At 41.9% G+C, this 57,671-nt stretch carries 50 protein-coding genes, 1 tRNA gene and 2 pseudogenes (1 of these 53 running past the window's edge); 21 read left to right on the top strand and 32 right to left on the bottom strand.

Going from position 1 to position 57,671, the window contains the following annotated elements:
• A protein-coding gene (locus RMZ41_RS09420; protein WP_322641694.1) for an isoaspartyl peptidase/L-asparaginase crosses the window boundary here: on the top strand, positions 1-950 show its 3' portion. It extends 4 nt beyond the left edge of the window; the window shows 950 of its 954 coding nt (coding positions 5-954); its start codon lies off the left edge, out of view; the stop codon is at positions 948-950.
• Here the strand turns inward: RMZ41_RS09420 and RMZ41_RS09415 are convergent.
• From RMZ41_RS09415 to RMZ41_RS09400, 4 genes and pseudogenes are all read right to left on the bottom strand, one after another.
• A pseudogene (locus RMZ41_RS09415) lies at positions 941-1,385 on the bottom strand (DUF29 family protein). The gene RMZ41_RS09420 and the pseudogene RMZ41_RS09415 overlap by 10 nt on opposite strands.
• Before the next feature lie 111 nt (positions 1,386-1,496).
• Positions 1,497-2,876, bottom strand: a complete 1,380-nt coding sequence (gene glmU / locus RMZ41_RS09410) for a bifunctional UDP-N-acetylglucosamine diphosphorylase/glucosamine-1-phosphate N-acetyltransferase GlmU (RefSeq protein WP_322641695.1) — start codon at positions 2,874-2,876, stop codon at positions 1,497-1,499.
• Between the two features lie 391 nt (positions 2,877-3,267).
• Positions 3,268-4,509: a two-component system response regulator gene (locus tag RMZ41_RS09405; RefSeq protein ID WP_322641696.1), complete on the bottom strand. Its 1,242-nt coding sequence runs from the start codon at positions 4,507-4,509 to the stop codon at positions 3,268-3,270.
• A gap of 637 nt (positions 4,510-5,146) precedes the next feature.
• Entirely contained in the window at positions 5,147-6,070 is a 924-nt protein-coding gene (locus tag RMZ41_RS09400) for a tRNA (5-methylaminomethyl-2-thiouridine)(34)-methyltransferase MnmD (RefSeq protein WP_322641697.1), read from the bottom strand.
• Positions 6,071-6,153: 83 nt separating this feature from the next.
• Here RMZ41_RS09400 and RMZ41_RS09395 point away from each other — a divergent pair, with 83 nt between their 5' ends.
• Positions 6,154-6,975 carry a sulfurtransferase gene (locus RMZ41_RS09395; RefSeq protein WP_322641698.1) on the top strand — a complete coding sequence of 274 codons (822 nt, stop codon included), beginning with the start codon at positions 6,154-6,156 and terminating at the stop codon, positions 6,973-6,975.
• A gap of 357 nt (positions 6,976-7,332) precedes the next feature.
• Here RMZ41_RS09395 and groL read toward each other — a convergent pair whose 3' ends face one another.
• The gene (gene groL / locus RMZ41_RS09390) at positions 7,333-8,967 is read right to left on the bottom strand and encodes a chaperonin GroEL (protein ID WP_322641699.1); all 1,635 of its coding nucleotides are present in this window, start codon (positions 8,965-8,967) and stop codon (positions 7,333-7,335) included.
• A gap of 113 nt (positions 8,968-9,080) precedes the next feature.
• Entirely contained in the window at positions 9,081-9,392 is a 312-nt protein-coding gene (gene groES / locus RMZ41_RS09385; protein WP_190729978.1) for a co-chaperone GroES, read from the bottom strand.
• Positions 9,393-10,496: 1,104 nt separating this feature from the next.
• Here groES and RMZ41_RS09380 point away from each other — a divergent pair.
• Complete coding sequence (locus RMZ41_RS09380; protein ID WP_012407592.1) at positions 10,497-11,174, top strand: response regulator transcription factor; 678 nt, start codon at positions 10,497-10,499, stop codon at positions 11,172-11,174.
• 76 nt (positions 11,175-11,250) lie between these two features.
• On the opposite strand, the gene RMZ41_RS09375 is transcribed toward RMZ41_RS09380, so the two are convergent.
• The 10 genes from RMZ41_RS09375 to RMZ41_RS09330 all read right to left on the bottom strand — a co-directional run bounded on the left by RMZ41_RS09375 (position 11,251) and on the right by RMZ41_RS09330 (position 24,037).
• Positions 11,251-11,559, bottom strand: a complete 309-nt coding sequence (locus RMZ41_RS09375) for an NIL domain-containing protein (RefSeq protein WP_322641700.1) — start codon at positions 11,557-11,559, stop codon at positions 11,251-11,253.
• A gap of 258 nt (positions 11,560-11,817) precedes the next feature.
• The gene (locus RMZ41_RS09370; protein ID WP_322641701.1) at positions 11,818-13,215 is read right to left on the bottom strand and encodes an ATP-binding protein; all 1,398 of its coding nucleotides are present in this window, start codon (positions 13,213-13,215) and stop codon (positions 11,818-11,820) included.
• Positions 13,216-13,411: 196 nt separating this feature from the next.
• The gene (locus RMZ41_RS09365) at positions 13,412-14,389 is read right to left on the bottom strand and encodes a chemotaxis response regulator protein-glutamate methylesterase (protein ID WP_322641702.1); all 978 of its coding nucleotides are present in this window, start codon (positions 14,387-14,389) and stop codon (positions 13,412-13,414) included.
• Between the two features lie 101 nt (positions 14,390-14,490).
• On the bottom strand, positions 14,491-16,749 hold the full coding sequence (locus RMZ41_RS09360; RefSeq protein WP_322641703.1) for a hybrid sensor histidine kinase/response regulator: 2,259 nt from the start codon (positions 16,747-16,749) through the stop codon (positions 14,491-14,493).
• Between the two features lie 231 nt (positions 16,750-16,980).
• Entirely contained in the window at positions 16,981-17,190 is a 210-nt protein-coding gene (locus tag RMZ41_RS09355) for a hypothetical protein (protein ID WP_322641704.1), read from the bottom strand.
• Between the two features lie 140 nt (positions 17,191-17,330).
• A complete protein-coding gene (locus RMZ41_RS09350; RefSeq protein WP_322641705.1) occupies positions 17,331-18,041 on the bottom strand; it encodes a chemotaxis protein CheW in 711 nt (236 codons plus the stop codon).
• Positions 18,042-18,050: 9 nt separating this feature from the next.
• The gene (locus tag RMZ41_RS09345; RefSeq protein WP_322641706.1) at positions 18,051-19,817 is read right to left on the bottom strand and encodes a methyl-accepting chemotaxis protein; all 1,767 of its coding nucleotides are present in this window, start codon (positions 19,815-19,817) and stop codon (positions 18,051-18,053) included.
• Between the two features lie 181 nt (positions 19,818-19,998).
• Complete coding sequence (locus tag RMZ41_RS09340; RefSeq protein ID WP_322641707.1) at positions 19,999-21,663, bottom strand: methyl-accepting chemotaxis protein; 1,665 nt, start codon at positions 21,661-21,663, stop codon at positions 19,999-20,001.
• Between the two features lie 604 nt (positions 21,664-22,267).
• Positions 22,268-23,539 carry a CheR family methyltransferase gene (locus RMZ41_RS09335; RefSeq protein WP_322641708.1) on the bottom strand — a complete coding sequence of 424 codons (1,272 nt, stop codon included), beginning with the start codon at positions 23,537-23,539 and terminating at the stop codon, positions 22,268-22,270.
• 21 nt (positions 23,540-23,560) lie between these two features.
• Entirely contained in the window at positions 23,561-24,037 is a 477-nt protein-coding gene (locus RMZ41_RS09330) for a chemotaxis protein CheW (protein WP_322641709.1), read from the bottom strand.
• Positions 24,038-24,205: 168 nt separating this feature from the next.
• Between RMZ41_RS09330 and RMZ41_RS09325 the strand changes: the two are divergent.
• A pseudogene (locus RMZ41_RS09325) lies at positions 24,206-24,980 on the top strand (Rpn family recombination-promoting nuclease/putative transposase).
• Between the two features lie 127 nt (positions 24,981-25,107).
• Here the strand turns inward: RMZ41_RS09325 and RMZ41_RS09320 are convergent.
• From RMZ41_RS09320 to RMZ41_RS09310, 3 genes are all read right to left on the bottom strand, one after another.
• The gene (locus RMZ41_RS09320) at positions 25,108-25,338 is read right to left on the bottom strand and encodes a DUF2281 domain-containing protein (RefSeq protein ID WP_322641710.1); all 231 of its coding nucleotides are present in this window, start codon (positions 25,336-25,338) and stop codon (positions 25,108-25,110) included.
• A gap of 88 nt (positions 25,339-25,426) precedes the next feature.
• The gene (gene asnS, locus RMZ41_RS09315) at positions 25,427-26,818 is read right to left on the bottom strand and encodes an asparagine--tRNA ligase (protein WP_322641711.1); all 1,392 of its coding nucleotides are present in this window, start codon (positions 26,816-26,818) and stop codon (positions 25,427-25,429) included.
• Between the two features lie 2 nt (positions 26,819-26,820).
• Positions 26,821-27,183 carry a hypothetical protein gene (locus RMZ41_RS09310; protein ID WP_322641712.1) on the bottom strand — a complete coding sequence of 121 codons (363 nt, stop codon included), beginning with the start codon at positions 27,181-27,183 and terminating at the stop codon, positions 26,821-26,823.
• A gap of 129 nt (positions 27,184-27,312) precedes the next feature.
• Here RMZ41_RS09310 and RMZ41_RS09305 point away from each other — a divergent pair, with 129 nt between their 5' ends.
• Positions 27,313-27,591, top strand: a complete 279-nt coding sequence (locus tag RMZ41_RS09305) for a DUF6439 family protein (protein ID WP_322641713.1) — start codon at positions 27,313-27,315, stop codon at positions 27,589-27,591.
• Between the two features lie 113 nt (positions 27,592-27,704).
• Positions 27,705-28,079, top strand: coding sequence for a hypothetical protein (locus RMZ41_RS09300; protein ID WP_322641714.1), 375 nt, complete (start codon positions 27,705-27,707; stop codon positions 28,077-28,079).
• 55 nt (positions 28,080-28,134) lie between these two features.
• Here RMZ41_RS09300 and RMZ41_RS09295 read toward each other — a convergent pair whose 3' ends face one another.
• Together RMZ41_RS09295 and rlmD are read right to left on the bottom strand one after the other, a co-directional pair.
• Positions 28,135-28,584 (bottom strand): anti-sigma regulatory factor, encoded by a 450-nt coding sequence (locus RMZ41_RS09295; RefSeq protein WP_322641715.1) that lies wholly within the window; start codon positions 28,582-28,584, stop codon positions 28,135-28,137.
• Positions 28,585-28,977: 393 nt separating this feature from the next.
• The gene (gene rlmD, locus RMZ41_RS09290) at positions 28,978-30,384 is read right to left on the bottom strand and encodes a 23S rRNA (uracil(1939)-C(5))-methyltransferase RlmD (protein ID WP_322641716.1); all 1,407 of its coding nucleotides are present in this window, start codon (positions 30,382-30,384) and stop codon (positions 28,978-28,980) included.
• Between the two features lie 212 nt (positions 30,385-30,596).
• On the opposite strand from rlmD, the gene RMZ41_RS09285 reads away from it, so the two are divergent.
• Positions 30,597-31,082 (top strand): allophycocyanin subunit alpha-B, encoded by a 486-nt coding sequence (locus RMZ41_RS09285; protein ID WP_322641748.1) that lies wholly within the window; start codon positions 30,597-30,599, stop codon positions 31,080-31,082.
• A 556-nt stretch (positions 31,083-31,638) separates the two neighbouring features.
• Here RMZ41_RS09285 and RMZ41_RS09280 read toward each other — a convergent pair.
• Entirely contained in the window at positions 31,639-31,776 is a 138-nt protein-coding gene (locus RMZ41_RS09280) for a hypothetical protein (RefSeq protein ID WP_322641717.1), read from the bottom strand.
• Between the two features lie 372 nt (positions 31,777-32,148).
• Here RMZ41_RS09280 and RMZ41_RS09275 point away from each other — a divergent pair, with 372 nt between their 5' ends.
• The 5 genes from RMZ41_RS09275 (at position 32,149) to RMZ41_RS09255 (ending at position 37,790) form a co-directional block, all read left to right on the top strand.
• Positions 32,149-32,463, top strand: coding sequence for a hypothetical protein (locus tag RMZ41_RS09275; protein WP_322641718.1), 315 nt, complete (start codon positions 32,149-32,151; stop codon positions 32,461-32,463).
• Positions 32,450-32,842 carry a type II toxin-antitoxin system death-on-curing family toxin gene (locus RMZ41_RS09270; protein ID WP_322641719.1) on the top strand — a complete coding sequence of 131 codons (393 nt, stop codon included), beginning with the start codon at positions 32,450-32,452 and terminating at the stop codon, positions 32,840-32,842. The genes RMZ41_RS09275 and RMZ41_RS09270 overlap by 14 nt, the downstream gene beginning before the upstream one ends.
• Before the next feature lie 39 nt (positions 32,843-32,881).
• On the top strand, positions 32,882-35,248 hold the full coding sequence (purL, locus tag RMZ41_RS09265; RefSeq protein ID WP_322641720.1) for a phosphoribosylformylglycinamidine synthase subunit PurL: 2,367 nt from the start codon (positions 32,882-32,884) through the stop codon (positions 35,246-35,248).
• Between the two features lie 362 nt (positions 35,249-35,610).
• Positions 35,611-37,113 carry an amidophosphoribosyltransferase gene (gene purF, locus RMZ41_RS09260; RefSeq protein WP_322641721.1) on the top strand — a complete coding sequence of 501 codons (1,503 nt, stop codon included), beginning with the start codon at positions 35,611-35,613 and terminating at the stop codon, positions 37,111-37,113.
• Positions 37,114-37,223: 110 nt separating this feature from the next.
• On the top strand, positions 37,224-37,790 hold the full coding sequence (locus RMZ41_RS09255) for a Uma2 family endonuclease (RefSeq protein ID WP_322641722.1): 567 nt from the start codon (positions 37,224-37,226) through the stop codon (positions 37,788-37,790).
• A gap of 213 nt (positions 37,791-38,003) precedes the next feature.
• Here RMZ41_RS09255 and RMZ41_RS09250 read toward each other — a convergent pair whose 3' ends face one another.
• The 3 genes from RMZ41_RS09250 to RMZ41_RS09240 form a co-directional block, all read right to left on the bottom strand.
• A complete protein-coding gene (locus tag RMZ41_RS09250) occupies positions 38,004-38,285 on the bottom strand; it encodes a hypothetical protein (RefSeq protein ID WP_100898347.1) in 282 nt (93 codons plus the stop codon).
• 52 nt (positions 38,286-38,337) lie between these two features.
• Complete coding sequence (locus tag RMZ41_RS09245; protein ID WP_322641723.1) at positions 38,338-39,384, bottom strand: ABC transporter permease; 1,047 nt, start codon at positions 39,382-39,384, stop codon at positions 38,338-38,340.
• Positions 39,385-39,457: 73 nt separating this feature from the next.
• Positions 39,458-39,976, bottom strand: a complete 519-nt coding sequence (locus RMZ41_RS09240; RefSeq protein ID WP_322641724.1) for an adenine phosphoribosyltransferase — start codon at positions 39,974-39,976, stop codon at positions 39,458-39,460.
• A 420-nt stretch (positions 39,977-40,396) separates the two neighbouring features.
• On the opposite strand from RMZ41_RS09240, the gene RMZ41_RS09235 reads away from it, so the two are divergent.
• The 4 genes from RMZ41_RS09235 to RMZ41_RS09220 all read left to right on the top strand — a co-directional run bounded on the left by RMZ41_RS09235 (position 40,397) and on the right by RMZ41_RS09220 (position 44,108).
• Entirely contained in the window at positions 40,397-41,023 is a 627-nt protein-coding gene (locus tag RMZ41_RS09235; protein WP_174710160.1) for a DUF3038 domain-containing protein, read from the top strand.
• Entirely contained in the window at positions 41,020-42,447 is a 1,428-nt protein-coding gene (locus tag RMZ41_RS09230) for a DUF4335 domain-containing protein (RefSeq protein ID WP_322641725.1), read from the top strand. Before RMZ41_RS09235 ends, RMZ41_RS09230 begins: the two co-directional genes overlap by 4 nt.
• Positions 42,448-42,790: 343 nt before the next feature.
• The gene (locus RMZ41_RS09225) at positions 42,791-42,928 is read left to right on the top strand and encodes a hypothetical protein (protein WP_322641726.1); all 138 of its coding nucleotides are present in this window, start codon (positions 42,791-42,793) and stop codon (positions 42,926-42,928) included.
• 52 nt (positions 42,929-42,980) lie between these two features.
• The gene (locus tag RMZ41_RS09220; RefSeq protein ID WP_322641727.1) at positions 42,981-44,108 is read left to right on the top strand and encodes a hypothetical protein; all 1,128 of its coding nucleotides are present in this window, start codon (positions 42,981-42,983) and stop codon (positions 44,106-44,108) included.
• A gap of 208 nt (positions 44,109-44,316) precedes the next feature.
• On the opposite strand, the gene RMZ41_RS09215 is transcribed toward RMZ41_RS09220, so the two are convergent.
• Both RMZ41_RS09215 and RMZ41_RS09210 read right to left on the bottom strand, forming a co-directional pair.
• Positions 44,317-45,333, bottom strand: coding sequence for a YhcG family protein (locus RMZ41_RS09215; protein ID WP_322641728.1), 1,017 nt, complete (start codon positions 45,331-45,333; stop codon positions 44,317-44,319).
• Between the two features lie 39 nt (positions 45,334-45,372).
• Positions 45,373-47,640, bottom strand: a complete 2,268-nt coding sequence (locus tag RMZ41_RS09210; protein WP_322641729.1) for a transglycosylase domain-containing protein — start codon at positions 47,638-47,640, stop codon at positions 45,373-45,375.
• A 410-nt stretch (positions 47,641-48,050) separates the two neighbouring features.
• On the opposite strand from RMZ41_RS09210, the gene RMZ41_RS09205 reads away from it, so the two are divergent.
• Positions 48,051-48,698, top strand: a complete 648-nt coding sequence (locus tag RMZ41_RS09205; RefSeq protein ID WP_322641730.1) for a hypothetical protein — start codon at positions 48,051-48,053, stop codon at positions 48,696-48,698.
• 210 nt (positions 48,699-48,908) lie between these two features.
• Here the strand turns inward: RMZ41_RS09205 and lspA are convergent, their stop codons facing one another.
• The gene (lspA, locus tag RMZ41_RS09200) at positions 48,909-49,385 is read right to left on the bottom strand and encodes a signal peptidase II (protein WP_322641731.1); all 477 of its coding nucleotides are present in this window, start codon (positions 49,383-49,385) and stop codon (positions 48,909-48,911) included.
• A 92-nt stretch (positions 49,386-49,477) separates the two neighbouring features.
• Complete coding sequence (locus RMZ41_RS09195; RefSeq protein ID WP_322641732.1) at positions 49,478-50,065, bottom strand: biotin transporter BioY; 588 nt, start codon at positions 50,063-50,065, stop codon at positions 49,478-49,480.
• A gap of 751 nt (positions 50,066-50,816) precedes the next feature.
• Between RMZ41_RS09195 and pstS the strand changes: the two genes are divergently transcribed.
• From pstS to pstB, 4 genes are all read left to right on the top strand, one after another.
• On the top strand, positions 50,817-51,998 hold the full coding sequence (gene pstS, locus RMZ41_RS09190; RefSeq protein ID WP_322641733.1) for a phosphate ABC transporter substrate-binding protein PstS: 1,182 nt from the start codon (positions 50,817-50,819) through the stop codon (positions 51,996-51,998).
• Positions 51,999-52,142: 144 nt separating this feature from the next.
• Positions 52,143-53,093 (top strand): phosphate ABC transporter permease subunit PstC, encoded by a 951-nt coding sequence (gene pstC / locus RMZ41_RS09185; RefSeq protein WP_322641734.1) that lies wholly within the window; start codon positions 52,143-52,145, stop codon positions 53,091-53,093.
• A gap of 19 nt (positions 53,094-53,112) precedes the next feature.
• On the top strand, positions 53,113-53,994 hold the full coding sequence (pstA, locus tag RMZ41_RS09180) for a phosphate ABC transporter permease PstA (RefSeq protein WP_322641735.1): 882 nt from the start codon (positions 53,113-53,115) through the stop codon (positions 53,992-53,994).
• Positions 53,995-54,052: 58 nt separating this feature from the next.
• Positions 54,053-54,859 (top strand): phosphate ABC transporter ATP-binding protein PstB, encoded by an 807-nt coding sequence (gene pstB, locus RMZ41_RS09175; RefSeq protein ID WP_322641736.1) that lies wholly within the window; start codon positions 54,053-54,055, stop codon positions 54,857-54,859.
• Between the two features lie 296 nt (positions 54,860-55,155).
• On the opposite strand, the gene RMZ41_RS09170 is transcribed toward pstB, so the two are convergent.
• The 3 genes from RMZ41_RS09170 to RMZ41_RS09160 all read right to left on the bottom strand — a co-directional run bounded on the left by RMZ41_RS09170 (position 55,156) and on the right by RMZ41_RS09160 (position 57,609).
• A tRNA-Gly gene (locus RMZ41_RS09170) sits at positions 55,156-55,226 on the bottom strand.
• 50 nt (positions 55,227-55,276) lie between these two features.
• Positions 55,277-56,512 carry a hypothetical protein gene (locus tag RMZ41_RS09165; RefSeq protein ID WP_322734358.1) on the bottom strand — a complete coding sequence of 412 codons (1,236 nt, stop codon included), beginning with the start codon at positions 56,510-56,512 and terminating at the stop codon, positions 55,277-55,279.
• Positions 56,513-56,580: 68 nt separating this feature from the next.
• Positions 56,581-57,609 (bottom strand): adenylate/guanylate cyclase domain-containing protein, encoded by a 1,029-nt coding sequence (locus tag RMZ41_RS09160; protein ID WP_322734366.1) that lies wholly within the window; start codon positions 57,607-57,609, stop codon positions 56,581-56,583.
• Positions 57,610-57,671: the final 62 nt, after the last annotated feature.

Raw genomic sequence — 57,671 nt, 5'->3', positions numbered from 1 at the left:
AGTCACAGGTGCAACCTAAATTAATTATTCATGGAGGGGCTGGTAGTTCTCTCCACGGTAAAGGAGGATTAGAGGCGGTGCGCCGATCGCTCCATACAGTAATAGAAGAAGTCTATTCTCTGCTATTGTCAGGAGCAACTGCTTCTGAGGCGGTGGTGCATGGTTGCCAAATGCTCGAAGATAACCCCCGTTTTAATGCTGGTACTGGTTCAGTACTACAATCTGATGGCCAAATCCGTATGAGTGCTTCTTTAATGGATGGCGCATTAGGGCGGTTTAGCGGTGTGATTAATATCTCGCGGGTGAAAAATCCCATTGAGTTGGCACAATTTTTACAAAACTCGCCAGATCGAGTGTTATCAGATTTTGGCTCGGCTGAGTTGGCGCGGGAAATGCAACTTCCCAGCTATAACGCTTTAACTGATTTGCGGTTGCAAGAGTGGATACAAGAGCGCCAGGATAATTTTAAAAGCGCAATGGCTGGTGTGGTAGCAGAACCCGAACTGTTAGAAACCAGTAATGCCGGACGCGGGACTATCGGCGTTGTAGCTTTAGATGCTTATGGTAGATTAGCTGCTGGTACTTCTACAGGTGGTAAAGGATTTGAGCGGATTGGCAGGGTAAGTGATTCTGCGATGCCAGCAGGTAATTATGCTACTAGTAATGCTGGTGTTAGCTGTACTGGCATTGGGGAAGATATTATTGATGAGTGTTTAGCTCCCCGGATTGTGGTGCGTGTCACTGATGGGATGTCTCTGAAGGAGGCTATGCAGCGATCCTTTGGGGAAGCGCACCAAAACAAACGAGATTTGGGAGCGATCGCTTTAGATGTGAGTGGAGCGATCGCTTGGGGCAAAACCAGCGAAATTTTACTCGCCGCGTACCATGACGGCGAAAAAATTGGTGACACTTTGGAATGGAATGATAGTGAATTGATTGGCTACTGTTGAATAAATTCTAGCGCCTGAGTTAAGATTTCTTGCCGATCAACCATTGCGGCTAATTCTTGGGCTTTATAACGCCCTTTCCTGCGGAACGCTGCGCGAACAAAAGCTTGTAGCGCCGCTCTTTTCAGTGCCACTTGATATCCTTGTTGCAGAATATCAATTAATTCTGCTTGATTCAAGTAAAAGCCACCGGATTTGCGGCGCTTGTTTATTTTGTTGATTTCGCGCACCGTATTTTCTATCGAAACATCCCAAGAGCGAGTAGAACGTTTTTCAGCCTTTTGTTTAATTAAGTGGTATGAGCAGAATTACACCATAACTATCAATTTTATTGATTTTGTCACTGAGGCTCATTTCTTCTAACTCATCAACCAACAGCAACGCCTCATGGATTTTGCCTTGTTCTAGAAATTGCCTAAGTTCTAGCAGTTCTTCCATGTTGTATATTGAAATTTTGGCTTTACTATTAATCTAGCTAGATTAGACAAATTGCAAAAATCCTGGTTTATGCTCTCAAACCACAGAGCAATCGCTATTAACAGCGATGAATTATTTATGTTGATCTGTGGTTTCATTTTCAACACTTTTTCTTCGCCAACCTAATTTCACTACCTGACGACTACGGGCAATCACTAGAGAATCATCAGGAACATCCTCTGTGACTGTAGAACCAGCAGCGATATAGACATCATCTCCCAAGGTGAGTGGAGCGACTAAAACGCTATTGGAACCAGTTTTTGTGCGATCGCCTATTTTAGTACGGTGTTTCTTTACGCCGTCATAATTAGCAGTAATTGTACCTGCACCAATATTCACCTGATTGCCAACAACGGCATCACCTATATACGACAAATGTGCTGCATTTGTGCGATCGCCTAATTGAGTGTTTTTTAATTCCACAAAATTCCCCACACGGCAATTAGCACCTACCCGTACCTGACCGCGTAAATGGGCATAAGGGCCAATTCGGCTTCCTGCTTGCACACTACTATCTGTTATTACTGAATACTGCACTGTGACATTTTCAGCTAACTGACTATTTTTAATTAAACTCCCCGGCCCAATGTGACTTCCCCTTTGAATCACTGTGTTTCCCCGCAGGTGAGTTTGAGGTTCAATAATTACATCCGGTTGCAATTCTACAGTTTCATCAATAGTAATACTTGTAGGGTCGATGAGAGTTACACCCGCCAACATCCATTTTTCTTTGACTCGTTTTTGCAAAATTTCGTATGCTGTTGCTAGTTGCAGGCGATCGTTGATGCCGAGAATTTCTTGATAATCTTCTACATCCACTGCCATAACTTTTCCCACTTGAGTCACAGCATCAGTGAGGTAGTATTCTTTTTGGGCATTGTTTGCCTGGAGGTGGGGCAGTACCTTTGCCAAATCTGGCCACCGGAAGCAATAAACTCCAGCATTAATGCGGTGATTTTGTCTTTGAGCAGCAGTACAATCTTTGTGTTCAACCATAAGCTGCACAATGTTTTCATCGTTACAAAAAACTCGCCCGTAACCTGTAGGGTCGGGTAGGTGCGAGGTGAGAATGGTGGCAGCGTTTTGATTTTGGGTGTGAGTTTGTAACATCTGCTTGAGGGTTTCGCTGCGTATTAACGGTAAATCGCCGTTAAGGATCAGCAAATCTCCAGTGTAGTTTTCTAAGTGTGGAAGTAATTGCTGGATGGCATGACCTGTTCCCAATTGCACAGTCTGTTCGACAAACTCCAAATCGGGAATTGAATGTATGGCGGCTTGCACTTCTTCGGATTGATATCCCACAATTACGATTCGCCGGGAGGGGGAAAGTGGTTCTACACTTTCGATAACTCTCTCCACTAGCGTAAGTCCACCCAAAGAATGTAAAACCTTGGGTAAGCTTGATTTCATCCGTGTGCCGCGTCCCGCTGCTAGAATTGCTACAACTACCATAATTAGCTATCAGCTATCAGTGAAAGTGTGATTAATGCTGTTGATACTTTAAGATTTAGGCTCAAATCATACCAGCTAATTATAGAAGACTGAAATATACAATGAGTCAACCCTTTCCCTGCGGGACGCTACGCGAACGGGGAATTCAAAATGACGCTCTCTACGAGACGCTAAAAGTGTAGTTTGCAACTCTTACAGAGTACGCGGACTCGCTCATAGCGAAGCCATGCCGCAGGCTTTACGCTGCGCTATCGAAGTACATTTTAAAGCTTTATTCCATAAATAAATTCAGTTGCTCTGTATCCTTTGCGTTTTCGGTCAGGAGAACTGCTTTCGTAAAATGTGGTGACTTATAGTGCTAATTCCGGCTCATTACAGGAGGGATCAATCATTATCCAATACCTTTTCCCTCACAGGACAGAATAAACTCTGCAAACTGCTGCATTAGTTTGGGGTTACGCCAACCAGAATCTACTTCTTCTTCCATTACAGAAAGTGCTTCTGCGGAAGTAAAAGCTCTTTTGTAAGGCCGTTCGCTGGTTAAAGCATCATAGATATCAATTAACTGAAATACTTGTGCCAGATAGGGAATATCATCTCCCTTAAGTCCATCAGGGTAGCCTGAACCATCCCAGCGTTCGTGATGATGCCGAATAATGGGAATTACGCCCCGCATACTGCGTAGTGGCTGGCAGATTTTTTCTCCAATCAAAACATGCTGCTTCATAACCTCCCAATCTGCGGAGGTGAGTTGGTCTTTTTTCAGCAGCACTGCATCGGGAATACCCACCTTGCCAATATCGTGGAGATACCCACCCCATCTTAAATCTCGAATTTGGTAGCGTGAGAGGTTGAGGTATTCACCAAAAACTTGTCCGAGTTTTAACAGGCGTTCACAATGGTTGCCTGTATTGGGATCGCGACTTTCAATGGACATGGCGATGGAAAATAGTACTTGTTCGGCATGGTCTAAATCTTCGTTCAGACGCTTCTGCCGTACCAAAGACTTTACACGCGCCGCCAGTTCTACACGATCAAAGGGTTTGGTGAGAAAATCATCCGCCCCAACTTCAATCCCCCGAATGCGCGATCGCCTATCATTTAATGCTGTAATAAAAATTACTGGAATTAGCCTAGTCTGCTCATCCTGTTTGAGCAATTGGCAAACTTCAAATCCATCCATGCCTGGCATCATCACATCCAGCAAAATTAAATCTGGTTGTTTGTGAGTTACCAATCCTACAACAGTAGAACCACTGTCTGCCTCAATCACTTCGTATCCTTCCATCCCCAAGAGGGCAACAGCAGTCATCCGACTGGCGGCATGATCGTCAACTACTAAAACCTTCGGGGGATCTAAATCAAACCCATTCACTTTAGAACCTTTGACTTGTAGTGTTCTAGAAACCAATAAATCATCACCACAATTAACATCAACTTTTATCCAAGAAGACACAGCTTGGCTATCTTCAAGCATAAGATTTTCTTGAGATAAGCTTAAAGGACAAGCCTCCAGATTATTTTGCAATCCTACAGCATGATTTGAACCGATACTCTTTACTGTGCTAATGGGGTTTGATCCACTAGCAATTTGTTCTGTAAAGCCTGTATGGTTGGATTTCCATTGAATCACAAAGGCACTCCAAGTTTTTGCACAAGTTAACGGTGTCAGATTTCCAAAACAAATTTAATATTTAGCTGTATCTGAGTCCGAGTTTTCATAGAGATTATGGATGATGCTCAATCTGCCTATCTAAGTTTTTCACAACGTATATCTTTTATCTTACGAACAAGGGATATCTTGTTGTCAAATTTTTTGCTTCTAATTCCAGTATGATAAATTGGCACAAATCTTAAATCAGGTGTATTACGGAGCTTTTTCTCTAATAAAGCGCTAGAAAGCACGGAGTTGCTTGTTTTATCTCAAAATATAAAGTTTTTAGTTAGAAGTCTTTATGGTAATCATTAGATATACATATTTTTACTTACTCAGTTATCGTGATACTTAAGCACTGCCAAATAATATGTAAAACTATATACTATCATGAATTTTATTTATGTGCATCGGAAAACTCATTTACTCAGCATCTGAAAAAGAAATCAGAATTTTTGCCAATCATAGATAATTTCTTTGGGATTAAGGAGCGAGGAATTAGTTTATTGTTGCGATCGCTTAATAGCAATTCTTTGTGAAACTTGACAAAACCAGGCTGGATCGGACTTGGGGCAAAATCCCGTTATCTTCTATAGAACCTCAGTAAACAATATAACTACAAACTACCTCCCATAAAATCCCTGCCTTGTGTTCCCAATAGCCACCTTTTTCGCCAACGCGAGGTAGGTTCGAGTGAAGAGATTTGTTGTTCTTGTTGTCGCCGCATCACTATGACTTCGGTTGAATCGCTCAATTTTGGATCGCGATAGGGAATAGCAGCACGGGTTAGCAAGTGTTCTTTTTCAGCTTGCGATAGGGAAGACAGTACTGGGTAACTTTGCAACTCAGTACTCAGAGAATGGATCGCTATAGTACCAGGCGATCGCCTACCCACGGGTGGGGTAGAACCTACTACCAAACCAGCAGACAAAAGTGCTGTGCGTACAGCAGCAGCACAAGAATAGGTGGCTAATAAACCATCTTGATGTAAACACAATGAAAGTTGTTTAATAAATTCAACAGTCCATAATTGGGGACACTGTGGTGGTGAAAAAGGATCGAGGAAAATTGCATCTGCTAAGAAACCCGACTGATGTACTGATGCGATCGTAGTTCTAGCATCACCAATTAGTAGCTTTGCTTTCAGGCGAGGTGTTTGCACTTGATACTCAAAAGCTAGCTGGGACAAGATTTCAGTATAGTTACAGTTCCAATTGTCGAACAAGCGATGAGCGATCGCAGCTTGTGGCACTGCTGGATTTACTTCTAAGCAGATTACTTCCACACAACAACTAGGATTAACTGCCCAAATGGTCTCTAAAGCGGCAGCTGTGTTGTATCCTAGACCATAACAAATATCCAATATTCGCAAAACTGGTTTTTGGGCGGCTGTAGCTAGTTGAGTTGGTTCCACAAACTTGAAAAAACTCTCCTGCCTAGCTCCATAATGGCTGTGAAAGGATTCACCAAACTCTTGAGAGACAAAGGTGAAAGAACCATCTGCTGTGAGCTTAGGTGTAAAATTTTCTAAGTTTGTCATTTGTCATTTGTCATTTGTCATTTGTGAAAAACCAATGCACAATGCCCAATTCCCCATTCCCAATTCCCCATTCCCAATTCCCAATGCCCAATTCCCAATTTGTTGTTTCACCAGCTTGGTTATCTGAACATTTAGAAGATCCGCAAGTTGTTATTGTTGATTGTCGCTTTTCTTTAGCCGATCCACAACTAGGACAACAACAGTACCAAACAAGCCATATTAAAGGGTCATATTACCTAGATTTGAATCAGGATCTTTCCAGTCCAGTGGGTAAGCATGGCGGGAGACATCCTTTACCTGACCCTAATGATATAGCTGACAAATTTGCGGCGATTGGGGTAAATTACCAAAAAACTCTGGTTGTCGCTTACGATGATTCGCGCCTTGCCTTTGCATCTCGTTTGTGGTGGCTGTTGCGCTATCTCGGACATGAGCAAGTCGCAGTACTAGATGGAGGCTTTACTGGATGGCAAAAAGCTGGGTATTCTGTTACAGATGTCGTTCCTGAACCGCAAAAGGGTACTTTCGTCGCTCAAGTACAAACAGAAAAGGTGGTAGATATTACTGTAGTGAAAAGCCAGAAAGATTGCGACGAGGTAGTGTTGGTAGATTCGAGAGAAAGCGATCGCTATCGAGGTGAACGAGAACCAATTGATAAAATTGCTGGACATATTCCTGGTGCAGTCAACTATCCTTGGCAAGAAGTGACAGACTCTTCCGGCTACCTACTCCCTCAAGAGGAACAACGCCGTCGGTGGGAACAGCTAAAAACAGCCGAAGAAATCTTGGTTTATTGCGGTTCTGGCGTTACTGCTTGTGTAAATTTACTTTCTTTAGAATTAGCTGGGATTCGCAAAGGTAAACTTTATGCTGGTAGCTGGAGTGATTGGATTTCTTATTTATAAGAAGACTTCAGAACTCAGGAGCGGAGTCGGAGACGCTTCGCCTCCGGTCAGAATGGGCTAAACCTTAGCTAATCGCTAATAGGTATGAATTCTGTACGAGTGGGTGACGAATAGAGGTTAAAACCTGGCAACTCTACAAGACGCTACCGCGAACGCCCTGCTACACGCTTTCGCCCAAAGTCAAGCGAAAAAAATTAAAATATTCTCGCCTTAAAATTCCATTCCTTTATGGGTAGAGTATTTACCAATTCTGAATTCTGAATTCTGACTCCTGTTTTATAATCATTGACACAAAAAAACAGCCACCTCCATAAAGGAAGCAGCTGTTTTACAAATTATGTAACTACAAACAAACTATTAGTAATCGAAGTCTCCGCCACCAGCACCAGCGCCAGCAGGAGCGCCATCTTTAGGTTCAGGTTTGTCAACTATAATACATTCGGTTGTTAACACCATACCAGCGATGGAAGCAGCGTTTTGCAGAGCAGAACGAGTTACCTTAGCAGGGTCAACAATACCAGCAGCTAACAAATCGACAAATTCGTTGGTTGCAGCGTTATAGCCAATGTTGAAGTCTTTCTCTTTGACACGTTCAGCGATTACAGCACCATTCTGACCGGCGTTTTCAGCAATTCGCTTCAGAGGTGCAGGTAAAGCGCGAACGACAATCAAAGCGCCAATCAACTCTTCATCTTTAAGATTGCTCTTTGCCCAAACTTCCAAGTCGGGAGCAAGGTGAGCCAGAGTTGTACCACCGCCAGGAACAATACCTTCTTCCACAGCAGCTTTAGTAGCGTTGATAGCGTCTTCTAGGCGCAGTTTCTTGTCTTTCATTTCGGTTTCGGTGGCTGCACCAACTTTTACTACAGCAACACCACCAGAGAGTTTAGCAAGACGTTCTTGTAATTTCTCTTTGTCGTAGGAAGATTCGGTTTCATCGATTTGACGACGAATCTGTTCGACACGAGCTTTAACAGCAGCTTCGTTACCTTCGGCAACAATTGTGGTGCTGTCCTTGGTAATGGTGATCCGGCGAGCTTTACCCAGGCTATCCAGCTTGGTGTTATCTAGCTTCAGACCAGCATCTTCGGTAACTAGTTGACCACCAGTTAAAACGGCGATGTCTTCTAGTAGTGCTTTGCGGCGATCGCCAAAGCCAGGAGCCTTAACAGCAGCCACATTCAGCACACCGCGCAAACGGTTTACTACCAAGGTTGCCAAAGCTTCTTTTTCAATATCTTCAGCGATAATCACCAAAGGACGACCAGCACGAGCTACTTGCTCTAATACTGGTACAAGGTCTTGTACCAAAGCAATTTTCTTGTCAGTCAACAGGAGGAAAGGCTCATCAAAAACCGCTTCCATCCGTTCTGCGTCGGTGGCAAAATAGGGAGAGATATAGCCTTTGTCAAAGCGCATCCCTTCAGTGATTTCCAACTCGGTGAACATAGATTTCCCTTCTTCTAGGGAAATTACGCCTTCTTTGCCCACCTTGTCCATTGCTTGGGCAATCATCTGACCAACTTCTTCGTCATTACCAGCCGAGATCGCACCAACTTGGGCAATAGCTTTGGAATCTTCTACTGGACGGGCGTGTTCAGCAATTTTCTCTACCAGGAAGCTGGCAGCTTTGTCAATACCACGCTTCAGGGAAATTGCGTTAGCACCAGCTGCAACGTTCCGCAAGCCTTCTTTAACGATCGCATGAGCTAAAACGGTGGCAGTGGTGGTACCATCGCCCGCAGCATCATTGGTCTTAGAAGCAGCTTGACGAATCAGAGCTACACCAGTGTTTTCAATGTGGTCTTCTAATTCGATTTCTTTAGCGATCGTTACACCGTCATTAACAATTTGCGGTGCGCCAAATTTCTTTTCTAGGACTACGTTACGACCTTTGGGGCCAAGGGTAACAGCTACAGCCTCAGCCAGAATGTCAATGCCTCGTTCCAAGGCGCGACGGGCGTTTTCGTTGTAGATAATGCGCTTTGCCATAATTGTTAGTTGTCCTTTGTCATTTGTCTTTTGTCATTTGTCTTTCGTCATTTGTCTTTCGTCATTTGTCTTTTGTCATTGGCTAATGACTAATGACCAATGACTAATGACCACTAAACAACAACTGCTAAAATATCTTTTTCAGAAAGCAGTACATATTCTTCGGTACCGAGCTTGATGTCAGTACCAGCGTACTTGGAGTAAAGCACCTTATCGCCGACTTTAATTTCCAATTCCTGACGGCTACCATCATCGTTACGCTTGCCAGGGCCAAGGGCCACTACTTCCCCTACCTGGGGCTTTTCCTTGGCAGTATCGGGCAAATACAAACCACCTGCGGTCTTTTCCTCTGAAGCATTCACTTTTACGAAAACGCGATCGCTCAAAGGTTTAACTGTAGAAACGCTTAAAGATAAAGCTGCCATAATTATTTTCTCCAGAGATTAGCACTCTCAACCCCTGAGTGCTAATTTACCGAAAAGTTGCATCTAATGGCAAGAATTTCTTTAGTACGGGTTCCCGAACTATAAGAGCATCGTTCTACTTAAGTACAAATGCCTAATTATTTTTACTCTGCGGGTTCTGCTTCGTAAGTTACGTATACTTTTATATGGTTAAAGGAAGTTGAGAGTAATGAAGAGTTTTCCCAATTTTCCATTCCCTTTTCAGTCAACTTTATTTGCAAAGCTTGGAAATTGTTATAGAACTGTAATCAGGGAGCCGCCCGATAAGTAACAATACAGTGATCCAGTCAAGCCATCAAATCCCAAAAGCCACTAAGTCTCTAGAATATAAGGCCTGAGTAATGGTGTAGAAAGTTTAGGACTTGCAAAAATTCAGCGACACATTTTTATTTGCGCTGACCAGACAATTGCTAATTGCTGCTCAAAATCAGCTAGTCTGGAATCCTGGGAATACTTAAAAGAGCGACTTAAAGACTTAAAACTTGATAAGTCGCAACAGAATTATTCCTTATGCGTCTATACAACTAAAGCCAACGGCTTGCGCGTTTGTTGTTCTAAACTCATAATGGTGGTTTACATTGATGGTGTCTGGTATCGCCAAGCAAACCTGGAAGTTATTGAGCAGATCATCCAAGAACACTTAGATAGGCAATAAGGTGGTAGAAGAATATGTATTTTGAAACCATTCTTTGCCAGAAACTTCCTTAGTTTCTTGTGAACACCTCATAGAGGCTTAACAATTGAAGGATATGGAACAGCAGTAAGGTTTAAGAAAGTGCGGGTTGGTTTTAAGGTAGGGTCATCTTTAAGCCAATACTTACTTGTGAGTCAGAAGGATTATTATTTAATCAGTGTTTTTTCGCCCGTCACTTTCAATGCGATATATAATAGCGCATTATAGATACTACTGCTATACGTATCCTTGCTGGACTTTTGCTATCGAGCTATTAGTCTCTTAAAAATGCTCGGCATTTTTGAGGCTTCGAGACAGCAAAGGCAAGTTAAGTAGGAAAAAGGACACATCTCGAAATAACCCACCATAGAGGATAAATATTCAAGACTTTGATGGACCGAAGCGCGACAAGTGCCACTGCTATGAAAGAGCCCAGCATGAAAGATCACAAACGACTTCTATTGATTGATGATGACCCTAACCTCATCTTGCTGGTGAAGGATTACTTAGAATTCCGGGGATACGAAGTCATCACCGCCGAAAATGGACGTGAAGCTCTGGAAATTTTAGAGCAAGATGTTCCAGACATGATTATCTGCGATGTGATGATGCCGGAAATGGACGGATATACTTTTGTGGAACAAGTCCGGCAAAACGAACGCACCAGCTGGATTCCGGTTCTTTTCCTTTCAGCTAAGGGACAAAGTGCAGACCGAGTTAAGGGTCTGAATAAAGGTGCTGATGTTTATATGGTCAAACCCTTTGAACCAGAAGAACTCGTAGCCCAAGTTGAGTCCTCGCTGAAACAAACTATCCGTTGGAAAGAACACCAAGCTAAAGGAGGCGAAAACGGTTCCCGTATCCAGGTTCCCTTCGATGTGCAATTAACCCCAACGGAACTGAAAGTAGTCCAGTTTGTTGCTAGGGGTTTAGCTAACCGGGAAATTGCTGAAGAACTAAATGTTAGTCAGCGCACGGTTGAAAGCCATGTGTCCAATATGTTGGGCAAAACTAATCTCCACAATCGCACTGAACTAGCGCGGTGGGCGATTGAAAATCAAATGGCTTAAACAAAGTTAAAAGTTATGAGTTATGAGTTATGAATTTTTTAACTTCTAACTCTTAACTCCTAACTCCTAACTAAATTTACCAACCATCTTCTTCAGCACTGGATTGATGCAAAACTTCTAAATCCAGTTCATCTAGGTAAGTTAGGGCGCTTTCAATCTGAGAAACAGTACCTCGCAGTTCCAGATCGAAGCAGCTATATTGTGGCACGTTTGCGCTTACCTGAGCATCAGCAATAATCACTGTGATGCCATAGTGAGAAACCAGTCGTGAAATGACTGGTTCCTCATGCAAGTCTTTAGGAATACGAACCTGGATACGAGTTTGGGTGCGTCTATTATCTAAAATATCAGTATTAGATTTTACTTGTTTATTTGGAATTGCCATTCTAGCTTCCTATTCGACTTCTGGGATGAGGGTTTGGCTTTGGACGACTTCTTTTAACACTAGCGTTACTCATCCTATGCACGCAAACGGTAGCAAATGATTCATAATTCATCATTAAGATGCGATGAGATGAATTATGGATTCCTATAAAAAAGTGCGATCGCATTTAAGTGGATTATAAACTTATTAAGTTATAAGTTAACTTTGTTGAAAAATGAATAAACACCTTAGAGAATAATTCTCCGGTGAAATCTTAATTTAAGTGTTGCTTTTATGATTAACAGATAATGCTATTGGAATTTCGATCGCAAATTCAGTTCCATAGCCAAATTCAGATTTTAGCTGGATATTTCCCTGATGTTTCTCAATAATTTGATGGCTAATTGCTAAACCTAGTCCCGTTCCTTTATTGATAGGTTTAGTTGTAAAAAAAGGATCGAATATCTTGCTTTGAATCTCAGAATCTATTCCATTACCGTTATCTCTAAATGTAATGATGACTGTTTCTAATTTAGTTACTTCAGTTTGAATTACAATTTGCTTTGGGATTTGATTATCTAGCTCTAGTAAAGCATCAATGCCATTACTAAGAATATTCATGAATACTTGGTTGAGTTGTGCTGGATAACATTGAACTGGTGGGAGATTTCCATATTTTTTAATAATCTCAATTTTTGGTTGTAGTCGATGATTTAAAAGTAATAAAGTACTTTCAATACCTTCATGAATATTCACAGCTTTTTTATCTGACTGATCGAGTCGAGAAAAGTTTTTTAGGGACAGCACGATGTCACGAATTCGATCGGTTCCTATCCTCATAGATGAAAGAATTTTTGGTAAATCATCAATGATGAAATCAATATTAAAATCGCCAAATTTTTCTTCAAATAAAGAATAGGAATCTGGATGTTCTTGTTGATATAGTTGGATTAAATTTAAAAGACAGTTTACATGGTTATTCAGATGATTAAAATTACCATGAATAAAATTAACAGGATTATTAATTTCGTGCGCTAAACCTGCAACCATCCGGCCCAAGCTAGACATTTTCTCTGTCTGGATCAATTGAACTTGGGTAGCTTGTAATTCTCGTAAAGTATTTTCTAACTGTTGTGCTTGAAGTTGGGCAGTAGCAGTTGCAGTAGTGAGTGCTTTGAGGTTATTGTAAGCTTTGGAATGATAACGAATGCGGGCAATTAACTCAACTGGATCTGGTAATTTGATTAGGTAGTCATTAGCGCCTTCAGTAAAAGCTTCTGCTTTGAGCTTTGCTTCTTCTTTACTGGATAACATGACGATTGGTACATCACGAGTTACTGGATGAGAGCGAAACCAACGCAATAACATTAATCCATCGATATCTGGCATGATCATATCCAAAAAGATCACCGTTGGTTCTATGGCGATCGCATCTTGAATTGCTTTAGCTGGATTACTTGTATAGTGAAGGGAAATATCTGTTTCTGTCGCAAGCATCCGACGGAAAGCTTCGCTGATAATTACCTGATCGTCAATTAGCAAAAGTCTGACTGTAGATATTTTGGCATTCAGAATAAATGGCGCAGCTTGTGGAGTTTGTGGTTGACTCCAGTTTGGTGGTGATAATCTTGCTGTCTTTGGAGATATTTCTAAGAGTGCTGTTTCTTGCAGGTTCATTTAGTACCTCTAAATAGGTCTTTGTTTTTAATACTACAAACTAGCCAGTTAAATCTACTAATCGGCAATTGTCGCAATTATATCTCCGTATTTGAATGCATTAGTGTTTTGCAATACTTCGCAAAGGTGTTTTAAGTATCTGCTTTCATACACATATTTTTATTCGAAGTATAAAACAAAACTAATTGATTAAGCATTATGCCGTAAATTTGATGCAGGCTGATGCGATCGCCTCAACTGGCAAAACCTCTACCGCAGCTTTTAATTCCACTGCTACTTTCGGCATACCATAAACAACGCAAGTTTTGCGGTCTTGAGCAATAGTATGCCAACCTGCTTCGCGCAATTGTTTTAAGCCTTGAGCGCCATCTCCACCCATCCCCGTTAGCAACGCCCCAACCCCCTTTCCAGTCCAATTTTTAGCCACACTCTTGAAGAAAACATCAACTGATGGACGATAGAAAAAATGTAGTGGTTCTTTGTCATAGGCAAAGGTGAGGTCGGGACGCATCACCAAATGAAGATTTGTGCCAGCAAGCAGAACTTTACCAGGCTGTGGTGTAGAGTCTGCGATCGCTAGTTGCACAGCCAAAGGAATTTGCTCATTCAACCAGGCGGCAAAACCTTGGACAAATTGGGCATCTATATGTTGAACAACAACCACCGCCGCTGGAAAGTCTTGGGGAAATTGGGAGAGAATAGTTTTCAATGCCTGGGGCCCACCAGTGGAAGACCCCATCACAATTAGAGGTGGAAGTGATTTTGAGTGATGGACAGGCAGCGATCGCCGATGTGAAGATTTGCCAATTAAACGGGCGATCGTGGCAATTTTATTTAGTAGCCCATCATCACCTAAGATTGGCGTATTGATGGCATCCAAGGCTCCATAGCCCATTGCTTCAAAAATCTTGGCTGCATAGCGATTAACGCTAGCAGTTACCATCACAATCGCGCAGGGAGATTGGCTCATGATATGGCGTGTAGCTTCTACTCCATCCATACTGGGCATCAGCACATCCATCAAAATCAAGTCAGGAGTATCAGCCGCACACTTACTCACAGCTTCCGCACCATCGTAGGCAACCCACGCCAGCTTATAACCTGGTATTTTTACCACAGCCCGCCGCAGTGCCTCTACAGCCATCAACATATCGTTAGCGATCGCAATTCTCACAAATTATCGCATTTCTCCAAAATAACCCTAAAAATACAATAGATAGAAACCCAGATTAAACCTTACTGTCTTAATTACGAATTACGAATTACGAATTACGATCAAGCCTCTCCAATTAAATCAATCACCGCCTTTAACAGAGTGTCATCATGAAAGCTGCTCTTAGTTAAGTAATAGTCTGCACCTGCTTCTAATCCTTGCAGTCGGTCTTCTTCCCGGTCTTTGTAAGAAACTATAATCACAGGTATTTGCTTCAACTTGGCATGAGTTTTTATCTGGCTGGTGAGTTCAAAGCCGTTCATTCTAGGCATATCAATATCTGTCACCACCAAGTCATAATCGCCGCTACGGATTGCATTCCAACCATCAATACCATTAACCGCCACTTCCGCTTTGTAACCATTGTTTTCCAAAAGTTTGCGCTCCATTTCGCGCACAGTGATCGAATCATCCACCACTAACACTCGCTTGTAAGTTTTGGTAACTGCCTGATGAGCAGACTGATTTACCTGAGAAAGTTGTCCGGTGGAAAACACCTTCGCGATCGAACGTACCAAATCTTCAACATCGACAATTAACACTGGAGAACCATCATCCATCAGGGCGGCGGCACTAATGTTTGGGACTTTACCAAGACGAGGATCTAAGGGTCGGACAACCAAATTGCACTCACCGAGAAACCGATCTACAACTAATCCGTAACGATTGAGGCGATCGCTAATTACAATCACTGATAAAGATTCTATATTCACCGCAGGCGAGGCTAACTCTAAAACTTGACTTGCTAAAATCAACTCCACAGGTTGATTATTCATCACGAAAAATGGGCGATTTTCCGATACAGCAATCTTAGACTTCGATAATATCAACACCTGTTCAATGCGCGTTAGCCCAAAAGCATAGGGTTCGCCAGCAATTTCCACCAACAGGGTGCGAATCACAGATAACGTTAGCGGTAACTGCAAGTGAAAGGTCATACCCCTTCCCAACACAGAAACCGCCCGTAGTGTGCCGCCAACTTCCCGGACTGTGCTATGGGCGATATCCAGCCCCACACCTCTACCCGAAATTTCGGTGACAATTTGGGTTGTGGAGAAACCAGGCAAAAACAAGAATTCCATCAACTCAACTTCGGTAAGTTGGGCTGCCATTTCCGGGTTTGTCAGTTGTTTGCTGATCACAACTTGGCGCAAAAACTCAATATCGATTCCCCGCCCATCATCTGCAACGGTGATAAACAGCATTCCGGCGCGATGGGTAACTTCAATCCGAATAATTCCTTCTTCTGGCTTTCCTGCTGCTAGACGCTCCTGGGGCGTTTCAATGCCATGATCGATCGCATTCCGCAGGATATGAGTCAAGGGAGCTTCCAGACGTTCTAGAATATCTCGATCTACCAAAGTAGACTTACCAACGATTTCCAGTTTCACCCGTTTACCCAATTGTCTCGCTAAGTCGCGCACCATTCGCGGAAATCCCTGTCCCCCATCTGCAAAGGAACACATTCGAGTAGCAATAACTTCTTGATATAAGCGCTGGGCAAGATTAGCAGAACGCTGAGAAAATTGTTCTAGTTCGTTTTGGCGATCGCTCATCATCTGGTAACATTCATGAGCTTTTTGATGAGTTGCACTCAAGGTTTCTTTAATTTGCCGATTCAGATGATAGTTGCCCAATAACTCTTGTAACTTCTCCAGTAGATTGGACAATTCCCCCTGATTGCTTCTCAGTTTCAGCAAAGAGTTTGCAAATGGTTCTAATAAATTCGCCTCAACTAAAGACTCTCCTGCTAAACCCATTAAGCGATTCAAATTTTCAGTACTCATTCGCACCGCCCGATTTTGGGTGATGCCCAGTTCTTCTAATGGGGATGGGGAAATAAGGATTGTCTGTTGGTTGTCTTCTAACTGCGCTGTTGTGATTAGGGGATGAATTTCTGTAGAGGTTGGCTGTGGAGTTAGGATATTAGCGATCGCACTTATCAATGATTGAATGCCAACATCTTCTAACAGCTGCAAATTTGGGTTGGCTGTAACCATTTGAGCTATCCGCAAGAGCATATCTACCCCTTGCAGCAATACATCAATGCGATCGGCAGTTAAGGTAACTTTTCCCTCTTGAGCCGCCACAAAGCAGTCTTCCATGACGTGAGCAAGGTTGACAGCCGGATCGATTTGGACAATTCGTGCAGCGCCTTTGATGCAATGGGCTGCCCGCATTAAAGCTGCCAGTTCTGGTTGGGGATCGGGCTTAGTTTCCAGTGCCAACAGGCGATCGTTCAATACCACAACTTGGGCTTTTACTTCCATGTTGAATAAATCAAGCAAGGAAAGATTGCTAACATCAAATTCTTCTAACATTACTACACCTTCCTAGAACACCGATTCATTAATCCTGGAAGAACCTCTCCCCCAACCCCAATACTGCTCGCTTTGTCCATTTTTAACTCGGAATTGGGTTTGGGGAAAAGGTTAAAGGGTAAAGGTTAAAGGTTTTTTCTTTCCCCTTTCCCCCGCCCCTTATCCCCTTCTTGGAACCCCACCTTCCCCTTTTCCCCAAAACCCGACAAGTATTGCCCCCAACCCCCTCTCCTACGAGGCTACGGTGGTGTACACAAGTCTCTTGATCTGCACGTTTGTTGCATTGCCCTGCACGTTTGTTGCATCGCCCTGCACCTTTGTTGCATTGCCCTGCACCTTTGTTGCATTGCCCTGCACCTTTGTTGCATTGCCCTGCACGTTTGTTGCATCGCCCTGCACGTTTGTTGCATTGCCCTGCACGTTTGTTGTATCGACTCGCACCTTTGTTGCATCGACCTACAAAAATTAACCCACCCTACATTCCGCAGCAACTTTAAAAGACTTGTGTACACCACCGTAGCCTACGAGGAGAGGGGAGTTTAGCTCCCCCTTCCCTTGTAGGGAAGGGGTTAGGTCTTTGATTACAGCACCTTCCTAGCCAAGGTGGTGAATAATAATTCATCATCCAAATAGCTGACAGATCGCTCCATTTGCGATCCGCTAGGTTGCCAGTGAAATAATCCTTTTGTATAAGTTTGAGTCAGACTCTTAGGCGGATCTTGTAACTCATCCCGGTGAAATCGGTGTACTCCATAAAGTTCATCTACACCAAACACCCAAGTTTTATCTGCCTTTTCCAGCACCACCATGCGCGAATACACCACTGGACTGAGCGTTTGTACTGCTGTATCGGCAGTTTCCAGATTCAAAAGATCGCTCAAAGAGATACACAATAGTAATTCGCCTCGGATACTTACCAATCCCCGTAAGATTTGGTTGCTGCGATGCGGTATGGTATGAACCACGTTCGCAGGAGAAATTTCCTTGAAGATTTGGGCAGAAAGTGCCAGCCATTCCCGTTGTAGACGAAAAATTACAACCGTGATTTGAATGGTGGCTAAAGTATGGGATATCTGGGAATTGTCATCAGTTCTAGATTTAGCCAGTAACTCAGTCCACTGATGGCGATAATCTTCAGGTATGGAACGCTCTAGCAAATAGCGTCCAGCAGTGGAGTAAACGGGACAATTGCGGCAATGGGTATAGGTGGCTAATTGCGGACAGGAGCGATCGCCCTCAATGCCGATAGAATTCCAACAACGTTCAATTTTTAATGGCGTAGTGGGGTTCATAAGGGCTGCTCAAGAGAATTGGTGCAGGGGTATAACGTCTTCTGCTTCCACCTGAAAGCGGGCAATCTCTTGACGCAATCCCTGCGCCACTTGGTTAAGTTGGGCTATGGCATGATTAATTTCCCGCAAAGAATCCGTACTTTGCACTGAGGTACTGCTCAACTGCACCATCGTCTCACTAATTTGTTGCGCTCCCACAGATTGAGTTTCCATACCCTGGTTGACAAACTCAAATCGCGGATTCAGGTCTTGTACTTGCTGGATAATTTGCCCAACCTGTGTATTGATGCTGGCAACATCTTCTACACTTCGTCCAACTTCAGCAGCAAATTTGTCCATCTCCATCACACCTGTAGAGACTGACGATTGCATCTGCTTCACCATCTGCTCAATATCGAGGGTAGCAACGGCGGTTTGATCTGCTAGTCGGCGAATTTCTCTAGCAACGACAGCAAAGCCCAAGCCATACTCTCCAGCTTTTTCGGCTTCGATCGCCGCATTTAACGACAGCAGATTCGTTTGGTCTGCCACCTTGGTAATTGTGACAACAATGTTGTTAATGCTATTTGCCTTTTCGCTAATTACTCCCAATCGGGCAGCGATCGCATTAGTGGCTTCTGCTAACTGCCGCATAGTGGTTTCCATCCGCACTATATCTTTTTGGCTATCATTGGCTGCTGTCGTTGTGATTTGGGAAATGGTCGCAACTTGTTCCATTGCACTTACTAATTCTCTAGAGGTAGCGGAAATTTCTTTGGTAGCAGCAGCTACCTCATTCGTAGAAGCTACTTGCTCAATCAGCGTCCCTTCTAACTGTTTACCTGAAGCTGCTATTTGAGTCGCTGAGGAAGTAACCTGTATGCCAGAATGCTGTACCTGACGAATCAGAGTGTTGAGATTCTGAGTCATAGTTTGGAAAGCAGTTAAGAGTCTATTCATTTCATCTTTGCTGTTAGAGTCAGCCGCAATTTTAGTTGTTAAGTTTCCCAGAGAAATTTGCTCTGCAACTCTAATCACACTAAAAATCTGAGAGGTAATTTGTCGAGCTATTACCAACCCAAGAATAATCGCAGTTATCGGGCCAATGGCAATTCCTACAGAAATCCAGAAAATACTGCGAGCCACATTCTGTTCAACTTCTTTTTGTGTATCTGATATAAAATCTTCATTAAATTTTAAAAGTTTTTTTGCTTGATCTATACTTTTTTTAAAAAATGCTTCTTCCTTTCTTTTTGTCTCGGAATCTATTTGACTGCGTAATTGAAATCCTTTTTGAATATTAGCTGTAACAGCTTTTTGCTGCCCTTTAATAATTAACTCAAGTTGTTTCTTCCAAGGATTTTTAATTCCATTTTGATTTATTTTTTGCTCAATTTCTAAGAATTGTTCATGGACTTTTTTCCAAGCTCCCAAGTTTTCTTTAAGTAAGTTATACTCTTTTAATTCTTCTTCAGTGGATGGAGTTGCGTCGTACTGGGCAATACCTTCGTTAATCTGTTTCCAAGCGTTTTCGATTTCCGCGATCGCACTCTCTCTTTCACTAACAGTAATTTCCGGATTAAATAATAATCGTTCTGCGGATTGAATTTGTGTTTGACCTTCCTTAATCTTCCATACCCCAGACAAGCTGGGGATGTTATTCAAGGTTAGTGAGTTAATTGACTGATTTAACTCGTTGGTAACGAACCATGCCAGCAAGGCCATTACGAATACAATCAGTCCTATGAATAAAAATGAACCGATCAACCGTGTTTGCAAGGTAATGTTCTTGAACATTAGATATCCTATTGTTCCTCTGCTGCTGTAAAATTCATTCGTTTATTAGAATTCCCAAATCACAAGCAAGATGAACAGTTTGTATTTTTATTTTTAAACAAATTATTAAGTAGGTAGTTTAGTCCAGAAACTAGATTTTACTGAGGATCTAAAAGTATTGAAATATTTCCTCAATTGTTGATTAAATTGATTGCTGAGGAATTAAACTAGAATATTCTGTTTTCACCTGAAAGCGGGAAATCTCTTGACGTAATCCTTGAGCAACTTGATTGAGTTGAGCGATCGCACTATTAATTTCTCGCAGAGAATCTGCCGTTTGCACTGAAGTACTACTCAACTGCACCATCGCATCACTAATTTGTTGCGCTCCCACCGACTGGATTTCCATACCTTGGTTCACAGACTCAAAGTGAGGAGCCATGTCTTGCACTTGTTGGATAATTTGCCCAACTTGAGAACTAATGCTGGCAACATCTTCTACACTCCGTCCAACTTCAGCAGCAAATTTGTCCATCTCCATCACACCTGTAGAGACTGACGATTGCATTTGTTTTACCATCTGTTCAATGTCGAGAGTCGCAACAGCAGTTTGATCTGCCAGTCGGCGAATTTCTCTTGCAACAACCGCAAAACCCAAACCATATTCTCCAGCTTTTTCGGCTTCAATAGCCGCATTTAACGACAGTAAATTTGTCTGATCTGCCACTTTCGTAATCGTGACAACGATGTTGTTAATGTTATTCGCCTTTTCGCTAATTACTCCCAGTCGAGCAGCGATCGCATTAGTGGCTTCTACCAACTGCCGCATAGTGGCTTCCATACGAACCAAATCTTTTTGGCTATTGCTAGCAGCCGTCGTCGTGATTTGTGAGGTAGTCGCAACTTGTTCCATAGTATTTACCAGTTCTCTGGAAGTTGCAGCAATTTCCTTAGCAGTAGCAGTTACCTGATTCGTCGAGGCTACTTGTTCGGAAATTGTCGCTTCTAATTGTTTACCCGAAGCCGCTATTTGAGTAGCCGAAGTAGTTACCTGAATACCTGAATTTTGCACCTGGCGGACAAGGGTATTGAGGTTAGCAATCATGTTTTTCAATGCAGCCATTAACTTGCCAATTTCATCATCTGAGGTAACTTCAACCTGGGTTGTCAAATCACCGGCAGAAACCTGCTCTGCTAGACTAAATGCTGACTGTAAAGAGCGACTCAAGGAAAGACTGAGAATGCGGACAATAACCACTGAGACAATGAATGCAACAATCATAATACAGAAGAAAGTAGCGAAATTAACGGAATTTGCAAATGCCTGAAATTGACTTGCTTGCTTTTGCCTCTCTTCTAAAAGTTGCTCTTCTGTTTGCAGCATCTCACTAAGCTTTTGTCTGATTGCATCCATAATATTTTTACCTTTATCTGAAAGAATCAGAGCTAGTACTTCTTGCTCTTTACCAGCTTTTTTGAGAGCGATCGTTGTTTCTAACTCGCTCATCTTTTCTTGGGATAACTCCTCAAATTTATCTAAACTCTGGACTTGCTTTTGATTATCTGAAATCTTTTGTCTTAAATATTTAAATTTATCCTTCAGGTTATTACTAGCAATTTCATAAGGCTCTAAATATTGTTGTTTGTTTGTAATAATAAATCCTCTTTGTCCAGTTTCAGCATCAACTAAAATTTTTTCAATTTCTTTTAAATCCAATTTAACTGAATAGGTATGCGTTACTAAAGTAGCAGAATTAGCTAGAGAATCGTTTGCTGATTTAGCCATAAAACTAGCAATACCTGTTAAGATAACGATGATTCCAAATCCACCAATGACAAATTGATTGATTCTAATTCCTTGTTGCATATATTTTTTATGTTTGATTTTTTCCAAATAGGTGTATTAGGTAAAATGCGAAAGTCAGCTTTTTAAATTGGATAGCCATTTCCACCACGCTATACTAAACCACATCTATTTTGAGAACCATATTTTTAAAGTAGTGGGAGTATCTTGCTTCCTGCTGATATTAGCGCGCAAGATGTCCGTACTACTCCAAGTTTCCAAATGGATGAGGTTTTAATGTATGTTTATGGATGGATAGGAATTGCTTGAGGTTTACCCAATTCGCCAATTAGATTTTTTGCAAAAGTAAATTTTGTCAAAGGCTGATGAAGGTTATATAGAAAAACAGTTCAGAATGAGCAACAAAACACTTGTAGAGACGGCGATTTATCACGTCTCGAAAACCCAAAATTGTTGCCAGTAACCTTTAACTGAGCCGTATTGGGTTATATGGGTAGGCTCATACAGATATACGCCTTTATGACTGATTCATTTGTTGTAAATATTTTTGAACATGATGTCAAAAGTCTTTTGAAACACTTGCAATTATTAGAGTTCCCAGATCGTAAACGAGATTAACAATTTGCATATTCAATTTTGAAACAAATTATTAAGCGCTATCCTGATTTCACTTCTTCTTTAGTCGGTGAATTCGCTGCCAAAGGATGTTTGCGCTACCATTATTTCCTTGATGTTCTCTGAGTAATGCCAAATGAATAAGTGCCTCTTCATGGGTAGGTTGCAGGTAGATTGCTTTTTGAAAAGATTGTTCCGCCTGCTCATTTTGTGCCATTGCTTGCTGTACCTGACCAAGTAGAAGATACGCTTCAATACTGACCTGATTTTGGTTCAGATAGTCGTTGCATAATTTAGCAGCCTCATTCAACTGACCTTGATTAGCTAAGTTTCTGGCTGTTTCTAACAAATTTTCCTTCAGGTCTTTTGGTAATATGGGGTTTTGAGGAGGAAGATTCAATCTCGGTTCTGCGGCAAACTTGGAATGGTTTTTGTTCGGTAGTTGTCGCTTGTTGAGAACATCGATATTTTTGCTTGTAAAGTCTTGTTTGTGAAGATTGGGATGATGGTTTTTGCGAATATTTTCGCACCTTGGGGACTTTCGATGAGCAACTACTGAATCTTGACGAACTGAAACAAATTCAGTTTTCGATAGTAACCAAGCTTCAGCATGTCCAACAAATAGCAAACCTTGCGGGTTTACCAACCTTTTTAGAACTCTAATAGTATGTACCTTGGTAGCGCTATCAAAGTAAATCAGCAGGTTACGGCAAAAGACAATATCATAGGGTGCCGTACCCAATAAAAAATCGGTATCTACTAAGTTACCGTGCAGAAAATTAACCATACTTTTCACCTGTTCGCACAGGCGATATCCTGCCTCAGTTGCGTGAAAATAGCGCTCTTGAAACGATTGGCTATTACCGCGAAACGAGTATTGATGGTAGATTGCTCGTTGCGCTTTTAGTAGGCACTTGTTGCTAATATCAACAGCATCGATGTGAATGTTTGTCGAATTTAATCCTGCTTCCAAAAGAGCGATCGCAATGGAATATGGTTCTTCACCCGTTGCACAAGGTACACTCAAAACCCGCAATACACCTTGGGGATTTTTTGGCAACCATTCAGATAATACGTAATGCTTCAGAAAAGCAAAAGACTCTGGTTCTCGAAAAAACCAAGTTTCTGGAACAATTACGCTGTCAATCAGTGCTTCCCATTCCTGGGTAGATCCCTGTAACTTCCCTAGATAGTGAGCAATATCCGTGATGCCGCAATCTGCCATACGTTGATAAATTGCACTAGCGATCGCATCAGCACCAATAGAATTTGCATCTAAACCAATCTTGCTTTTTAGTAAAGCTTGAATAACAGATTGTGCCATTTATAGAGTCTTCAGACCAATCTAAAATCTAGTATTGTGATGACTTTCTGGCAAGAGATTGACTTGCTGTGCTTCTGACAACAAGTATTCAATGCGAAGGCACTGAATCATCCCTCGATCATCTACAATCATTTTGCCCAAATATGGCGCTGTATCTATCTGAATATTGGGATCGACAAATTTAGACTCAGACTGATGTAATGTTTCTACAACTTGTTCTGTCATCAAACCCAAAATATAGGGAGCCTGAAGTTCTGCATTATTACTCCCCCAGTAATTAACTAGGACAATTCTAGTACTCAGATACTCACTGGAGGGTTTACCACGCATCAACTGGCATAAATCAATTACTGGTACAATGCGTCCACGATAGTTAAAAACACCAGCGATATGCTCAGGCTGGTGGGGCAAACTTTTGAGTACCACAAGTGGTATTACTTCTATAACCTGTCGGCTTTCTATGGCATATCGCTCATTTCCAATGTTGAGAAGTAGCATTAACACTAATTTACATCTCCATTGCTAGCTTTGATGTTTCTTGCAGGCTATGCAAGACACCTATCCTATGATGTGTAGTAATAGTAGGTTGAGTTGATCCAAGGAAACCCAAGACTAACAAATTTAATTTTTATCAGCAATACATAATACCCATTCTTGAAAGCTGCTATGTATGACAATATCTGTAAATTTATTGCCGAAAACTTCAAAGATGACTTGGCAACTTGGTTACTAGGTTCACCGATTAAATTAACAGAACTTAGCCCTACTGAATTATCAAGCGAACCAATTCGTGCCGATTCGTTAATTTTATTGCAATCTGGATGATTTAGTTCTACATACCGAATTTCAAACCTACCCTGACGAAGATATCCCCTTTCGGATGTTAGATTATCGAGTTAGGTTTTATCGCCGCTTTCCTAACAAAGAAATGCGTCAAATAGTAATCTATTTGAGAAAAACAAGTTCAGAATTAGTCAGTGAAAACAGTTTTAGATTAAACAACACTTACCATCAGTTTGAGGTAATACGCCTGTGGGAACAACCAACAGACAGGTTTATGAGTATTCCAGGTTTATTACCCTTTGCCGTGCTAAGTCAGACAAACGATCCTACAATGGTATTAACCCAAGTAGCCAAAGCAGTTGAAGCAATTAGCGATCGCCAGCTACAAAGAAATATAGCTGCTGCCAGTGGAATCTTAGCAGGTCTGGTGTTAAAGAAGGATGTAATTAAGAAGATTTTCAGGAGTGAGATTATGCGCGAATCAGTCATTTATCAAGAAATCCTAGAAGAAGGCGAAGCCAAAGGTAAAGCAGAAACAACAAGAAAGTTGGCTTTAAATTTGTTGCGAATTGGCATGAGTTTAGAACAAATTTCTCAAGTTACTGAATTATCTCTTGAGCAAGTTCAAGTTTTACAACAGGAGATTCAAAATCCTTAATTTTAATTAATCACTTTAGAAACTACGTGCCTATACAAGCAAAACCCGCGAATGCGGGTTTTAAAGTTTTTATTACTCCATTCAGACGGGCTTGTTTTGTATAGACACACATCTCCCCGTGTGATATCTACCATTGAATTTCCCCACGCACCAAGCGTTCTTCATAATCTTCTAAATTAGATAAATAGTCAGAAAAATCTGACTCTGCTATTTCCAGGGACTCTCTAAACTGAAGCCATAGTTCCCAATTCTTACCACTATGCTTCATTAATAGGAAGTCGATAAAATCACTTACTTCCTGAACTAAAGATTCTGGCATTTGCAGGATTTTACCAATGGTTTGATCTTGTATGCTCATGATAAATCTTCTCAGATGGATTTCTCTTTATCCACAAAAGTCAAAAACCTGGCGATTATAAATTAAATGGCCAGGTCTAAAATTTAAACTAAAACTCAGCACTTTGCGGTGTACGCGGAAAGGGAATCACATCACGAATATTTCCCATACCAGTCATAAATTGCACGAGTCGTTCAAAACCCAACCCAAAACCAGCGTGAGGAACAGCACCATAACGACGCAAATCAAGATACCACCACAAGTCTTCTGGCTTTAACCCTTGCGCTAACACACGGCGTTCTAATACTTCTAAACGTTCTTCCCGTTGAGAACCGCCGACAATCTCGCCAATTTTCGGTGCGAGAATATCCATTGCGCGGACGGTTTTTTCATCGTCGTTCAAGCGCATATAAAAAGCTTTGATTTGCGCTGGATAATCTGTAACAATTACTGGTTTTTTAAACTGTTGTTCAGCTAGATAGCGTTCGTGTTCTGATTGTAAATCTAAACCCCAACTCACAGGATATTCAAATTTAACATCAGCTTTTTCTAAAACTTTGATGGCTTCTGTATAAGTTAACCGTTCAAACTGATTATTAATAATATTTTCGGCTGTTGCCAATACAGATTTATCAATGCGTTCATTGAAAAACTCCATATCTTCTGGGCAAGTTTCCAACACATATTTAAAAATGTGTTTGAGAAATGCCTCAGCTAAATCCATATCGCCTTCTAAGTCACAAAAAGCCATTTCTGGCTCAACCATCCAAAATTCTGCTAAGTGGCGGGAGGTGTTGGAATTTTCTGCACGGAAGGTAGGGCCAAAGGTGTAGACGTTGCTAAATGCCATCGCCATCACTTCCGCTTCCAACTGGCCGCTAACTGTTAAGTATGTGGGTTTAGCAAAAAAGTCTTGGCTGTAATCTACTGCTTGGTTTTCTGTGCGGGGAATATTCTTTAAATCTAAACTGGTAACGCTAAACAGTTCACCCGCGCCTTCGCAATCGCTAGCAGTGATGATGGGTGTGTGTACCCACAAAAAGCCTCTTTCTTGGAAAAATTGGTGAATTGCTGTCGAACAAGCATTTCTGACGCGGAAAACTGCACCAAAGGAATTAGTACGCGATCGCAAATGTCCAATGGTTCGCAGAAACTCAAAGGAATGACGTTTCTTTTGCAGGGGATATGTATCGGGATCAGCTTCCCCGTAAACTTTCACGGACTCGGCTTTCAACTCAATCCGTTGTCCTTTACCCAGAGAAGCCACTAGTACTCCTGTTGTCTCAACAGCAGCACCCGTATTCAATTTTTTCAAAATAGCTTCGTAATCTGGCAAATCCTGATTAATGACGACTTGCAAATTAGCTAGTGATGAGCCGTCATTGACTTCAATAAAAGCAAACCCTTTGGACTCGCGCTTCGTCCGCACCCAGCCTTGCACTTGGAGGGACTCATCAGGTTGGCCACTTCGCACTATTTCTGCAATCCGTCGATTTACCATATTTACCCAGCATAAGACTTTAATATCCAGCCTATGATAACGCCCATTCCACCAAAGCGGACGACTTGCCAGAAAGGTTTTTTGAGGCTACGCCAAGAAAATAACTGACTTTCTAAGTTTAGTTCTAGCCTTTCCAACTGCTGTTGAATGTGCCGTAACTCTGCTTTGATTTCTGGTGTCTGAGATTTATTGTGCTTTAGTTGATCCCGGCGCTGTTGCCATTGTGCCTGTTGTTGGCGATCGCGTTGCACTTGCTCGTAACGTTCTTTTAAGGATAAGAGCGATCGCTCTACTTCCTCTAATTCTTGTTCAAAATCTGGTTCTTGATTTTCTGCTGACGACTGTGATTGTTTTGGCGGCTTCATGTACAGGTAGTAAACTAAGATTAAATGCGAGTCTGCCAATAGTCAAAATTAAAACTATGAGTTTTTGACTCAGCACGGGCTAAACGCCCCGCTTCCGCTAACAACACTCAGCACTCAGCACTCATAATTATGTCCCAATCTAGCCAGCTGCCGAAAACTAGTCAACTTAATGAACTTAGTACTCTGGAACTAGCTCAAGCCCTCATGGAAAGACTGAGTATTTCCCCTAACGATTGGCATCGCCTCAAGTCTAACCGCAATTCCCGCGCTAATGAACAAGTGGCAGCAGCGATTGTGTATCTTCTGAAGAATCAGCCACAAGAAGCTCAGGCGAGATTAGAACAGGCAATTGGTTGGTTAGACCGCTCCATTTCCGCCCCTCCCTGTCCGACTCACGGAAAAAGTTAGGAGTTAGGAATGGGAGTTAGAATTTAAAACTTATGACTCTTAACTCATTAACTTCAGCGATCGCATCACAGTTAAACAGACTTGTGAAAAAAGTCAGTTAGTTATGAATTGACATGGAGCAAGAAAGTTTAAAGAAACGTAATCGTTCCGAGGCTTTGATTTTGCTAGCAGAACGATTACTTCAAGAGCTAGAGCGAGGTTTCAACCCACAGTTTGCTTATAATCATCGCCAGTGCATCAAAACCCTGATTCAGCAACTATCTGAGTTTCTAGCCCAAGACGATGACCAAAAAATTGACCAATCTTATAACAATCTTAAGTTTGCATTACGACTAGATCCTTGGGATCAACACGAGGATGAACCCTGGGAGTCAGACGATGATATTTCTGGAGGTTCTACTGCAATTCCAAATCCACGAAAACCAAGTCCAAAACCAGGAACAAATGACTCAGAAGAGTTACCGCCAATAGACAATACTTTTTATTGAAACCTAAAATGAAGGTTAAGTCTTTAAAACTTCTACCTCCTCCCTCCTGATTAAGTTACCGTCGCAGAGATAATCCTCGGCGATTTTCCATTTGTTTACAAAGCCTCAATTCTGTGCCTTTGCGGTTCCACTCTACCCGATCAAAAATTTGATGGAGAAGGCATAAACCACGACCACTTTCTGATTCATCTGGTGGTAAATAGTCTGTTGGTTCTTCTTCGATCGTAGATGAAGGACTAAAGCCGCTACCCTGGTCTGATATTATCCACCAATATTGATTATCTATTAAAGAAAAACGGACTAGAACTGTTTTACTTGGATCGAGATTATTGCCATGTTTAGCTGCATTTACTAGGGCTTCTTGAAGTCCTAGCCGTAGTTCAGCTTGTAACTTGGCTGGAATTTCTGCCAACAGTAAATCTAAGATTGGACAAAGGTAGAGGGTTGAGGCAAAACTAATAGTGCCCCAATAACGTGCGACTGGACGGAGTGAAATAGTAATCACAAAAGAAACCCCATAGCTTTCAGTTAGCTAGACATCAGTTTGCTATTACAGGCACCCTGATAAAACTTGAGGTGGTCATGCTGCCTTCAAACTTGCGTCTTTAAAACTAAATTTTGAAAATGCTAGGGAGCATTTGCCCTATAGTATGAGTTGAAATTGTTTGGATATATGACTACTGCAATAGTTTTGATAATGATGTTAGCAACTTAAAAAGATGCTAGTAATTTTTTGACAGAGTATGGAGATACCCTAGTTAATTGCCGATTTGTCATTTACACAATTCAATTCATATTTTTAAGAACCTATGCAACTTGAATTTATTTAAACAAAAGGAATTTTTATTTTTGGCTTAATTCAATTTTAGCATCTTTAGTATGCACTAGACTAAAAATTTCAAATTTCAGTTTTTGTAAATGAATTACTATCCTTATGCAAATCTGATAGCACAAGAAAGGCGGCAGCTTCAACATGAGCAGTTTGAGGGAAAAAATCAGCAGGTTGCACCCTTGTGATGGTATATTGCCCATCTTGACAAAGCAATTTCAGGTCACGGGCGAGGGTAGCCACTTTACAGCTGACGTAAACTATCCGAGATGGTTTCAATTGCCGTAAAGTGTCGATGACAGCGCGATCGCACCCCTTACGTGGCGGATCGAGTATTACGACTTCTGGTATTGTGCCCATTTTTGGAAGCAATTTCTCTACTGCCCCGACAAGGAAAGTCACATTATCAATTCCGTTGCGCTGGGCATTCAAAATAGCTTGTTCCACTGCTGCTGGTTGCACTTCTAATCCTGTAGCAATCCGTACTTTTTTGGCAAGGGGTAAAGTTAAAGTCCCGATACCACAATAGGCATCAACTAGCAACTCATGCCCTTGAAGATTGAGTTCTGATTGAATTACCTGCAATAGTGCCTCTGCTGTTTCTGTATACACTTGGAAAAATGTATCTGGGCGCACTTGAAATTCCAGTCCAGCAAAATTTTCACGCAGGTGGGGAACTCCAGCGATGCAACGGGTTTCTGATCCAAAGATAGCATTAGTGCGATCGCTATTGCGGTTAAGCGATACTCCTACTAACTGCGGATAACGCTTTAACCATTCCTGGGCTTGGGTTTCAATTTCTGATAAATTCCAGTCTTTCACCACCAAAGTCAGCAACATTTCCCCAGTGTGTCGGCCAATGCGTAAACTGAGATGGCGAATTTTTCCTTGGTGGCGCTGTTCATCGTAAATTTGCCAACCTTGCTGTTGAATATCCTGCTTAACTTCGGCAAGTAAGGGATTTAATCGCGCGTCTTGGACTGGACATTGATTTAAATTAATTAATTGGTGACTACCTTTTTGGTAGTAACCAGCTTGTACCTGTCCCGTTGCCGATATCCCCAAAGGATATGTAGATTTATTACGATAACCTAAAGCAGAAGAGGCGGCGAGTACCCGATCTACCGGTGGTTGGATAAAACCGCCAATGCGTTCTAAAGCTTGGATAACTTGATTTTGCTTGGCTACTAGCTGGTAATCATAATTAACATGCTGCCACTGGCAACCACCGCATTTATCCGCCACAATGCAACTGGGTCGGATACGATGGGGGGATGGCTCTAATAGCTCTTGGAGCTTCCCGTAGGCGTATTTTGGTTTAACATGTACCAAGCGGACAATGGCGCGATCGCCCGGTACAGTATCCGGGACAAACACAACACGTTCATCAGCGCGTCCGACACCATCACCTGTATCACTCAGGTTAGCGATCGTCACTTCAATTAATTCACCCTGTTGCCAAATTGTTTTAGTCATTGGGAATTGGGAATTGGGAATTGGGCATTGGGAATTGGGCATTGGGAATCGGGCATTGGGCAATAGTTCTTCCCTGCCCCCTGCTCCCTGCTCCCTACCCCCTCATCTACCCAATATAGATAAATTCAATACATAAGTAGCTCCTATCTCTTCACTTGTGTACCTCCAACTCGCTAAACTAACAGATAATATTTCAGGTGATTTCAATCATCATGACTGTAATTAGCCAAGTTATTCTCAAAGCCGACGACGAACTGCGTTATCCCAGCAGTGGCGAACTGAAAAATATCAAAGATTTTTTGCAAACCGGCGTACAACGGACGCGGATTGCAGCTACCTTAGCCGAAAACGAAAAAAAGATAGTCCAGGAAGCAACTAAACAACTTTGGCAGAAGCGTCCTGACTTTATCTCCCCTGGAGGTAATGCTTACGGAGAACGGCAACGCTCTCTGTGTATCCGTGATTTTGGCTGGTACTTACGTCTAATTACTTATGGTGTACTTGCCGGCGACAAAGAGCCAATTGAAAAAATTGGTTTGATTGGTGTGCGGGAAATGTACAATTCATTGGGCGTTCCCGTGCCTGGAATGGTAGAAGCGATCAATTCCCTCAAAACAGCCTCCCTTAGCTTACTGAGTGCGGAAGATGCTGCTGAAGCATCACCTTACTTTGATTACATCATTCAAGCGATGTCTTAATACAAAGTATGTGCTGGTTCTAAGAGTATGCTTCCGGTCTAGTAGAGTGAGTGCAAAATACTAGCGCTCGATAGACATAAGATACCGAATTTGATCGTACCCTCCCCACATTTGGTAGTGGCTGTGGCAAATTTTCTGTCAAGTTACTAACCAGTTGTGGGGAAATTTATTTAAGTATATTTGTGGGGCCTTTCTCAAAAGGTGAAGGACATACGGACATAAAAAACCGACAGTCCTTGGTCAAGGCTGTCGGCAATTAAGTGTGTTCCCTATTAATGACTCGGCTAGAGTTCAGTTGTCATTAATTATGCCTAGTTAGCGATCGCAAAGAGACGATCCTAATCATATATATGTGTGATTCTCATCACTTGATTGTTACATCTAAACTGCATCTACTCGAATAATCTCTGAGTTACAGTAAATATCCACAATTTTCGATGTCATAAATAATACTAAATCTTCTTAGTTAAGTTATCAAATATATTGCTTAAATTTATACACAAGTATAAGTGCGTAGCTTTTCGGCATAGGCATCGCGCTTTGCAACATAAATTAATTAGCATCCCAAAATATTTTTAACGGCATTCACCAACATAGCTACTAATTGAACTGATGCGGTGGCTGCACCAATTGTATTAACCATAGCTCCTACTGCTGCTGATATTGCCTTGATACTAGCTCCTGCTATAAGCATTGTTATTACTGTACTTGCAATAGAAACAATCCCAGTAGCAGCTTATACCCGAACTAACTGAAATTGCGCCGACTATAGCAATAATAATACTCCATTCCAATGGATTAGGACTGTGAGAAGCCTGAATAAAGATTATAGGAAAATTCATTTTAATACTTCAATAATGTTGCATTTAGTTAATCTTAATTTTAGAAACAAGTCTTTATTTGTAATAATAGTAAAATTACTCAAACTCTCATCTCTCAGATTAATTGGCTATAAAATTAAGTGTTTTTGCAGTTGCCTTGATTGAGTAAATTACAATAGCGCGATAAGCTAGAGTAAGCAGTAAAACCGATTCAAAACTGGCAACGAACCTAGCTTGGGGTAACGATGGCGACAGAACAAAAGCACAGCATTTATTTATCAGAAGCCGAAAGCCATTTGCGTCAACTTTCTATTGAAAAGTTACGATTAGCAGTTGTGTTTCTGGCTTATTTGCAAGAAACAGAAGAAAAGGAAGTTACTGAAAAAGTATTATCAAATATTCCTGATTTTGCTCAATCTTTCCGCGAGATTGAACAAAATGAAGACAAGTTAGAAAATACTGCTTCAAGTCAGATTGCCTCAGATGAAGAGGTATGGCAGGCTTATTTAGCTTCTAAACAGAAATGGCAGGAGGTTTACCGTCGCCTTGCAGATTCCTAGATTTCTTTCTATTTTTCAAGTCCTAGACATTCACCAAGATGAGATAAACAGCTTTGGTGGAACATCAGGTGTCAGAGACGAAGGTTTACTAGATTCAGCATTGGCACAACCTCAAGCTACTTTTGGCGGCGAACTTCTCCATCCTACAATTCACGAACAAGCAGCAGCATATCTGTACCATTTAGCGATGAACCATCCGTTTATTGATGGCAACAAACGCACTGCATTTGCGGTTATGGATACCTTCATAACTTTAAACGCCTACAGTTTGAACTTATCGCAAGAGCAAGCTTACAACTTGGTGATTCAAGTTGTCCAGAAAGAAATATCCAAAGAAGAATTATCTGCATTTCTGGAACTGCATCTACAAGGCAAGTAAATCGATAGAATAATGCTCTGTCCCCCATAGTGCATTTTCATGACTGCAAGCTCAAAACCAGCCTTTTCCCCTCAAGAAATCGCTGCTGAAGGTCTTAAGCCAGAAGAATATGAAGAAATTGTCCGTCGGTTAGGCCGTCATCCCAACAAAGCTGAACTGGGAATGTTCGGGGTAATGTGGTCAGAACATTGCTGTTACAAAAATTCTCGACCTCTACTCAAACAATTTCCCACTGAGGGGCCCCGCATCCTTGTGGGGCCTGGTGAAAATGCTGGTGTTGTAGATTTGGGTGATGGACTCCAGCTAGCTTTTAAGATTGAATCCCACAACCACCCCTCAGCTGTAGAACCATTTCAAGGTGCAGCAACGGGAGTAGGCGGTATTCTCAGAGATATTTTTACAATGGGTGCGCGTCCTATTGCTCTATTAAATTCTCTGCGCTTCGGTTCCCTAGAAGATGCCAAAACTCAAAGGCTGTTCCAAGGGGTAGTGGCGGGGATTTCACACTATGGTAATTGCGTTGGAGTACCAACAGTAGGCGGTGAAGTTTACTTTGATCCAGCTTATTCTGGTAATCCCCTAGTGAATGTCATGGCACTAGGATTAATGGAAACGTCAGAAATCGTTAAATCTGGAGCATCTGGCTTAGGAAACCCCGTCCTGTATGTTGGTTCCACCACCGGGCGCGACGGTATGGGAGGCGCAAGTTTTGCCAGTGCAGAATTGAGCGATCAGTCAATAGACGATCGCCCCGCCGTGCAAGTAGGCGATCCATTTTTGGAAAAGTCGTTAATTGAAGCTTGTCTAGAGGCGTTTAAAACAGGTGCAGTTGTCGCCGCTCAAGATATGGGAGCAGCCGGTATCACCTGTTCTACCTCAGAAATGGCGGCAAAAGGCGGTGTGGGCATTGAACTAGATTTAGATAAGATTCCCGCGAGAGAAACGGGGATGGTTCCTTATGAATATCTGCTTTCGGAATCTCAAGAACGAATGCTGTTTGTTGCCCATAAGGGGCGCGAACAGGAATTAATCGACATTTTTCACCGTTGGGGACTTCAAGCCGTTGTTGCTGGTACTGTCATCGCTGAACCCATTGTGCGAATTCTTTTTCAGGGTGGAATAGCAGCAGAAATTCCCGCCGAGGCTTTGGCAGAAAATACCCCACTATATAACCGGGAATTGTTGGCAGAAGCGCCTGAATATGCCCGTCAAGCTTGGGAATGGACTACTGATTCCTTACCTCCTTGCACAACTGCTGGCATAGAACTCCAAGGAGGCGCGCAGAGTTGGAATGATATTCTCTTCACTTTGCTCGATACACCCACGATCGCATCTAAAAACTGGGTATACCGTCAATATGACCATCAAGTACAAAATAATACAGTCCTATTACCAGGTGGTGCAGATGCGGCTGTTATCCGGTTGCGTCCTCTTGAAGAAATTCCCAATCTAAAATCCCCAATCCCAAATCAAAAATTAGGCGTGGCGGCAACAGTAGATTGTAATCCTCGTTTTGTTTATCTTGATCCCTACGAGGGAGCCAAGGCAGTGGTGGCAGAAGCTGCACGCAATCTTAGCTGTGTAGGTGCAGAACCTCTGGCGGTGACGGATAACCTAAATTTTGGCTCTCCAGAAAAACCGATTGGTTACTGGCAATTGGCAGAAGCTTGTCGCGGTTTGGCGGAAGGTTGTCGGGAATTGGCGACACCAGTCACAGGCGGAAATGTTTCTTTATACAATGAAACCCTCGATTCTCAAGGCATTCCACAACCCATTTATCCCACTCCTGTAGTGGGGATGGTGGGCTTGATTCCCGATATCACCAAAATTTGTGGTCAAGGTTGGCAAGCATCCGGCGATGTGATTTATCTTCTCGGATTGCCTTTGGCATCCAAAATCAGTTTGGGAGCATCTGAATATTTAGCCACGATCCACGGAACTGTTGCCGGAAAACCACCATTGGTAGATTTTGACTTGGAACGCCGCGTCCAAAAAGTTTGTCGGGAAGGAATTCGTAATGGTTGGATACGTTCAGCCCATGATTCTGCTGAGGGGGGAGTGGCGATCGCACTAGCCGAATGTTGTATTGCTGGCAACCTTGGTGCTGAAATCAATTTAGAAATAGCACCAACGCAGAACCGTATTGATGAGGTACTGTTTGCCGAAGGTGGTGCAAGGATTTTAGTTTCTGTAACATCGGCACAGCAAGCAATTTGGGAATCATACTTACAGGAACATCTCGGTCAACAGTGGCAAATACTAGGTACAGTTGACAATTTTGAGACGGGTTTGGGGGTTTTCACCACTGATAATCAGGTCTTAATCAAAGTTAGTATCGAAGATATTAGCGATCGCTATTCCCATGCGATCGCCAGGCGGATCGCTACCAACACGGCTGTTTCTTAGTTTTGAGAATTTCTTCACTCAGAAATTAGCACTAATAATTCAGAACTATTAGCGTCTTCGAGCATAATTACGGTACTGTTTTAATAGATGGTTAAAGATTTATTAAGAAATCAATAATCTATCTATAGACATAATCCCAGTGACTAAATAATTGCTAATTCGTAATTCGTAATTCGTAATTGAATCATACAAGCTCCTTGAACTGTCAATGGAAACACAAAAGCTCATAGCATAACTATTTCAAGCCCCGTAAGGATTTAGCAATGCTAAATTCCTACACGAATGGGCTAAATAATTACGAATTACGCATTATCAATTACGAATTATTTTGACTTGACCCCCCCACCAGGAGCAAAGCTAGCATGACCTCTATTCATTCTGTCACTTCGGATGAATACCCCGACCCCAACAACAACAACCCAATTAATAGTCATGACAATCAGCCTGACAAGCCCGAAGAAGCTTGTGGTGTTTTTGGCATCTACGCACCAGGAGAAAACGTTGCTAAACTGACCTACTTTGGATTGTACGCCCTCCAGCATCGGGGTCAAGAATCAGCTGGGATTGCCACCTTTGAAGGTACACAAGTCCATCTTCACAAAGACATGGGCTTGGTGTCTCAAGTCTTCAATGAATCTGTTTTGGATCAATTGCCTGGTAGCCTTGCTGTTGGTCACACTCGTTATTCCACCACAGGTTCTAGCCGCAAAGTTAATGCCCAACCCGCAGTTCTGGAAACTCGCTTAGGTTTCTTAGCTCTTGCACACAATGGTAATTTAGTCAATACAGTGCAACTACGTCAAGAGTTGCTTGAGAAAAAATATAACTTAGTTACCACAACAGACTCAGAAATGATTGCTTTTGCGATCGCAGAAGCCATCAACGCTGGTGCAGATTGGCTAGAAGGTTCAATTCAAGCATTTCATCGTTGCCAAGGGGCCTTTAGTTTAGTTATTGGCACTCCTAACGGCGTTATGGGTGTCCGTGACACCAATGGTATTCGCCCCTTAGTAATTGGAACTTTAGCAGGTAATCCAGTTCGTTACGTTTTGGCATCCGAGACTTGTGGTTTAGACATCATTGGAGCCGAATATCTGCGAGATGTAGAACCAGGTGAATTAGTTTGGATTACCGAAGAAGGTTTGGCTTCCTATCACTGGAGTCAACAGCCCCAAAGGAAATTGTGTATCTTTGAGATGATTTACTTTGCCCGCCCTGATAGCATTATGCACAACGAGAGTTTGTACAGCTATCGGATGCGGTTAGGACATCAACTAGCTAAAGAATCTTATGTCGATGCCGATATAGTCTTTGGTGTTCCTGATTCTGGTATCCCTGCTGCGATCGGATTTTCCCAAGCTTCTGGTGTAGCCTACGCCGAAGGACTGATTAAAAATCGCTATGTTGGACGAACCTTTATTCAGCCAACCCAAACCATGCGCGAGTCTGGTATCCGCATGAAACTTAACCCGCTTAAAGATGTGCTGGCGGGCAAACGAGTAATTATTGTAGATGACTCCATTGTTCGCGGTACTACCAGCCGGAAGCTAGTCAAAACCTTGCGTGAAGCGGGTGCAGTGGAAGTACACATGCGAATCTCTTCCCCGCCAGTAACTCATCCTTGCTTCTACGGCATCGACACCGATTCTCAAGATCAGTTGATTGCTGCCACCAAGTCAGTAGCGGAAATCGCCAAGCAACTGGAAGTAGATAGCCTTGCCTATCTCAGTTGGGAAGGAATGCTAGAAGCGACACGAGAAGACACCAATAGTTTCTGCTCTGCCTGCTTCACCGGAGATTATCCTGTAACGATTCCTGAGCAAGTGAAACGTTCTAAGTTGAGTTTAGAAAAGGTAGTGGTTTAGGAATTGAAGAATGGGGAATGGGGAATAGGGAGAAGAATTAACAACCAATGCCCTATGCCCCATGCCCACTCAAGATAAAATAGGAAAATCCCCTAATCCAAAGATGGTTTATGAACCAGCCGATATCTGAGAGAGTGCGCTGGACTACCGCCGATTTAGAGTTGTTTCCAGATAACGGGAACCGTTATGAAATTATTGACGGAGAATTGTTTGTTACCAGAGCGCCTCATTGGAATCATCAAAAAGTCTGTGTCAGAATTCTTGCTTCATTAGATATCTGGTCACATACTACTGGTTTGGGAGAAGTTGTGACTGCTCCAGGAATCATTTTTGGGGATAATGATAATGTAATTCCTGATGTTGTCTGGGCTAGCAACGAGAGATTGCCCCTGCTTTTAGACGAGGCGGGGCATTTGACTGGTGCGCCAGAACTGGTAGTAGAGGTACTGTCTGCTGGTATTGAGAACGAAAACCGGGACAGAGAATTTAAACTAAAGCTTTACTCAGCAAGGGGTGTTAGGGAATATTGGATTGTAGATTGGCGCAACCAACAGGTGGAAGTTTATCGACGCGAACAAGCGAGTTTAAAGTTAGTTGCTACCTTGTTCAATAGTGATGAGTTGAACTCACCCATATTGCCTGATTTTACTTGTGCGATCGCATCCTTATTTACTTAATACAAGTTCGCAGAATTGCTGTAATTGCTTACTATTCGCAATTTTTAACAAATTGTAATAGGCAGAGGAGAAGCGCAATGTTTCAGCAGTATTCAATTGAGCAAGTTTCTAAGAATCTGGATAAGATTTTTCAGGAATATGACATCAAACGAATTAAATAATAGCAATCTTTCTAAAACAAATCGCATCCATTTAACAAATAAAAAGTAAAGCTTAACTATGCTGCAAAAACTCAACTTTGGGCAATAACGGGTCAGTCACGATACCCACACCGCTAAAACCCCAGCGTTTGAGCAAGTTTCCCAACTGTGTACGCGGAATAGATTCTACACTAAAGCGATTTGCGACTTCTGCTGCATGGGTGTTGAGATAGCTAAGGGCATCAAAGTTTTCCTGAAACAGCAATAAATAACCTGATGTTTCTGTGTCAGGACGAGCTATGAGATAGTTACCGTCAGTTTTTGAGCGTACCAAGTAATAGACTTCGGACAGCATGGAGATGGGGATGGGGAGAGTGGGATTAAACCAATGACAAATGACTAATTGACTAATTAAGATTTTCTAGGCGAATGCGAGGATCGGCGGCTTTTAACATTAAATCGGCGATTAAATTACCAGCAATCAGCAAGACTGCGCCCATTACCAAGCTTGCCATTAACAAATATAAATCTTGAGCTTGTAAAGCCTGTAAAGTCAATCTCCCTAAACCGGGCCAGTTGAAGAAAAATTCGGCAATGAAAGCACCGTTCAATAAACCAGCTAATTCAAAACCCAACAAGGTAATCAAGGGATTTATCGCATTGCGGAGAGCATGAACATAGATCACACGATTTTCTGGCAATCCTTTTGCGCGAGCCGTTTGGATATAATCTTGACGCAAAACATCCAATAATTCGCCGCGAGTGATGCGTTGTAAACCAGCAAAACTAGTAATTGAGAGGGCGATTGTGGGTAAGATCATGTGCCAGCCGATATCTAAGATTCTGCCAAACCACGTTAGTTCTGAGTGATTAATGCTAGTCATACTACCCACTGGGAATAAGGGCGAGGTGATTTGGGCTAAAACCAGCAGTGCTAAGGCAGTGATGAAACTAGGAAAGCCTTGTCCAGCGTAACTAATAACCTGTAGAAGCCGATCTGCTAGCTTATTTTGGTTAACAGCAGCAAAGATCCCTAGAGGGATAGCGATCGCCCATGTGACAATTAAAGATGCGATCGCTAAGAACAAAGTCGCTGGTACTCTTTCCCACAACAGCGATGCCACTGAACGTTGATAGATAAAACTTGTACCAAAATCCCCTTTTGTCAATATTCGCCATAGCCATAGCCCAAATTGTTCTGGCCATGACTTATCCAGACCAAACTGCCGCTTTATTTCCTCAATTCTTTCTGGAGATATCTTCGGGTTTTGCCGCAGCGTATCTACATAATCCCCTGGAGCAAGTTGAATAATGAAAAACGATAATGCTGATGCCAAAAACAAAGTCAGTAGTGCCTGCAATACCCGCTTTGCCACATAAATAAAAGTTTCGTTCGTGACTAGCCTAATTAGCCAATCCCGACCTGTATCTAAGGAAATTCTCGTAGATGTCATTTGTCCTTTGTCCTTTGTTATTTGTTATTTGTCCTTTGCTAATGACCAATGACTAATGACCAATGACAAATAACTAATATTCGATTAGAGAGATAATCGGCACATCCGGCAAATATTTACGCCCTTCTAAATCCCGTAGCTCGATAATAAACCCAAACCCTACTAATTCGCAGCCGATCTTCTGCACTAACTTTGCTGTTGCACTCGCAGTTCCACCCGTGGCAATCAAATCATCCACAATCAAAACTCGACTATTGTCATGTAAAGCATCTTGATGCATTTCCAGACAGTCAGTACCATACTCTAGATCGTATTCAATTGAGTGAACTGCTGCTGGCAACTTACCTTTTTTGCGGATAGGAATAAAACCAGCCCCTAATTGATAAGCCAGAGGTGAGCCAAAAATAAATCCCCTTGACTCTATACCAATTACATAATCTGGCTTTATTTCAGCTTCATGGCATTTTTGTGTTAAAAAGTCAATAGTATAGCGCAATCCCTCTGGATCGCGCAGTAATGTAGTAATATCCCGAAATAAAATTCCGGGTTTGGGGAAATCTGGGATGTCACGAACGAGAGACTTTAAATCCATAAAGAGGGAATGGGGAATGGGAAATGGGGAATGGGGAATGGGGAATGGGGAAAAGAAATATTGATTATTGACCAATTCGCAATTCGCAATTCCCAATGCCCAATGCCCAATTTTTAGATACCTGAAAAATCGTACACTATAATGTCATACGCTGGGGGTCGGGGCTGAAGCTTCGCCTTTGATTGACGATAATTAGAATCTAAACCAAGCTAGAAAAGGTATTGTGCGAAGAAATGAGGTGAATTAATTTATGTTTTAAAACTTTGATTTCAATATAGGGAAAACTGTGAGTAGAAAGAGTTAAGTAATGTATATATCAGGTAGTCATGCTCCTGCTACAAGTCTAACGTTCAAGTCTTGGCTACCAATCTTAAATTTGTTTTACCTAGTCTGTTAGAACCGCACAAGGTATTTTATAGAATGAATGTCTCAGCAAGTTTAACGCCGTTAAACAGTCCAACTCAAGATTCACTGCCGATGATTCTGGACACTTTGCCAGATCCTGCGATCGCTTCCAAGACTTGTCCTCGGAGAACGCGGTTGCAAATTGACCTGATTTTATTGGCAATTGAAGCTTTAGAGCTTGGTGGTTCGGAAGCAATCTTGAGTTTTGCTCAAGAGTTGGATCTCAAAGGAATTGTTAAAGACAGGGTGAATTTATGGCGGATGCGTAGCTCTAATCCGCTACGGAGAGCGCATATCCGCCGTCCCTTAACTATCATGGAAGCAAAAGCTCTGGTAGTCATTGCTTGCTACATAGCGCGGCGTTTAACTGTTGTCATCCGCCAGCTATTAATGATATGTCAACAAATGGAAGAAAAGCAGATTCCATTAGAACAGAATTTGCGTCTATCTAATTACCTAGAGCGGTTTAGAGCGCATTTTAAGAGCCGGATGAATGCGCGACGTTCTGGTGTACTAGCATTAACTTCTGATGAAAAATTAGATGAGCTAGCTATAAATTTGTTAGGACAATTACTATTTTGTACCGGTACAGCTGGAATGCAGCGATTCTGGATTAGTCTTTTTGACGGTGAAGTGGAATGAATATTCAACGTAAGTACAGTCTACCTAATTGTACACTGCTTTTAGAAGGGTTAAGTGATGTCACCAGGGCCGCACAGTTCCAGGAAATGCGCCCGGAATTATCAATATTGGTAAATGCAGAATGCTATTTATCTGGTTATAATCAACCCCTAACTGGAGGGCGAGAATTTTTTGAAAGTTTGGTGAGGTCTGTTAGTGGCTATGCCCAAGAATTTTTAAGTAGCGTACCCAACCCTCAAGCACACAACCAGGAATCGGAGCTAGTAGAGTTTCGGAAAGTTGACAGCAACCGACACAGACTAATCATACATTCTGAAGGAACTCCAGAGGGGTTTGATCGCTCTAACAATTCCAAACGTCCGCCGATTGAAATAGATTTGAATACGGTGCAGTTGTTTGATTTAGTAGAAGCAGTAGATCAGTTTTTTGCTGATACCCAAACTTTACCTGAACTTTCTCTAGAACTACAACCAGTTACTAGACGCTATGGTGGTGCTAGTCAAGCTTTGGTTAGGCAGGCTGTACCTGCTGCTGTAGGTGTATCAAGTTTAGCAGTCGCGGCGATCGCCTTTAACTTGATTCCACCTCCCCAACTGCGTCCAGTGCAGCCAAAAACAGATGAGCAAAGTAGCTCTACAAACAATATCGCTCCTCCAGCATCAGCTGCTGCAACACCCATCGCAGCTGAAACGCCTACACTAACGCCTACAACTAACGCAAAGCCGGCAGTTAAAGATTTAGAAGCACTTTTAAATACAGTTCCAGAAATTACCGATCCATCCCAGTTGCGTGCATTGAATCGTCAAGTTTACAACCAAGTTCATCCAGCTTGGGCTAATCGCTCAGGATTGCAACAAGATTTGATTTATCGTCTGGGTGTAGCTGCGGATGGTGCGATCGTTGGTTATAAAGCGGTGAATAAAGAGGCGAATCTAGAAGTAGGTAAAACTCCTCTGCCTAACGTACTTTACAATCCAGCTACTCGCCCTCCCATTTCTAATGAACCGATCGCCCAATTTCGAGTAGTGTTTACTACCCAAGGGGTGCTGCAAGTTAGCCCTTGGCGGGGATATGCTAAAACGCCAGAGGTAGTGGGTGCCAAAATTACTGACTCTAATATAGTCAAAAATTTAAATCAAAAGCTTTATGGTACAGTCCGGCAAAATTGGAGTGGCAAACCCACCTTTACGCGAGATTTGAAATATCGGGTAGCAGTCAACAAAGATGGTGTAATTGCTGACTATGAACCACTCAACCAAGTTGCCTTTGACTATTTCCGGGAAACACCCCTTCCGAAGATGTTCAACGCTGTCTACGGCTCCAATGTAGCAGCACCCAACGATAAAGAACCTCTGGCCCATTTCCAAGTGATATTCAAGCCTAGTGGCAGCCTGGAAGTTATGCCTTGGCAGGGATATCAGTAATCAGGGAATGGGGAGTGGGGAATGGGGAGATGAGGGGGATGAGGGGGATGAAGAAGAAAAATAACTCCTAACTCAGCACTCCTGAAGGGCATGGGGAATGGGAAAGAGAATTAAGTTGCTGGTATTCCCAATTCTCTATTCCCTATTCCGGGGTATGAATATCATCGCAACAGAAAACCGAGTTAAGCTTAAAAACTTTATTAGATAAATAAAGATTCTCCTGATAACCAAGGTCATTGACGCTCTGCTGATCGTCGAGTCACTGCTCAACGATAAAATAAGGGTTTCAGCTTCTAAAAATGCTTGTATTGCTTATGTAATATCTCTTAACCCGGTTTTCTGGGTGAATGCTACTCATACCCCGATTTTCATCACCAGAGAGATTCAAGACTTCCTGGGACACCGCGATATCAAACACACTGAAAAATATACCAAGCTGAATGCTCGACGCTTCCTTAATTTTGATTGGGGTGATTTATAGTATTTTAGTGTCTTGTCTACCCTTTTAATTTTTACTAATAATAAATTTTGAAATGACAGTGCTTTTACCTAGAATTGGCGTTACAAGTTGTACAAGAGCAATATCATTAGTTCAAGAATATCCTCAAAACATTGTTGGTAGTTTTTGGGTCATGTGTGGTTATGGATTTGAATATAAAGAAATTCCTAATTGGTGGATTGACAATGTTTTAGAAGACAATCAAGCACAAAGTATTATTAATGCTTTTGAAAAAGGTTATTTTCAGGGAGAACATGACAACCCTCTATACTTAGGATTTTGTATTATTGTTGTTGCAGATGCTTCCAATCCTGCTCATTTATCCTATATAATTCAACACCTAAGAATGTGGGAATATGAGGGAATTGGTTTATTAAGAATAATGGCACGTCATAATATACCTGCTCATACGGAAGTATCTTCTCCTGAATATTTTTTAAATTATCGCTATAGAGAAAATCATCCAATTTATGATGAGCTTCATAAAACACTAGATCATTGGACTGTTCATGTATGGGAAGACTACTGTAGTTATCTAATGTCTGAACATGGTCAATGGATGTTTATTAACTATTGTAAAAAAAATAATGCAATTAAGGATGAGGTAAAATTAACTGTAGAAAAAGGTTCTAAACCTCTAGTTTTGACAGAAGGAGAAACTGACCCAGTTTATATTAAAACTGCTTTAGAGTTACTAGGAGAAACAGAAATTTTAGAGCAAGTTGATATTGAATGGGTAGGAGCTTCTATAGGAAAAGGAAAAAGTATAAATACTGGTGATAGTGGTTTGAATAATACCAGAGACGTTCTGATTTCCAATCCTCAGTTCTTAACTAAAAAAGTATTACTGCTCTATGATTGTGATACTAATAAACCTAATGAAGACCATGAAAAATTAAACATCAGAAAAATCCCTAAACAAGAAAATCGAAAAGTCAAGAAAGGTATTGAAAATCTATTTCCTGAACATTTATTTCTCAAAGAATTTTATTTACCAAAGACTAAATATGGAGACTATGGAGAAGAAAACCAAATTCAAGAATTTCAAAAAATGAAATTTTGCAAATGGATATGTGAAGAAAGAAAACAGGCTGACGATTTTGTTGATTTTAAAATAATTATTGAGCTTATCAAAAACTGTTTAGGCAAAGTTATTTACTGAAGTCTATCAAAACTCTGCCCTGAGCATCTATATCAATTGAGAAATTAATAAATTATTTCAATACCTTCGCCAATTTACGAAGGTGAGTTGATGTATGAACTTGCATAATTCATAACAGATGGTTTGCACACTGAACAGGGGTAATTGCCTATGTATGAGTCGGTAAATGTGTAGTTTGACGACATCGGCAATTAGGGGGCAGGTAACATCACCCATCATTTACCGACAAAAGCCGCCTTAACTCCTGCTTTAAAACCTCCGGATCTGGCAAATAAAGTTGATATCTCGACACAAAAAGCTGATTAGAAATACCACCCGTCGCATACTCAACCAAAATCTCATCCTTATCTCGCGCCAACACAATTCCTATTGGCTCGTTGTCATCCTTCATATTCTCCTCAGCGCGAAAATAATTTAGATACATATTCATCTGTCCAATATCCTGATGACTCACCGCTTGCGTCTTCAGATCGATTAAGACAAAACACTTGAGAATGCGATGATAAAACACCAAATCCACAAAAAAATGCGTGTTGTTTAACGTAATTCGGTATTGCTGCCCAATAAATGCAAACCCCTTGCCCAACTCAAGTAGAAACTTCTCCAACTCAGCAATTAAACGATTTTCTAACTCACTCTCACGATAATTGCGGTCTGGTAAATCCAAAAACTCGAACACATAAGGATCTTTGACCACATCCCGCGCCGACTCGATCCGTTGCCCATCCTTAGCCAGTGCCAAAATCTCCGCCCGATCCTTACTCAACGCCACCCGCTCAAACAAAGCCGAATCCTTCTGGCGTTTCAACTCCCGCACACTCCAGCGATCTTGGATGCACTGCTGCTCATAAAATGACCGCGCCAAATCATCGGAAATAGCTAAAAGCTCCGTATAGTGCGACCAACTCAATTTGCCAGACAGTGTTTGGCAATTCTCATAGTTCAAATAAAACAGACGCATATACTGCAAATTAGAACGGCTAAACCCCTTACCATACGCCGCTTTCAAATCTCGTGAAAGCAACTGTAACAACTTACTGCCATATTCTGCCCGTTCCTTGCCCGCTTGCTCAAACTCGACAATATAACGCCCAATCTGCCAGTAAGTTTCTACTAAAACTGAATTAACCTGCTCAAAAGCCCGTTGTCGCCCCAACGCCAAACACTCACAAATGCGATCTAACAACTGCTGATATGAACCATCATTAACCGCTAAATCACTCATAACTCAAACCCCAATGAGGTTCCTATCCCCAATGCCCATTTACCGCGTAATCCGCCGCATATAATTTCCCCATAACTGAGCGGCTTGAGCGCTGCTACCAGATGTCGGGGAATTGTTGTCGTTTCCCAGCCAAACACCAGTTACAAGTCGCCGACTTGGGATAAAACCTATAAACCATAGGTCAACGTTTTTATTAGTCGTGCCTGTTTTACCAGCTTCTCCTAATCCAATGGCAGCACTACGACCGGTACCTCTGCTGATGACACCACGCATCAAACTAGTCATCTCATCGGCTACACCAGTTGTTAGAACTCGTTTGTTGGCATCTGGGTCTTGGTCGAAGGAGTAGATTACACGGCAGGTTTTGATATCATTGCGATCGCTGCAATCACCACTGTCTAAAATTCGGTTAATCGCATGGGGAGGATTCCACACTCCACGATTGCCAATAGAGCCAAAAGCACCAGTCATTTCTAAAACATTGACCACACTTTGACCTAGTACCAAGCCTGGAACCGGATCGAGGTTTGACTTAATTCCCAAATTCTGGGCCATCGCCACTACTTTATTCAGCCCGATTTCTCTAGCAACTCCCAAGGCGATGGGATTTTCTGAAAGAGCCAGCCCGGTGGCAATATCTAAACTGCCAGCACCGGAACGACAGGGCTTGTAAGTAAAGCCTTGCCAAGTTAAAGGAGCGCAGGAATAACTCTTAGATGGTGAAATTCCCTGTTGAATAGCGGCGGTGTAAGCAAAGATTTTAAAGGTAGAACCCGGTTGTCTTTTGGCTTGAACAGCACGATTGAACTGACTTTTTTTGTAATCAGTTCCGCCTACCATTGCCAAGATGCCACCTGTACTGGAGTCAAGAGTTACCACAGCCCCTTGAGAAAAATTAAAACTTCCACCACTATTGTTGACTGAATTCCGCAACGCCGATTCAGCTTGGCTCTGTATGGCTGGATCTAGCTGGGTTTCAATGATATAATTCCCTTCGTTTGCGGCTCCTTCGCCCAAGATTGATTCAAGTTCCGAAAAGACGTAACTGTAAAAATAAGGAGCGATCGTCTTAGCTTGCTGTTCGCAAACTTTAGGGCTAACTTGAACAGTGGAACGTCTAGCTCGGTTCGCATCTTCAGCTTTAATTTTGCCCATCTCTAGCAACCGCTTAATTACGCGATTCCGGTATTCAGCTGCTTCTAGCTTATTTGGCCCATCCCCACAAAAATCGAATGCGTTAGGAGCAGGTAAAATTCCTACTAAAGTAGCTGCTTCTGCCAAAGTTAATTCTTTAGCCGGCTTATCAAAGTAATAGCGGGCTGCATCCTCAAAGCCAGAGGTATCTCCCCCTAAAAAAACCCGATTTAAGTACATCAGCAAAATTTCATCTTTGCTGTAAAAGGTTTCTAGCTTTAGGGCAACAACTGCTTCCCTTAATTTACGTCCAAGGGTATCCTGTCTGCCTACATACTCCCGGAACAAACTGCGGGCAACTTGCTGCGTAACTGTGCTGGCTCCTTGTTGCACATCTCCGCTGCGGCTATTGATCAACACTGCTCGTAAAATCCCCAAAGGGTCAACCCCAAAGTGCCAGTAATAACGACTATCTTCTGAAGCTACTACAGCAGATGCCAAATAAGGGCCAAATTCCTCTAAACGCTTCATATCGACATGAGAGATAGTTCGAGGTTCTCTTAATGGGGTGGCCCCATCACGAGCGTAAACGACTACTGGGGCGCGTGTAGCTGTAGGTAGGGGTCTAACTGAAAATTTCAGCCATTCTACGCCAATCACTAATGCGAATAGGGCGCTGATACCGCCGATACCATAAGCTGCCGAACTTGCAGCTTTGACATACCAGGCTGGCGGATCGACGTATTGTAATCGCACGGAAGCGGCGAGTTCTGGGGGGCCCAGGGTCAAGATATCGCCGTGACGTAGTTCTAGGGAATTAACACGACGCTTGCCACGATAAATGCCATTGGTGGAGTTTTCATCTTTGATGACGAAAACTGGTGTGCTATGAGTAGAATTCCGCGATAGCGATAGGTGAATTTGGCTGACAACTGGGTTACGGACAACGATATCACTGGATTTGGAGCTACGACCGAGAATATAGCGATCGCCCAACAGTGGATATACCTCTGCTTTATCCGCCCCCGCATCCTGCACCCAGAGTTCTGGTACTTTGGCATTAGGCTTGAGCGCCAGTTTGGAAAAATCAACCCTAGCTTGGATAGTATGGACTGCTTGAGTCAGTTGACCAATTAACGTTTGTGGCTTGTGAGGGGGTTGGGGAGAACTCATCGGCTATTCACATCACACTTTTTAGTGAAGAATCGGGCGAATCAAAATTTAGATGTTAGTCTTTCATCATTTTACTCATAAGCCAAAGCATAAATTAGCTATACGGAACTTTTTGCTCTAATTTATACTGTTAATTATCTAGAAAACTAAATTAAATTGTTATTTTTATTACGTGCATAAAAATTTATATTCTTGTAAAAAGCTTATTTTATCTACTTTAATAACGACAAAAACCGAATTTGGCTTTGTATTTATAAATACCAATTGTTAAGAAACAACATATTTAATTTTTACCAATTTTACATATTCATATATTTTGAAACAAACCTAAATATATTCATTTAGGAAGATTTTTTAAATCTCATTATCTGTTTTAATGGGTCGAGTGTTCCGTTGAGGTAAATTTCATAATGATGGGAAAATCTCTGACCCTGATTGGTACAGCTATATCTTTGGCTCTCACCACTAATATTGCCGTAGCCGAATCCAGTAAATCCCCCATAGCCCAATCCAGTAGCGAATCTACTAGCGCACCAACGGAAATTAAGATGTCGCCAGAAGGCATGAAAATTCTGTGCGAGTATTTCCCGCTCAATTCTCGCTGTCCCGGCGGCACAGCGCTTACCCCTGGCGCTACTCCTAGTAGCACTACAGCACCAGCAGAAACCACACCTAGCACTGCTCCTGGTAGTACTACAGTACCAGCAGAAACCACACCAGGAACTGGAACTCCTGAAAGCACTCCAGCACCAGGAACTCCTACCCCCCCTGAAACCGGAACTCCTGAAAGCACTCCAGCACCAGGAAGCGTTACTCCACCCGAACCTGGCGCTCCTAGCAACTTAACTCCAGCACCAGGAAGCGTTACTCCATCTGAACCTGGCGCTCCTAGCAGCACTACCGAACCAGGAACTACTACCCCATCTGAACCTGGCACTCCTAGCAACTTAACTCCAGCACCAGGAACTGTTACCCCATCTCAACCTGGTAATCCTACAGAACCAGGTGCAAACTCTCCCACCCCTGGTACTCCATCCGCTCCTGGAACAGGTAATTAAATTAAAAGCTGGATACGATCTGAATATTAGTTTGCGATCGCCAATCATCAGTGCATCTTGACTTTCTGCACCAGTTATGCTAGCTGGTGTAGGATACAAATCCAAATCCCTGGAATCCATAGATTAAGTCTTCGCATATAGGACTGAACAATGGTTTCAGTAACCACTAATCAATAGCCTGGGATGATTAATCATCCCAGGCTTAATAGTTTAATCGAACCTGCTAGTTGAAGTTGGTGTTTTTTGAAAGGAAGCAATTAACAGACAAACAATACCAATACTAATAAATGAATCTGCCACATTAAAGACAGGGAAGCTAATCAGGCGAAAATCAAGAAAATCAACGACATGGCCTAAAATAAAGCGATCAATACCGTTCCCCATAGCTCCACCTAAAATTAAGCCATAGCCGAACTGATCCCATAAATTTAATGTTGGCCCAAACAACGCCAACGCTATCAAGACCAAACTCACTCCTAAAGATAGCCAGCGCAACCACTCTACTTTCCCACTTAAAAGACTAAAAGCGGCACCAGTGTTGGTGACATAGGTAAAGTGAAATATTCCAGTCAAGAGTGGTAGTGTTTGCCCTAAGCTGAAGGTTTGCACCACCCAATATTTTGTTATTTGGTCTAAGAAAAAAGCTATGAAGGCAGCAATCCAGAAAAGGCGGTTTTTTAAACGCATGAAACTAGGGGCTAGAGACTAAGGACTAAGGACTAGGGACTAGGGATGAGAAAAATTTTAATTTCTAGCCCTAGCCTCTAGCCCCTTAATGACTAATAAAACATTAAGTGACGCAATATATATGCTATTACAGTAACGGCACAAACCACACTTAATTGCCCTGGTAGTGCAAACCAAGAATATTTAAGGATTGCTTGCATCAAAGATAGATTTTCTGTGCCTTTCCACTGAAAAATATAGCTAATAATCAAATAACTAATACCGCATAGATGCAGCGTTAATAAGCCACAAATACAACTAAAAGCGAGAGTTTCTAGTCGAGGTCTAGCTTTAAAGGCAACTAAGCCACAAATCCAAGCTCCAGGAATAAAGCCTAGTAGATAGCCAAACTGAGATAGCTTAACATAACCAATACCCCCGCCATCGGCAAATACAGGTAATAAGGTTAACCCCATCACTAAATAAGCGATTTGCGAGAGCGCACCGGCATTTTTGCCTCCTAAACAACCCACTAACAGTACTGCGCCAGTTTGAAAAGTGACACCTAAAGGAAAAGTCTGAATCCCGTGCTTACTCCAGTTCCAAGGAAAGGTGATCCCATAAGCTTCTAGGAAAGTACCACCCATTGTTAGGAGTAAGCCAATCATTGACCATAGTAATTGATTGGAAGCAGCAAACATTTATCAGGCAACCAGGAAAAAGCAAAAGGAAAAACCAACAGCAACTAGTATGTTCATTAATATTGAAATAAAATTTGTGCTGACACTTTTAAGAATTAGCATATTTTTTTTTGCCTTTTTGGTATGTAACTTTTCAGTTCTACGAATTCTGGTATTTGACCTAATACGTGGTAAAGTTAGCAAAATTTAGTATTTAAAATAAGTTTTTTAGATTCAGCATCAAATTTATGCTAATTATGCTAAAAATTGTTAAAGATATTTCCTTAACTCACTAATTTTTTAGCGATCGCACCGCCTCACTTCTATAAAATAGGCAATTGATAGTTTTTCTTCTACTTTCTCTAAACAATAAGTTCACTGTCTAAACTTAGATTGTTGAGTTATGACTTTAAACCTGCTTAGACCTATAAGCAGTAAGAACTTTCATAAACTTATAATTTTATATAAGTTTTCGATAATACCACACTTTGTTAGTTTTTTATATATTTTTCATCACTTGACCAACAAAGCTACACTAATAATAGAGTTTTGTAAATATCTGTAACTAACTTACTATGGTACTATTCCTAAAATATGTGACAAAAGCATTGGTATAAATTTTATCAAGGAAAGGTAGAAACGATTGTTTGTTCTTCATCAAAAAAAAACAAGCATTTTAGGCTTTGTTAACCTATCCTTTACCTTAACCTTCATCCTTTAGGGGTATTCTTAGAGGCGCTCACCTGAAAAGTTACCCAAACTATTGATAGCGATGCCCTCTCCTCTTAGTGTAATAAAAATTCATCGCCTCACAGCTTCAGTTTCAGTGTTAGCACTGACAATCGGATTAGCTGCATGTGGCGGACAGCAAAACCCAGATAATACAGCCACCAAGGAAACACCTTCTGGTACTGCTACAGATACTACAGCGTCCAGCACAACCAAATTAGATTTGGGTGGAAATCTCAAGTTAAGCGGGGCTGGTGCATCTTTCCCAGCACCCCTGTATGATACATGGTTTACCGATCTAAACAAAAAATATCCTAATTTGCAAGTTGACTATGCCTCAGTTGGTAGCGGTGCTGGAGTTGAGCAATTTATCAAAGGCACTGTAGACTTTGGTGCTAGCGATGTTGCCATGAAGGATGAAGAAATCCAAAAAGTGCCAGCAGATAAGGGCGTTATTTTACTGCCCGTAACTGCTGGTAGCATCGTGCTAGCTTACAACTTGCCAGATGTTCCAGAACTTAAACTACCACGAGCCGTTTACGCTGATATTCTACTAGGCAAAATTACATCTTGGGATGATGCCCAAATTGCCAAGGCTAACCCAGGTGCAAAGCTTCCTAAAGAGAAAATCACAGTAGTTTATCGTTCAGATGGTAGCGGAACAACAGGTGTGTTTACAAAACACCTCAGCGCTATTAGCCCAGAATGGAAGACTAAAGTTGGTGAAGGTAAAACTGTCAACTGGCCTACAGGAGTTGGTGCGAAAGGGAATGAGGGTGTTACCGCCCAAATCCAACAAACACAAGGTTCTATTGGTTATGTCGAGTACGGCTATGCCAAACAAAATAGTCTCAAGTTTGCTGCTTTGGAAAACAAAGGCGGTAAATTTATTGTACCTAGTGAAGAGTCAGCCTCTAAAACTCTAGCATCAGTAACTCTACCCCCCGATCTCCGCGTATTCATTTCCGATCCAGAAGGTGCTGATTCCTATCCCATCGTCACTTATACCTGGATTTTGGCTTACAAGAAATATCCCAATGCGGCAAAAGCTAAGGCAGTTGAAGCTGCGATCGAATACGCTTTAACTGAGGGCCAAAAACAGGCTACGACATTAGGGTATGTTCCTTTACCCCAAAACGTCATCACAAAGGTGGCTGCTGCTGCCGATCAAATTAGTCCAGATTATAAAATCGCTATTGGTAGTGGTACTAGCGCGAGCAAGTAGCCACAGTCAAGAAATGAAGCATTCCTAGACAATAAATTTTTAGGCTGCTTACTAAACTAGTTTGACAAAACGATGAGGCAACAATTTTGTTGAGATGGTTGCCTCCCATATATTCCTCTGATTTAATTGTGAAAGTCGGTAGTCATGACTACAAATTCTCAGAAACTTTCATCAGCGACAAAAAATCGCACTGATGTAGAAAAGTCCCTAGATCGGGGTTTTATTTGGCTTACTAAAATTTTTGCCTTTGGGGTTGCTGCCACTTTATTATGGATCGGCTTACAAGTTGCGATCGCTTCTGGGCCTGCTATCCAAAAGTTTGGTGCAAGTTTCTTAGCTAACACCACTTGGAACCCAGTTAATGATAGCTACGGAGTACTACCTCAAATTTATGGAACTCTCTTGAGTTCTTTTATAGGTTTACTGATAGCTGTACCGATTGGAGTTGGTACTGCTATTGTACTAAGCGAGGATTTTTTACCCGCTAAAGTGAAGTTGGTATTGGTTTTTGCGGTAGAACTACTCGCAGCTATTCCCAGCGTTGTCTACGGCGTATGGGGTATTTTCGTTTTAGTGCCTATCATAACTAACTTGGGAAAATGGCTCAATACTTACTTTGGCTGGATACCATTTTTTAGCACCCCCCCTACAGGGCCAGGAATGTTACCGGCGGGAGTCATATTAGCGATTATGACTTTGCCCATCATCACAGCCCTATCACGCGATGCCTTAATTTCTATACCGCCCAGCTTACGCCAAGCCGCCATAGGATTAGGAGCAACTCGTTGGGAAACGATTTTGCAAGTTCTGATTCCAGCCGCCTTTTCAGGGATAGTTAGTGCTGTGATGTTAGCACTCGGTCGGGCAATGGGAGAAACAATGGCTGTAACCATGTTGATTGGTAATTCCAACAACATTAGTCTCTCACTGTTAGCACCAGGCAATACGATTTCTTCTCTACTGGCGAATCAATTTTCCGAAGCTAGTGGTTTGCAAGTTTCGGCTTTAATGTACGCTGCTTTAGTTCTATTCTTCTTGACCTTGGTAGTCAATATCATGGCCGAGTTTATCGTTCTGAGAGTCAAGCGACTGTAGCTTAGTTTTGGATTGAATTATGACTTCTAGTTTTCCAGAGCGCAGTTTAATTCGCGCTCCCATGTCTCAAAGGACACTGTTTAATACAGTAATGACCGTAGTTGCATTTATCTGTGGAGTGTTGGCACTTGTGCCTTTGCTAGCAGTGCTTTCTTACGTCATTATTCAAGGTTTTAGCAGTTTGAATCCTAGCATCTTTTTTGAACTGCCACCCAAAGCTTTACAAAAGGGAGGAGGCTTTGGTAATGCAATCTTGGGCACACTGTTAATGGTAGGAATTGCTGCCCTGATTAGTATCCCGTTTGGGATTTTAGCGGCAATTTACATCACAGAATTTAGCTCGGCTCAAGTAGCGAGATGGGTACGTTTTGCAGCTAACGTCCTGAGTGGAGTCCCCTCAATTATTGCTGGGGTATTTGCTTATGGGATTGTAGTTTTAACACTGGTTAAGTTAAACTTAGGATCGTATTCTGCTCTTGGTGGAGGATTTGCACTGGCAATTTTGATGTTGCCAATCATTGTCCGAACCACTGATGAAGCCTTGCAGTTAGTATCGCAAGATTTGCGGCAAGCATCTGTAGGGTTAGGAGCAACTAACTTTCAAACAGTAACACAAGTAGTTTTGCCAGCAGCCCTACCTGCAATTGTAACTGGGGCAACGCTAGCGATCGCCAGAGCATCTGGAGAAACCGCACCTTTACTATTTACCGCGCTATTTTCCAATTTTTGGCCTGGTAGCTTATTTGAACCTACAGCTTCCCTTGCTGTTTTGGTTTACAAATATGCCATTTCTCCGTTTAAAAATTGGCAATCACTAGCTTGGGCGGCATCTTTGATTTTGGTATTGATGGTTTTAATCACAAGTATCATTGCTCGTTGGGCTACTCGAAAAAAAGCTTAGGGAAAGAGCTTAACACATAGCGGATTTGTATCGCTAAAACTAATACTGCACTTAATTTATGGCTACTAATATTAGCACAGTCAACGGTACTGAAACCGTTTTACGCACCGAAAACTTGAACGTATACTACGGCAAATTTTTAGCCTTACAGAATATTTGGCTAGATATACCAAAAAATCAGGTGACAGCCTTTATCGGCCCTTCTGGTTGTGGTAAAAGTACGTTGTTGCGATGCTACAACCGCCTCAATGACTTAATTGAATCATTCCGGGCAGAAGGTCAAATACTTTTTTACGATAAAAACTTGTATGCATCCGACATCGATCCTGTAGAAGTGCGTCGGAGAATTGGAATGGTGTTTCAAAGACCAAACCCATTTCCAAAATCAATTTATGACAATATTGCTTTTGGAGCCAAAATCAATGGCTACAAAGGTAACATGGATGAATTGGTGGAACGGAGTTTACGGCAAGCGGCTTTATGGGACGAAGTAAAAGATAAACTGCGACAAAGTGGTTCATCTTTATCAGGAGGACAACAACAAAGATTGTGTATTGCTCGTGCGATCGCAGTCCAACCTGAAATTATATTAATGGATGAACCTTGCTCCGCTCTCGACCCTATTTCCACCTTGCGAGTTGAAGAACTCATTCACCAGCTTAAAGAGCAATATACCATTGTTATCGTTACCCATAATATGCAGCAAGCAGCGCGGGTTTCTGACAAGACAGCCTTTTTTAATGTTAAAACTACTGAAAAAGGAGGTCGTAACGGCTACATGGTAGAGTACGATGCAACAGAATTAATTTTCAACAATCCTCAGCAGCAAGATACCAAAGATTACGTTAGCGGTAGATTTGGATAACTGGATGTATATTATACATTGTTGATGTTGAGCAATGAGGGATACTCGAACTTAAATCTGTGCGATATTCCTCCAATTTTTTATTTATTTACCAAGATTAGCGTAGGCGTAGCCTGCCACAAGCATTACATGATTCTGGCTGTTTCTCAATCGAGAAAAGCAACAATTAAGCTTAAGCTGTTTAACACAAAATTTGCATTAACTGGGTGGGGTACGATACCCATTCCAGATTTCTCTATTTAAAGTAGCAGGTGTATTTAAACCGTTCTGTACTAGCAGATTTGAAAGTTTTTTAAAGCGGGTGGCGGGAATCGAACCCGCATTAATAGCTTGGAAGGCTATAGTTTTACCACTAAACTACACCCGCAAATTTCCAACTTATTAAGTATAACATGGCTTTTTGAAAAATTCAAGCATTTAGTTGGAATTAGCAGGTTGGATTTTAAACCTTACAAGTAGGTTGCTTGCTTGTTTTTTTGTCTGATCGGCGAGTTCGTAGGCAGGATTAAATTTATTTTTTTGACAAACTTCCTCAAAGGCGAATTGCTCATATATACCCCTTTCATCCGGTGATATATTCTGATCGGGCAATAATACAGCCTTTGAACATACGCCATTTTCCTCAATGATTAAGCTAAATAAAAAATTTCCCGTCTTCAGTCCAAGGTCTTGTTGGATTGCAATTGTAGAATCTTGTTTTGTGCTTTGTGCAAGTTCAGGTAGTTTGATATCCTTCGGTAAATCAGTTTTCATCAATATCGTCTGTTGAGATGGAGTTAAAGGAATCCAGCTAACTATTACTCCTCCTCCTGTGTGCGTTTGTGCAGTAGTTCCGTCATTTTCAGTTCGAGGAGCATGTCCTGTTTGAGTGCGTGGTTCCTGTAGGGGTGAACCATTTTGTTGCGCGAGTTCTTGTTGACGTTGTTGAGCAAGTTCTTGTTGACGTTGTTGAGCGAGTTCTTGTTGACGTTGACGTTGTTGAGCGAGTTCTTGTTGACGTTGACGTTGTTGAGCGAGTTCTTGTTGGCGTTGTTGAGCAAGTTCTTGTTGACGTTGACTTTGTTGAGCGAGTTCTTGTTGACGTTGACGTTGTTGAGCAAGTTCTTGTTGACGTTGACGTTGTTGAGCAAGTTCTTGTTGACGTTGACGTTGTTGAGCAAGTTCTTGTTGGCGCTGACGTTGTTGAGCGAGTTCTTGTTGACGTTGACGTTGTTGAGCAAGTTCTTGTTGGCGTTGACGTTGTTGAGCGATCGCATTTTTATTATTTGTTAATGCGATTGCACTTCTATCTTGACCGCTCAGGGCAGGTTTTGCTGTTAACTTATCTTCTGGAACTACTTGCTTTGGTAACTTTACTGCTTGTACCTTTCGAATTGTGGATGATTCCTTGGGCGAGACTGGTTTTGGTTCAGACGCAACTTTTCTTGTTCTTGGTTTTGCCTCAGAATAAATCTCCACAACTTCAATTGGAATAGTGGCTTGATTTGGCTGGTGCCACAAACGGCTAAACTGAGATGAGCGCATCAGCCAGAATGCCAGCAAGTGCAGAGAGACTGAACCTATAACGACAGAAATCCACAAACCTGGTGGATCGGTATGTCGCCTCCAGACTTTGGTTGGAATTGGAGTTTTATCTGCAACTGATGGTGTCATATTATATAAACTGGATATGATTAGGCACTCTTACCGATTGCTAATGCTTTAAAATACCAGTCTAAATTTTAGCGATTAACCATTACTTCTGGTGTAACAGCAAAAGTCAAAACTGTTTCATCTACTCCTTTAAGTTCTAGCGGACTACCTTTAGTAATTTCTTCTTCCTGCAAATAATCTGCCACGGCAGCAGAAACCAAAATAGTACCGGGAACAGCAGCAGCTTGCAACCTTGCAGCAATATTCACACTAGGGCCAATGGCTGTATAATCAGCGCGTTCAGCGCTACCGAACATCCCCACAACAGCAGTACCTTGGTGGATACCGCACCGAAACTGGACGCTAGTAAGTCTATCACCATCGAATACACCTTGATCTCGCCAGCGCTGATTCAAGTCAGCCAGCGAGCGCTGCATTGCTCTTGCTGTATTAATGGCACGACGCACCTGTTCGTTGGGGGTTAGTTCTTCCGGCGCTCCATATAAAGCTAAAATAGCATCTCCCATAAATTTATCTACAGTGCCGCCATTACTAAAGACAACTTTGGTCATGGCTTCTAAATATTCATTTAGCAACTCTGCGACTCGTCGGGATCTAAGAGTATTTGATAGCTGTGTAAAACCTACGATGTCACTAAACAAAACTGTAATTAAGCGTGGTTCTGGTCGCAAATCTAACGTTAAATCACCAGTTGCAGCTTTTTGCACCAATACAGCTGGCAAAAAGCGCTTTAGTACTGATTCTGTTAAATAAGTATTTAACTCCACGATTCGTCGTTCATTTTCCTTCAATGCCAAAAGATTCCGAACTTCCGCCAAAAGTTCCCGATCGTTAAATGGTTTTGCTAAATAAGCATCAGCCCCATGTTCTGTACCTTCGATGCGGGTTTCTTCATCAACTTTCGCAGTCAGCAAAACGATCGGTATTCCTTTCAACTTCTCCTCTTTGCGGATCATCTGAATCATCTCAAGTCCGCTCACTAAGGGCATCATTAAGTCAGTCACAATCAAGCTGGGCATAATTTCCTTAGCTGTTTTGTGCCCTTCATAACCATTACGAGCCGTTTGTACCTGATAACCGTTATACCAATTTAATATGAAGCTGCATAGAAAAGAGCTTCTAAAATAAAGTTATAAGATGAGATAGATATTACCTCATC

The sequence above is a fragment of the Nostoc sp. DedVER02 genome (genome assembly GCF_034530675.2).
GTDB lineage: Bacteria > Cyanobacteriota > Cyanobacteriia > Cyanobacteriales > Nostocaceae > Nostoc.
Note: the sequence above shows the minus strand (reverse complement) of the source record. Positions and strands in the feature narration are given on the sequence as shown.

What these genes read in the sequence shown, in the direction of transcription:
- RMZ41_RS09230 (WP_322641725.1), top strand. Translation starts at nt 41,020, where the DNA reads ATGAATATTCAACGTAAGTACAGTCTACCTAATTGTACACTGCTTTTA.
- RMZ41_RS09400 (WP_322641697.1), bottom strand. Translation starts at nt 6,070, where the DNA reads ATGACAAACTTAGAAAATTTTACACCTAAGCTCACAGCAGATGGTTCT.
- RMZ41_RS09350 (WP_322641705.1), bottom strand. Translation starts at nt 18,041, where the DNA reads ATGAACCCCACTACGCCATTAAAAATTGAACGTTGTTGGAATTCTATC.
- RMZ41_RS09275 (WP_322641718.1), top strand. Translation starts at nt 32,149, where the DNA reads ATGGCGACAGAACAAAAGCACAGCATTTATTTATCAGAAGCCGAAAGC.
- RMZ41_RS09340 (WP_322641707.1), bottom strand. Translation starts at nt 21,663, where the DNA reads ATGCAACAAGGAATTAGAATCAATCAATTTGTCATTGGTGGATTTGGA.
- pstC (WP_322641734.1), top strand. Translation starts at nt 52,143, where the DNA reads ATGACTACAAATTCTCAGAAACTTTCATCAGCGACAAAAAATCGCACT.
- RMZ41_RS09370 (WP_322641701.1), bottom strand. Translation starts at nt 13,215, where the DNA reads ATGAACCTGCAAGAAACAGCACTCTTAGAAATATCTCCAAAGACAGCA.
- RMZ41_RS09285 (WP_322641748.1), top strand. Translation starts at nt 30,597, where the DNA reads ATGACTGTAATTAGCCAAGTTATTCTCAAAGCCGACGACGAACTGCGT.
- lspA (WP_322641731.1), bottom strand. Translation starts at nt 49,385, where the DNA reads ATGCGTTTAAAAAACCGCCTTTTCTGGATTGCTGCCTTCATAGCTTTT.
- glmU (WP_322641695.1), bottom strand. Translation starts at nt 2,876, where the DNA reads ATGGTAGTTGTAGCAATTCTAGCAGCGGGACGCGGCACACGGATGAAA.
- RMZ41_RS09310 (WP_322641712.1), bottom strand. Translation starts at nt 27,183, where the DNA reads ATGAAGCCGCCAAAACAATCACAGTCGTCAGCAGAAAATCAAGAACCA.
- groL (WP_322641699.1), bottom strand. Translation starts at nt 8,967, where the DNA reads ATGGCAAAGCGCATTATCTACAACGAAAACGCCCGTCGCGCCTTGGAA.
- RMZ41_RS09255 (WP_322641722.1), top strand. Translation starts at nt 37,224, where the DNA reads ATGAACCAGCCGATATCTGAGAGAGTGCGCTGGACTACCGCCGATTTA.
- groES (WP_190729978.1), bottom strand. Translation starts at nt 9,392, where the DNA reads ATGGCAGCTTTATCTTTAAGCGTTTCTACAGTTAAACCTTTGAGCGAT.
- RMZ41_RS09305 (WP_322641713.1), top strand. Translation starts at nt 27,313, where the DNA reads ATGTCCCAATCTAGCCAGCTGCCGAAAACTAGTCAACTTAATGAACTT.
- RMZ41_RS09380 (WP_012407592.1), top strand. Translation starts at nt 10,497, where the DNA reads ATGGACCGAAGCGCGACAAGTGCCACTGCTATGAAAGAGCCCAGCATG.
- RMZ41_RS09195 (WP_322641732.1), bottom strand. Translation starts at nt 50,065, where the DNA reads ATGTTTGCTGCTTCCAATCAATTACTATGGTCAATGATTGGCTTACTC.
- purF (WP_322641721.1), top strand. Translation starts at nt 35,611, where the DNA reads ATGACCTCTATTCATTCTGTCACTTCGGATGAATACCCCGACCCCAAC.
- RMZ41_RS09205 (WP_322641730.1), top strand. Translation starts at nt 48,051, where the DNA reads ATGATGGGAAAATCTCTGACCCTGATTGGTACAGCTATATCTTTGGCT.
- purL (WP_322641720.1), top strand. Translation starts at nt 32,882, where the DNA reads ATGACTGCAAGCTCAAAACCAGCCTTTTCCCCTCAAGAAATCGCTGCT.
- RMZ41_RS09345 (WP_322641706.1), bottom strand. Translation starts at nt 19,817, where the DNA reads ATGTTCAAGAACATTACCTTGCAAACACGGTTGATCGGTTCATTTTTA.
- pstS (WP_322641733.1), top strand. Translation starts at nt 50,817, where the DNA reads ATGCCCTCTCCTCTTAGTGTAATAAAAATTCATCGCCTCACAGCTTCA.
- RMZ41_RS09250 (WP_100898347.1), bottom strand. Translation starts at nt 38,285, where the DNA reads ATGCTGTCCGAAGTCTATTACTTGGTACGCTCAAAAACTGACGGTAAC.
- RMZ41_RS09360 (WP_322641703.1), bottom strand. Translation starts at nt 16,749, where the DNA reads ATGTTAGAAGAATTTGATGTTAGCAATCTTTCCTTGCTTGATTTATTC.
- RMZ41_RS09335 (WP_322641708.1), bottom strand. Translation starts at nt 23,539, where the DNA reads ATGGCACAATCTGTTATTCAAGCTTTACTAAAAAGCAAGATTGGTTTA.
- RMZ41_RS09300 (WP_322641714.1), top strand. Translation starts at nt 27,705, where the DNA reads ATGGAGCAAGAAAGTTTAAAGAAACGTAATCGTTCCGAGGCTTTGATT.
- RMZ41_RS09320 (WP_322641710.1), bottom strand. Translation starts at nt 25,338, where the DNA reads ATGAGCATACAAGATCAAACCATTGGTAAAATCCTGCAAATGCCAGAA.
- RMZ41_RS09220 (WP_322641727.1), top strand. Translation starts at nt 42,981, where the DNA reads ATGACAGTGCTTTTACCTAGAATTGGCGTTACAAGTTGTACAAGAGCA.
- RMZ41_RS09165 (WP_322734358.1), bottom strand. Translation starts at nt 56,512, where the DNA reads ATGACACCATCAGTTGCAGATAAAACTCCAATTCCAACCAAAGTCTGG.
- RMZ41_RS09375 (WP_322641700.1), bottom strand. Translation starts at nt 11,559, where the DNA reads ATGGCAATTCCAAATAAACAAGTAAAATCTAATACTGATATTTTAGAT.
- RMZ41_RS09240 (WP_322641724.1), bottom strand. Translation starts at nt 39,976, where the DNA reads ATGGATTTAAAGTCTCTCGTTCGTGACATCCCAGATTTCCCCAAACCC.
- RMZ41_RS09245 (WP_322641723.1), bottom strand. Translation starts at nt 39,384, where the DNA reads ATGACATCTACGAGAATTTCCTTAGATACAGGTCGGGATTGGCTAATT.
- RMZ41_RS09330 (WP_322641709.1), bottom strand. Translation starts at nt 24,037, where the DNA reads ATGCTACTTCTCAACATTGGAAATGAGCGATATGCCATAGAAAGCCGA.
- RMZ41_RS09235 (WP_174710160.1), top strand. Translation starts at nt 40,397, where the DNA reads ATGAATGTCTCAGCAAGTTTAACGCCGTTAAACAGTCCAACTCAAGAT.
- RMZ41_RS09280 (WP_322641717.1), bottom strand. Translation starts at nt 31,776, where the DNA reads ATGCTTATAGCAGGAGCTAGTATCAAGGCAATATCAGCAGCAGTAGGA.
- asnS (WP_322641711.1), bottom strand. Translation starts at nt 26,818, where the DNA reads ATGGTAAATCGACGGATTGCAGAAATAGTGCGAAGTGGCCAACCTGAT.
- pstA (WP_322641735.1), top strand. Translation starts at nt 53,113, where the DNA reads ATGACTTCTAGTTTTCCAGAGCGCAGTTTAATTCGCGCTCCCATGTCT.
- RMZ41_RS09210 (WP_322641729.1), bottom strand. Translation starts at nt 47,640, where the DNA reads ATGAGTTCTCCCCAACCCCCTCACAAGCCACAAACGTTAATTGGTCAA.
- RMZ41_RS09215 (WP_322641728.1), bottom strand. Translation starts at nt 45,333, where the DNA reads ATGAGTGATTTAGCGGTTAATGATGGTTCATATCAGCAGTTGTTAGAT.
- RMZ41_RS09395 (WP_322641698.1), top strand. Translation starts at nt 6,154, where the DNA reads ATGCCCAATTCCCAATTTGTTGTTTCACCAGCTTGGTTATCTGAACAT.
- rlmD (WP_322641716.1), bottom strand. Translation starts at nt 30,384, where the DNA reads ATGACTAAAACAATTTGGCAACAGGGTGAATTAATTGAAGTGACGATC.
- pstB (WP_322641736.1), top strand. Translation starts at nt 54,053, where the DNA reads ATGGCTACTAATATTAGCACAGTCAACGGTACTGAAACCGTTTTACGC.